General features: G+C 57.4%; 49 protein-coding genes (2 of these 49 cut by a window edge). 17 read left to right on the forward strand and 32 right to left on the reverse strand.

Annotation, left to right across the window (positions count from 1 at the left end):
• Positions 1-1,105, forward strand: partial view of an Ig-like domain-containing protein gene (locus H7F20_RS01500; RefSeq protein ID WP_185784382.1) — the 3' portion only. Its footprint begins 515 nt before the window's first position; the window shows 1,105 of its 1,620 coding nt (coding positions 516-1,620); the start codon falls outside the window, past its left edge; its stop codon occupies positions 1,103-1,105.
• On the opposite strand, the gene H7F20_RS01505 is transcribed toward H7F20_RS01500, so the two are convergent.
• From H7F20_RS01505 to H7F20_RS01520, 4 genes are all read right to left on the reverse strand, one after another.
• Positions 1,089-1,859 carry a nitrilase family protein gene (locus H7F20_RS01505; protein ID WP_185784383.1) on the reverse strand — a complete coding sequence of 257 codons (771 nt, stop codon included), beginning with the start codon at positions 1,857-1,859 and terminating at the stop codon, positions 1,089-1,091. The two genes, H7F20_RS01500 and H7F20_RS01505, sit on opposite strands and share 17 nt — an antisense overlap.
• Before the next feature lie 10 nt (positions 1,860-1,869).
• Positions 1,870-2,346 (reverse strand): ankyrin repeat domain-containing protein, encoded by a 477-nt coding sequence (locus tag H7F20_RS01510; protein WP_185784384.1) that lies wholly within the window; start codon positions 2,344-2,346, stop codon positions 1,870-1,872.
• 120 nt (positions 2,347-2,466) lie between these two features.
• Complete coding sequence (locus H7F20_RS01515; RefSeq protein ID WP_185784385.1) at positions 2,467-3,810, reverse strand: DUF5689 domain-containing protein; 1,344 nt, start codon at positions 3,808-3,810, stop codon at positions 2,467-2,469.
• A 32-nt stretch (positions 3,811-3,842) separates the two neighbouring features.
• Entirely contained in the window at positions 3,843-6,590 is a 2,748-nt protein-coding gene (locus H7F20_RS01520) for a hypothetical protein (protein ID WP_185784386.1), read from the reverse strand.
• 98 nt (positions 6,591-6,688) lie between these two features.
• Between H7F20_RS01520 and H7F20_RS01525 the strand changes: the two genes are divergently transcribed.
• Positions 6,689-7,753: an endonuclease/exonuclease/phosphatase family protein gene (locus H7F20_RS01525; protein ID WP_370588455.1), complete on the forward strand. Its 1,065-nt coding sequence runs from the start codon at positions 6,689-6,691 to the stop codon at positions 7,751-7,753.
• 17 nt (positions 7,754-7,770) lie between these two features.
• On the opposite strand, the gene H7F20_RS01530 is transcribed toward H7F20_RS01525, so the two are convergent.
• From H7F20_RS01530 to uvrC, 10 genes are all read right to left on the reverse strand, one after another.
• Positions 7,771-8,361, reverse strand: a complete 591-nt coding sequence (locus H7F20_RS01530) for a DUF1080 domain-containing protein (RefSeq protein ID WP_185784387.1) — start codon at positions 8,359-8,361, stop codon at positions 7,771-7,773.
• 11 nt (positions 8,362-8,372) lie between these two features.
• Positions 8,373-8,810: a hypothetical protein gene (locus tag H7F20_RS01535; protein ID WP_185784388.1), complete on the reverse strand. Its 438-nt coding sequence runs from the start codon at positions 8,808-8,810 to the stop codon at positions 8,373-8,375.
• Positions 8,811-8,918: 108 nt separating this feature from the next.
• Positions 8,919-11,630: a TonB-dependent receptor domain-containing protein gene (locus H7F20_RS01540; protein WP_185784389.1), complete on the reverse strand. Its 2,712-nt coding sequence runs from the start codon at positions 11,628-11,630 to the stop codon at positions 8,919-8,921.
• A gap of 170 nt (positions 11,631-11,800) precedes the next feature.
• Positions 11,801-13,438, reverse strand: coding sequence for a glucose-6-phosphate isomerase (pgi, locus tag H7F20_RS01545; RefSeq protein WP_185784390.1), 1,638 nt, complete (start codon positions 13,436-13,438; stop codon positions 11,801-11,803).
• Positions 13,419-14,735: a peptidoglycan DD-metalloendopeptidase family protein gene (locus H7F20_RS01550; protein WP_185784391.1), complete on the reverse strand. Its 1,317-nt coding sequence runs from the start codon at positions 14,733-14,735 to the stop codon at positions 13,419-13,421. Before H7F20_RS01550 ends, pgi begins: the two co-directional genes overlap by 20 nt.
• Before the next feature lie 5 nt (positions 14,736-14,740).
• Positions 14,741-15,706: a tryptophan 2,3-dioxygenase family protein gene (locus H7F20_RS01555; RefSeq protein ID WP_185784392.1), complete on the reverse strand. Its 966-nt coding sequence runs from the start codon at positions 15,704-15,706 to the stop codon at positions 14,741-14,743.
• A gap of 9 nt (positions 15,707-15,715) precedes the next feature.
• Positions 15,716-16,525, reverse strand: coding sequence for a DUF3108 domain-containing protein (locus H7F20_RS01560; protein WP_185784393.1), 810 nt, complete (start codon positions 16,523-16,525; stop codon positions 15,716-15,718).
• A 418-nt stretch (positions 16,526-16,943) separates the two neighbouring features.
• Positions 16,944-18,086 (reverse strand): 4-hydroxyphenylpyruvate dioxygenase, encoded by a 1,143-nt coding sequence (hppD, locus tag H7F20_RS01565; protein ID WP_185784394.1) that lies wholly within the window; start codon positions 18,084-18,086, stop codon positions 16,944-16,946.
• A gap of 199 nt (positions 18,087-18,285) precedes the next feature.
• Complete coding sequence (locus tag H7F20_RS01570; RefSeq protein ID WP_185784395.1) at positions 18,286-20,550, reverse strand: patatin-like phospholipase family protein; 2,265 nt, start codon at positions 20,548-20,550, stop codon at positions 18,286-18,288.
• A gap of 14 nt (positions 20,551-20,564) precedes the next feature.
• The gene (gene uvrC, locus H7F20_RS01575) at positions 20,565-22,355 is read right to left on the reverse strand and encodes an excinuclease ABC subunit UvrC (RefSeq protein ID WP_185784396.1); all 1,791 of its coding nucleotides are present in this window, start codon (positions 22,353-22,355) and stop codon (positions 20,565-20,567) included.
• A gap of 460 nt (positions 22,356-22,815) precedes the next feature.
• Between uvrC and H7F20_RS01580 the strand changes: the two genes are divergently transcribed.
• Complete coding sequence (locus H7F20_RS01580; protein ID WP_185784397.1) at positions 22,816-23,376, forward strand: 5-formyltetrahydrofolate cyclo-ligase; 561 nt, start codon at positions 22,816-22,818, stop codon at positions 23,374-23,376.
• On the opposite strand, the gene H7F20_RS01585 is transcribed toward H7F20_RS01580, so the two are convergent.
• The 8 genes from H7F20_RS01585 to H7F20_RS01620 form a co-directional block, all read right to left on the reverse strand.
• On the reverse strand, positions 23,364-24,047 hold the full coding sequence (locus tag H7F20_RS01585; protein ID WP_185784398.1) for a lipoprotein signal peptidase: 684 nt from the start codon (positions 24,045-24,047) through the stop codon (positions 23,364-23,366). The genes H7F20_RS01580 and H7F20_RS01585 overlap by 13 nt on opposite strands.
• Before the next feature lie 68 nt (positions 24,048-24,115).
• Positions 24,116-24,796 carry a hypothetical protein gene (locus tag H7F20_RS01590; protein ID WP_185784399.1) on the reverse strand — a complete coding sequence of 227 codons (681 nt, stop codon included), beginning with the start codon at positions 24,794-24,796 and terminating at the stop codon, positions 24,116-24,118.
• The gene (locus H7F20_RS01595) at positions 24,771-25,160 is read right to left on the reverse strand and encodes a TraR/DksA C4-type zinc finger protein (RefSeq protein WP_185784400.1); all 390 of its coding nucleotides are present in this window, start codon (positions 25,158-25,160) and stop codon (positions 24,771-24,773) included. Before H7F20_RS01595 ends, H7F20_RS01590 begins: the two co-directional genes overlap by 26 nt.
• Before the next feature lie 5 nt (positions 25,161-25,165).
• Positions 25,166-28,567, reverse strand: coding sequence for an isoleucine--tRNA ligase (gene ileS, locus H7F20_RS01600; RefSeq protein ID WP_185785787.1), 3,402 nt, complete (start codon positions 28,565-28,567; stop codon positions 25,166-25,168).
• 163 nt (positions 28,568-28,730) lie between these two features.
• Positions 28,731-31,160, reverse strand: coding sequence for a TonB-dependent receptor (locus H7F20_RS01605; RefSeq protein WP_185784401.1), 2,430 nt, complete (start codon positions 31,158-31,160; stop codon positions 28,731-28,733).
• Positions 31,144-31,863 carry a DNA repair protein RecO gene (gene recO / locus H7F20_RS01610; RefSeq protein WP_185784402.1) on the reverse strand — a complete coding sequence of 240 codons (720 nt, stop codon included), beginning with the start codon at positions 31,861-31,863 and terminating at the stop codon, positions 31,144-31,146. The genes H7F20_RS01605 and recO overlap by 17 nt, the downstream gene beginning before the upstream one ends.
• 101 nt (positions 31,864-31,964) lie before the next feature.
• Positions 31,965-33,317, reverse strand: a complete 1,353-nt coding sequence (gdhA, locus tag H7F20_RS01615; RefSeq protein WP_185784403.1) for an NADP-specific glutamate dehydrogenase — start codon at positions 33,315-33,317, stop codon at positions 31,965-31,967.
• 137 nt (positions 33,318-33,454) lie between these two features.
• Positions 33,455-34,612 carry a cystathionine gamma-synthase gene (locus tag H7F20_RS01620; protein ID WP_185784404.1) on the reverse strand — a complete coding sequence of 386 codons (1,158 nt, stop codon included), beginning with the start codon at positions 34,610-34,612 and terminating at the stop codon, positions 33,455-33,457.
• Positions 34,613-34,749: 137 nt separating this feature from the next.
• Here H7F20_RS01620 and H7F20_RS01625 point away from each other — a divergent pair, with 137 nt between their 5' ends.
• The 3 genes from H7F20_RS01625 to H7F20_RS01635 are packed head-to-tail and all read left to right on the forward strand — an operon-like array spanning position 34,750 to position 36,775.
• A complete protein-coding gene (locus H7F20_RS01625; protein ID WP_185784405.1) occupies positions 34,750-35,502 on the forward strand; it encodes a DUF3298 and DUF4163 domain-containing protein in 753 nt (250 codons plus the stop codon).
• A 29-nt stretch (positions 35,503-35,531) separates the two neighbouring features.
• The gene (locus H7F20_RS01630; RefSeq protein ID WP_185784406.1) at positions 35,532-35,885 is read left to right on the forward strand and encodes an arsenate reductase family protein; all 354 of its coding nucleotides are present in this window, start codon (positions 35,532-35,534) and stop codon (positions 35,883-35,885) included.
• On the forward strand, positions 35,882-36,775 hold the full coding sequence (locus H7F20_RS01635; RefSeq protein ID WP_185784407.1) for a DMT family transporter: 894 nt from the start codon (positions 35,882-35,884) through the stop codon (positions 36,773-36,775). Before H7F20_RS01630 ends, H7F20_RS01635 begins: the two co-directional genes overlap by 4 nt.
• Here H7F20_RS01635 and H7F20_RS01640 read toward each other — a convergent pair.
• Positions 36,759-37,235 (reverse strand): acyl-CoA thioesterase, encoded by a 477-nt coding sequence (locus H7F20_RS01640; protein ID WP_370588457.1) that lies wholly within the window; start codon positions 37,233-37,235, stop codon positions 36,759-36,761. The two genes, H7F20_RS01635 and H7F20_RS01640, sit on opposite strands and share 17 nt — an antisense overlap.
• Before the next feature lie 121 nt (positions 37,236-37,356).
• On the opposite strand from H7F20_RS01640, the gene H7F20_RS01645 reads away from it, so the two are divergent.
• The 3 genes from H7F20_RS01645 to H7F20_RS01655 all read left to right on the forward strand — a co-directional run bounded on the left by H7F20_RS01645 (position 37,357) and on the right by H7F20_RS01655 (position 39,924).
• Positions 37,357-38,337, forward strand: a complete 981-nt coding sequence (locus tag H7F20_RS01645; RefSeq protein ID WP_185784408.1) for a nitronate monooxygenase family protein — start codon at positions 37,357-37,359, stop codon at positions 38,335-38,337.
• 97 nt (positions 38,338-38,434) lie between these two features.
• On the forward strand, positions 38,435-39,397 hold the full coding sequence (locus H7F20_RS01650) for a YheT family hydrolase (RefSeq protein ID WP_185784409.1): 963 nt from the start codon (positions 38,435-38,437) through the stop codon (positions 39,395-39,397).
• A 41-nt stretch (positions 39,398-39,438) separates the two neighbouring features.
• On the forward strand, positions 39,439-39,924 hold the full coding sequence (locus tag H7F20_RS01655) for a cytochrome c family protein (protein ID WP_185784410.1): 486 nt from the start codon (positions 39,439-39,441) through the stop codon (positions 39,922-39,924).
• Between the two features lie 77 nt (positions 39,925-40,001).
• Here the strand turns inward: H7F20_RS01655 and H7F20_RS01660 are convergent, their stop codons facing one another.
• Complete coding sequence (locus H7F20_RS01660; RefSeq protein ID WP_185784411.1) at positions 40,002-41,531, reverse strand: SulP family inorganic anion transporter; 1,530 nt, start codon at positions 41,529-41,531, stop codon at positions 40,002-40,004.
• A 275-nt stretch (positions 41,532-41,806) separates the two neighbouring features.
• Positions 41,807-42,733 carry a nicotinic acid mononucleotide adenyltransferase gene (locus tag H7F20_RS01665; RefSeq protein ID WP_185784412.1) on the reverse strand — a complete coding sequence of 309 codons (927 nt, stop codon included), beginning with the start codon at positions 42,731-42,733 and terminating at the stop codon, positions 41,807-41,809.
• Positions 42,734-42,853: 120 nt separating this feature from the next.
• Between H7F20_RS01665 and H7F20_RS01670 the strand changes: the two genes are divergently transcribed.
• Positions 42,854-43,858, forward strand: a complete 1,005-nt coding sequence (locus tag H7F20_RS01670) for an NAD(P)H-dependent glycerol-3-phosphate dehydrogenase (RefSeq protein WP_185784413.1) — start codon at positions 42,854-42,856, stop codon at positions 43,856-43,858.
• 61 nt (positions 43,859-43,919) lie between these two features.
• Here H7F20_RS01670 and H7F20_RS01675 read toward each other — a convergent pair whose 3' ends face one another.
• From H7F20_RS01675 to H7F20_RS01685, 3 genes are all read right to left on the reverse strand, one after another.
• The gene (locus H7F20_RS01675; RefSeq protein WP_185784414.1) at positions 43,920-45,587 is read right to left on the reverse strand and encodes a glycerol-3-phosphate dehydrogenase/oxidase; all 1,668 of its coding nucleotides are present in this window, start codon (positions 45,585-45,587) and stop codon (positions 43,920-43,922) included.
• Positions 45,588-45,654: 67 nt separating this feature from the next.
• The gene (locus H7F20_RS01680) at positions 45,655-45,978 is read right to left on the reverse strand and encodes an antibiotic biosynthesis monooxygenase (protein ID WP_185784415.1); all 324 of its coding nucleotides are present in this window, start codon (positions 45,976-45,978) and stop codon (positions 45,655-45,657) included.
• Entirely contained in the window at positions 45,975-46,331 is a 357-nt protein-coding gene (locus H7F20_RS01685; RefSeq protein WP_185784416.1) for a hypothetical protein, read from the reverse strand. Before H7F20_RS01685 ends, H7F20_RS01680 begins: the two co-directional genes overlap by 4 nt.
• Positions 46,332-46,408: 77 nt before the next feature.
• On the opposite strand from H7F20_RS01685, the gene H7F20_RS01690 reads away from it, so the two are divergent.
• The 5 genes from H7F20_RS01690 to H7F20_RS01710 all read left to right on the forward strand — a co-directional run bounded on the left by H7F20_RS01690 (position 46,409) and on the right by H7F20_RS01710 (position 51,085).
• Positions 46,409-46,915, forward strand: a complete 507-nt coding sequence (locus H7F20_RS01690; protein WP_185784417.1) for a CvpA family protein — start codon at positions 46,409-46,411, stop codon at positions 46,913-46,915.
• Positions 46,916-47,135: 220 nt separating this feature from the next.
• Complete coding sequence (locus H7F20_RS01695; RefSeq protein WP_185784418.1) at positions 47,136-47,615, forward strand: CAP domain-containing protein; 480 nt, start codon at positions 47,136-47,138, stop codon at positions 47,613-47,615.
• Between the two features lie 95 nt (positions 47,616-47,710).
• Positions 47,711-48,256, forward strand: coding sequence for a 3-hydroxyanthranilate 3,4-dioxygenase (locus H7F20_RS01700; protein ID WP_185784419.1), 546 nt, complete (start codon positions 47,711-47,713; stop codon positions 48,254-48,256).
• Between the two features lie 147 nt (positions 48,257-48,403).
• Positions 48,404-49,957 carry an aldehyde dehydrogenase family protein gene (locus H7F20_RS01705; RefSeq protein ID WP_185784420.1) on the forward strand — a complete coding sequence of 518 codons (1,554 nt, stop codon included), beginning with the start codon at positions 48,404-48,406 and terminating at the stop codon, positions 49,955-49,957.
• Between the two features lie 606 nt (positions 49,958-50,563).
• Complete coding sequence (locus H7F20_RS01710; protein WP_185784421.1) at positions 50,564-51,085, forward strand: hypothetical protein; 522 nt, start codon at positions 50,564-50,566, stop codon at positions 51,083-51,085.
• A 22-nt stretch (positions 51,086-51,107) separates the two neighbouring features.
• Here the strand turns inward: H7F20_RS01710 and H7F20_RS01715 are convergent, their stop codons facing one another.
• A complete protein-coding gene (locus H7F20_RS01715; protein WP_185784422.1) occupies positions 51,108-51,833 on the reverse strand; it encodes a metallophosphoesterase in 726 nt (241 codons plus the stop codon).
• 148 nt (positions 51,834-51,981) lie between these two features.
• On the opposite strand from H7F20_RS01715, the gene H7F20_RS01720 reads away from it, so the two are divergent.
• Together H7F20_RS01720 and H7F20_RS01725 are read left to right on the forward strand one after the other, a co-directional pair.
• Positions 51,982-52,935: a carbohydrate kinase gene (locus H7F20_RS01720; RefSeq protein WP_185784423.1), complete on the forward strand. Its 954-nt coding sequence runs from the start codon at positions 51,982-51,984 to the stop codon at positions 52,933-52,935.
• Positions 52,932-54,878, forward strand: coding sequence for an alpha-amylase family glycosyl hydrolase (locus tag H7F20_RS01725; protein ID WP_185784424.1), 1,947 nt, complete (start codon positions 52,932-52,934; stop codon positions 54,876-54,878). Before H7F20_RS01720 ends, H7F20_RS01725 begins: the two co-directional genes overlap by 4 nt.
• On the opposite strand, the gene H7F20_RS01730 is transcribed toward H7F20_RS01725, so the two are convergent.
• The 3 genes in view from H7F20_RS01730 to H7F20_RS01740 are tightly spaced (at most 50 nt apart) and all read right to left on the reverse strand, a layout consistent with a single transcriptional unit that may run on beyond the window.
• Positions 54,875-56,011, reverse strand: a complete 1,137-nt coding sequence (locus H7F20_RS01730) for an ATP-binding protein (protein ID WP_185784425.1) — start codon at positions 56,009-56,011, stop codon at positions 54,875-54,877. The two genes, H7F20_RS01725 and H7F20_RS01730, sit on opposite strands and share 4 nt — an antisense overlap.
• Entirely contained in the window at positions 56,008-56,757 is a 750-nt protein-coding gene (locus H7F20_RS01735; protein ID WP_185784426.1) for an SDR family NAD(P)-dependent oxidoreductase, read from the reverse strand. Before H7F20_RS01735 ends, H7F20_RS01730 begins: the two co-directional genes overlap by 4 nt.
• Positions 56,758-56,807: 50 nt before the next feature.
• A protein-coding gene (locus H7F20_RS01740) for an aldo/keto reductase family oxidoreductase (RefSeq protein WP_185784427.1) crosses the window boundary here: on the reverse strand, positions 56,808-57,671 show its 3' portion. The gene runs 12 nt beyond the window's last position; the window shows 864 of its 876 coding nt (coding positions 13-876); its start codon lies beyond the right edge, outside the window; the stop codon is at positions 56,808-56,810.

Raw genomic sequence — 57,671 nt, forward strand, 5'->3', positions numbered from 1 at the left:
CTACACGGACTCCACTATCTACAAGAAACCCCCGTATTACCTGACCAACACCCTCGACAGCGCGGTGATCTTCAACCTGGAAAACATGAAGGCGGGCCAGTATAAGCTCTTCGCCCTGCAGGACGCGGCCAAAGACAATGTTTACAACCCGAAAGCCGACAAAATCGGCTTTATAACGGATACCATCACACTGCCCACGGATTCCACCTACCTGCTTACCCTCTTCAGGGAAGTATTGCCGTACGGCGTGCGGCCCCCCTCCTATGCCGCCGACAACCGGGTCCTTTTCCCCTATACCGGGAAGGAAGCCCCCGAAATCGAGCTGGTCACGCCCCTGCCGGACAGCGTACGCACCCTGGTGGCTCCGGTCGCCGGGAAGGACAGCCTGAATTTCTGGTTTACCCCCTGGGAGCCCGATTCCATGGTATTTGCCTTGCGGCATCCGCGCCTGCCGGAACAAGTGGATACCTTTTCCGTAAAACCCCTGAATCTGGCCCCGGACTCCCTGAGGGTATCCTGGTCCAGCCGCGGGGGGATTACGCCCCTGGATTCCGTATTCCTCGAGGCCAGCCTGCCCCTGGTCGGGGCGGATACCACCCGCCTGGAACTGACCGATCAGGACACGCTGCCGGTCCCCTTCAACGCGCGCCTGGATACGCTGCGCAGCAGAATGTATATCGACTTTGCCAAAGAGCCTAGAAAAACCTATAACCTGACCGTCCTCCCGGGTGCCCTGACGGATTTTTTCGGGGATACCAACGATACCCTGACCACCCGGTACACCATCGGCAGCCAAAACGAATTCGGCACGCTTCGGCTGCAGCTGGAAGGTGCGGTTCGCTACCCGCTGGTGGTGGAGGTGACCGACCGTTCCGGGAAGGTGCTTCGAAGCCGGTACCTCAAGGAACCTTCCCCCCTGGCCTTCCCCTGGCTGAAACCCGAGACCTATCGGGTACGCGTGGTGTTCGACGAAAACGGAAATGGGAAATGGGATACAGGGAATTACCTGGAAAAACGGCAACCGGAGCGGGTGGCCCACTACCCGGCACCGATTGAGCTCCGGGCGAACTGGGAAAAGGTGGAAACCTTCACCATCCGGGAGTAAACGCGTCCCGGTCGTTTAAAAACCGCAGCTGCCTGCGGGTGTCCAGCAACGCTTCCCGGTTGAGCCGCACCCGGACCACCTCTTCCTCCTCTGAATACCCGAGTGTTTTTCCCAGGCCGTCGTAAACAGCGGTATGCCCTACATAGCCCAGGCCATTCGGGTCGGAACCCAGGCGGTTTACCCCAAGCACAAAGGCCATGTTCTCAATAGCCCGGGCCCGCAACAGCGTATCCCAGGCCGCAATGCGCGCCTCCGGCCAGTTGGCTACATAGATGAGTGCGTCGTAATCGTCCGTGTTCCGGCTCCAGACGGGGAACCTCAGGTCGTAGCAAACCTGGGGCCTGAAGGCAAAGCCCCGGAATTCGATACGGAGGTTGCGGCTGCCCCGATCGTATACCTTGTCCTCCCCTGCCAGGGTAAAGGTGTGTCGTTTGTCATACGTATGGTAGTTGCCGTCCGGCTCCATAAACACAAACCTGTTGAAGTACCCGGCCTCGTGGGGCCAGACCAGACTGCCCGCAATGGCGGCATTGGCCGCGGCCGCTTCCCGCTGCATCCACTCCAGGGTTTTCCCGGCTTCTTCCCGGGGGAGGTGATGCGGGTCCATGGTGAACCCGCTGCTGAACATTTCAGGAAGCACGATCAGGTCGGTCGCCCCCCGGAGCGGCTCTATCAGGGCGCTGAACCTCAATCGGTTGGCCTCCGGGTTCTCCCATTCAAGGGGGCTTTGTACAAGTGCTACATCCAGTTGCATGGGCGGGGACTCAACTGTTTTTTTCGAGCATTTCGGCCAGGGCGGCCTGACCCTGCTTGCGGGCGTGGTCCAGTGCGGTTTCGCCCCGCGCATCGATGGCGTTGACATCGGCCCCATTCTCGACCAGCAGGCGGGCAATGGCTTCCTGGTTAAAGGTCACGGCAAATATCAGGCAGGTAACCCCCATCCCGTTCCGGGCATTTACGTCGGCCCCCGCGTCGATAAGCAGTTTGGCGGTCCCGGCGTACCCTTTGAAACACACTCCCATCAGGGCGGTATTGCCCGAACCGTCCTTCTCGTCGATGGGAGCCCCTTTTTCCAGCAGGTAGCGAACCACATCCTGCTGGTCGTAATAGGCGGCAAGCACCAGGGGCGTGGAACCCCGCTGGTCCCGTGCATTGAGCAGCCCGGGGTCATCCGCCAGGGCCTGCCGGACGGCAGGGAGGTCCCCCGACCGGATTTTTTCGAAGAATTTCGTTGTGTCCATAGGCTCAAAAATACGCAATATTGGAAAGTGACGCGCCCCGATTCCCGTATTAATCCGGGCTGGTCCTATCCCGGTTGCCCGCCCCGGGAATCTTTGGCCGCTTCCCTAAGGGGACCCCGGTCAGGCACCGGCCGGATGGCTGCCAGGTGAAAAATCCCCGGGGGCCGATTTCGGCTGGTTTTCCGTACCGTTGCCCCCGCTATCGTTGTAAATAAGCCATTCCGAAGGATCAAATATCGGGTTGGCTTTTAATACCCCGGGCCGGCGGATCGCACCCCCATCCTCAAATTCGTGGGTAGTACCCGTCCCATCCTCCCCGGGCACCCCGAAGATGTCCACCACTTCCCCAAAGGGATCCATGAGCAGGAGGGTATCATCCCCGTTCGAATCTGCGGGGCCGTTGGGCGGCAAAACCGCATCCGGGGACATCCCGTAGGTAGCCAGGAAGGTATCCGGGTCGGCCGAAAACACCAGGGTGCTTCCGGGTTCGATACGCATACCGCTCAGGTCTGCGGGTCTTCCGGGCTCCGTATTTGCATTTGTATAGCGCAACAGGCTCCAGCCCTTAAGATCGATGGCGCTTTCACCGGAATTGTAGATCTCGATAAACCGGGCCCCGGGTTCATTATCCGGATCGGCTATTTCGGAGATCAACAGGTGCTGCGAGCTCACCGGGGGATAGCGCTCTGTGCACGGGGGGGATGTCATTTCCAGGTCGGAGGCATAGCGCAAAAGCAAATGGTAATCCGGGGCTTTCCCAAGCAGGATCCCGGTGGCTGCTCCGCTGCCCCCCGGCAACAACTGATCCCTGAAATCCGCATAGCCGCTGTTGACCAGCCCCAACGGCGTCCCCGTACATCCGGAAAGCGGCACCAGGGTTTCAACCCCTTCTTCCGCATAGGTTTTCCCTTTATACTCCGCTGCGACCTCGACATCCTCAATGCGCACCAGGGTATGGACCAGGGTGGAGTCCAGGCCGTCGGCGTAAACGGCCCTGGGTGATACCGGGACGGGATCCGTGCATCCGGGGATGAGTCGCTGCGAAGTGGCCAGGGCCGGCAACCGGTCCAGTACGGGGTTGCCGAAAACTTCACGCACCGTGCCGATGGCGTAGCCAAAATCCTGTTTCCCCAGGTAGAGTCCGTCCAGAAACAGGCGTACCCGGGTCCCGGGCGGATACAGCGCGCCTGAACCCACCAGGTCCGTTTTTAGCGCTACCCCGTACCGGGGATCCTGTGCGCGGTCCTGCAGGTAGATACTGCCAAAGATATTCCCCTCCCCGTCGGAGGATATGACCACGCCTTCCAGGTAGCCGTCCGTGAGGAGCTCCGTAGGCATCCCCCGGTACAAGCCCAGCAGTTCGCCGAATTCGATTCGCGGTGCTTCCATTTCGGTACAACCATAGGTTTCCGGCCTTTCCGGCTCTTCCGGGGTACACGCGGACAGGATTTGTGCCAGCGCCATTAACAGGAGTATCCGACTCCCCATTTTTCTCACTATAAACTCCATGTGATGTTCAGATAAAACGTTCTACCATATCCATACCAGTGCCGGGGTCCGAAAGACGGATGGCCGCTTTGCTGGTCCTGAAGGAAGTCAGCGTAATTTGCGAGCCGGCCCTGTTGGTAACCCCCTGTTCGATGCACCGTGTCGAAGACATTGTTGACCCCGCAGAATACCCCTATATAATTCCTCCCGAACAGCCAGGATTTTCCAATACTTACATTGAGCAGGTAATATTCGGGAAGGGGACGTTGCCTTCGGATTTCCCGGATAATCGGATCGGTTGTATGCAGCAGGTCCCCGGACTCGGGGTTGCGTCTAAAATCCTGCACAAATTGGAGGAAGGGCAGCCCTTCATACTGCCGCCCCAGGTAATTTGCCCGGATATCGGCCCACCACCAGGAAGGGTCCCGGTACCGGATCCCCACGGACCCGGCCAGGGCGGGACCGGATGCCAGTTGCAGGTGGTCGATGCTGGCAGCCCCGGCATTCCATTCCCCGCTTAAAGGCAATTGGGTGGGCTCCCGGGGGTCCGGGAAGTAATACATTCGGACCTGGGGATTCCCTGAATAGGAGAAGCCCCCCGCGGCCAGTGCCAGGGTAGCTGTCACAGCGGGACTGAGCACGAGGTCCAAACCGGCCTCCAGGCCCCGGTGCAGGGATCCGATCCCGTGGACCGCTTCCCGGAAAAAGGCAGCGCCCAATGCGGTTTCGGCGAAATATGACCGGAGGGACCGCTGTCCGGAAAGCCGGGCATAATACAGCGTGATCCGCCCCCTGACTGCAGGGTGCCGCAGCAGGTAACTCAGGGACCCCCCAATGCTGCCTTCGGCGCCTTCGGAGGGGAAGGGGCGGTTATTTTCCCGTGGATCTGCAAAGGCAAGTGCCGGTTGGGGGGGTCGGCGGGCATGACTGAAAACTACTTGCAGCCAATGCCTTCCGGAAATCCGGTACCCCAAACCGGCCCGGGCCAGAAAGGACGGGTGCCCCTGGGGTGTCCCCTCCCCAAGAGACTCCTCCGGGTACCGGGCATTCCGGAAAAGCCCCGTCCGCTGATACCGGGATGTCCCGGCCCCGAGAGAAGCCCAGCCTTCCCAGGGACCGGATTGCCCCCGTAGCTGGAGAAAACCTTCAAGGACACGGATGTTTAGCCTGTAGGAGTATCCTGCTGTGGCCCCCCTTTGCTTTTCCGGGGATCCCTGCAAGTCATTGCGGGTTTGGCTGAACGGGTCCGTGTCCACATGGTAGGTTGCCCCGAGCAGGTCCAGGATTTCCTGTCCAAAATGCCCGTCCTCGGCAGCAAGGCGAATACCGGCACCGGCCTCCAGTTGTCTGCCCGCCTTCCAGGCGACAGTGCTCCTGAGGTTCCATCGGGAACCCCGGTGGAAATCCCCTGACAGCAGATAGTTGCTGCGCCCCTGGTGGACCGGGTTCCGGTTGGTGCGGAACACCTGTGGCCAGTCCAGCTGGGGGGCCGCCTCAAAAGCGCGGCGCGCAAGGTTCGCATTGGCGTAATTTACCCCTGCCGGGCTGTTGTGGTAAAAGGAGGGCAGGTTCCGGTAATACGACGGGTCCGGGTTGGCCGCGTCCATGTACCCGAGCCGCGTACGCATCCGGTCAATTCCCTGATAGCCGATTGCCGTCTCCCAGCGGAGGTGTGTGTCCAGGTATTCGTGGTTTAGAAACAACAGGGGTTCCCTGTCAAGGCGCCTGCGGGAATTCCGCAACTTGCCTTCCGACCACCCCCAGGAAGGGTTGTAGCGGGGCCCCTTCAATTGGGCAATTTCCGGGGTTACCGCAACAGATTGTCCGCGGCGGGTATCGGTAAGCAAGCCCCCAAGGCGAAAGGAATGCCCCGGTTTTGGTTTCCACTCCAGACAGGCATACATCCCCACGGAGTTGTAGGGCGTACCGCGGACGTACCCGGAAGCCCCTTGCCGCCAGCCGACCGAAATCAAATAGGCCAGGCGGGAATCGGTGGGTTCCGAATTGAACGTAGCCATCAGGCGGGTGCGGTAACTCCGGTTACTCGCCGAAGCAGTCAAACGAACCCCCTTGCGAAGAGCAGACGGATAGGCCCGCAGCCCGGTGATCCCCAACAACCCGCCGGGACCCATCTGGCTGTAGCCCAGGCCCGGTACGGCTTCGCGGCTCCTGGTAATATCGGTAAGCCCCCCCAGGCTGCCCCAGGAGGGCCGGCTGTCATACAGCCCGTTCATCGGGATGCCGTTGAAAAGCATCGTCCCTTCCCGGGAATCCAGGCCCCGCAACCTGAAGAAGCCCGCGCTGAAATCGAAAGAAGCCCGGTTGAGGAATACATCCTGCCTGGCCTTCAACAGCGGATAAGCAACATCCGACTCCTCCCCTTCGTCCGATTGCTCCCCGGAAAGGAGTACCAGATCCGCCTCCATATCCCAGCTCGTTTCGGGCCGCAACCATATAACTCCGAGATCGGTAAGCCCCTGGGCGATCCCGGAAAGGACCAGCTGCCTGCTGTGGTATCCCTCCTTATCAAGGGCCAGCCGAAGGCTATCCATATGCGTGTACAGCTGGAACCTGCCATCACTGCCACTTTGCAAGGCCAGGGTCCCGGAAGCGTCCGAAAGCCGTACCCCGGCCATCACTTCCCTGCTTTGCTCGTCCCGTATCTGCCCTACAACCTCGCGATCCTGGGCGGTAAGCCACGCGGGCATAGCCATTCCCAGCATATAAAGTATCAGCAGGCACCTTTGCTTTCCCATCCCCGGTTTTATTCCATTCCAGCCGCAAGTATATCCCCACAGGCTGCAGAACCCCTGCATCCCGGGGGCTTACTTTTGATCCCGAATTACTATTGCCCGTGAAATACCTGCTACCGTACTTTTTTGCCGGCTGCCTTTGCCATGGGTGTCTCCGCCCGGGGCTTCCCGTATCCGAAATTGAGCCGGATGCCGGCATGTACCGGATCCGTACCCTGGCCTTCTACAATGTGGAGAACCTGTTTGATACGGTAAACGATTCCCTGACGGCAGACGATACCAGGACGCCGGAGGGAACCGACCAGTGGACCCGGGAGCGTTACGAGATAAAGTTGCGGCACCTCGCGCGCGTCCTTTCGGAAATCGGGCTGGAAACTGCCCGGAGGAGCCCGGACCTGATCGGGTTGTGTGAAGTGGAAAACCGGGGGGTGCTGGAAGACTTGCTCCGTCAGGATCCCCTGAGGAACAAGGGGTACGGCATCGTGCATTACGACTCCCCCGACCGCCGGGGCATCGATGTGGCCCTGCTCTACAAGAAGGCGTTTTTTACGCCGGTGGAGCATGTAAGCAGGCGCCTGCTCCTTTACGACGAACAAAATCGTCGCAGGTATACCCGCGACCAGTTGCTCGTATACGGCATGCTGGATGGGGAGGGGATTTACCTGTCGGTAAATCACTGGCCTTCCCGGAGCGGGGGGGAGGCCGCGACCAGGCAGTACCGGAAACAGGCCGCCGCCCTGCAGCGGAAGATCCTGGATTCGGTTCTAAGGGAGGACCCGTTTGCCCGTTACGTGGCAATGGGCGACTTCAACGACGACCCGACGGACAACAGTATCCGCTATACCCTGGGAACCCGGCAGGTGCCGGACAGCCTGGAAGCCCGTGACTTCTTCAATCCGATGGAGCCCCTTTTCCTTGCAGGTAGCGGTTCCCTGGCCTACGGGGATATGTGGAACCTGTTCGACCAGGTCCTGTTAAATGGAAATTGGTTTGCGGATACCACCGGGTACCGGTTCTGGAAAGCCCGGGTATTCCGTCCGGGATACCTGCTGACCCCTTCGGGGGCCTACCGCGGCTATCCCTTCCGGACCTATGCGGGGGGCACGTACCAGGGGGGATACAGCGATCACCTGCCTGTCTATGCCTTCCTGCTCCGCGAAGATTGAAGTTTGGAGGAAACGGGTTAATCCATCTCGTTCACCACGATGTTGCGCCACTTGACCTTGATGCCGCCCCCGTCGTGGATCTGCAGGGCAATGGAGCCTTCCCCTTCGCCGATCTTCTCGTCGGTGAGGCTCACCATCTCCACCCCGTTGAGCCAGGAAGTGAGCTGGTCGCCGGATACCAGGATTTTCATCGTGTTCCACTCGCCCATTTTCACGTCGGGCTTGCCCGCCTCGGGCTTGATAAGCCACCCGCGGCCATAGGATTCGTATACGCCTCCGGTGTCGCTCCCCGGGGGAGCAACCTCCACCTGCCAGCCGGAAACCCTGGTGCCGTCCACGGTGGAGCGGATAAAGACCCCGCTGTTCCCGTTGGCTTCCTGCAGGAATTCCAGGGTGAGCACAAAGTCCTTGTAATGCTTGTCGGTAGCCAGATAGCCGTAGCCTTCGTCCGGGCCGCTCTCGCAGATCAGCAGGCCGTCCTCCACGTACCATTTTTCGGTCCCGTAAACGGTCCAGCCAGTCAGGTCCTTTCCGTTGAACAATTCAGTTTCCTGGGCGGTTACCGGCGTGAAGGCCAGCGCCAGGAGGAGGCAGTAAACGTATTTCATGGTGCGGTATTTTAGTTAAACCAGTTGTTCCAGGGGATGCGGCTCAGGATCAGCACCAGGCCCAGCCCGTAAAAAATCGCAATGCTCTTGAATTTGCCCTTTCCATCCAGGAATTTTTTATGCCGCGACCAGCCGACGGTAACCAGCGCAATGGCCACGATGTTGATCAGCGGGTGCTCCAGGGCCAGCAGGCGTGCGGCCGAATTGAGCCCCCCCATGCCGAGTTCGCTGATGGCCTTGTAGCCATTGGCGGACACAAAATAGAGCAACAGCCCGATGAGTAGCTGGATATGGCAGATAATGAGCGTAAACAGGCTCAGGCGGAGGTCCTTCCCCATGGTGAAGATCCGGTTCTGAACCAGGCCGGTTATCGCATTGCCAACAGCCAGGAAAAGCAATGCCAGGGCTACATAGGCGAGGTAGGAGTGGACGGTCTGTAAGATTTCCATTTGGGTGGTTTTCGTGTAAAGGTATCACTTTTTGGCATAAAAAAACCCCGGCGTTTCCGCCGGGGTAACTGCTGATTCCGTCGCGCCGGGGCGCGCCGTTCCTTTTGTTCAGAAGTTAAAGCGCAGGCTCGCGTTCCAGGTGCGGCCGAAACCGAAGTATACGCGGTTGGCGGTGCTGATTCCCTGGAAGGTATCGTCGCCGGGCTGGGCGAAGATATTGGTATCCGATTCTGCGATATACACCTCGTCGAAAACGTTGTTGACGTTCAGGCGGAAATCCATGGTGCGGCCCATGAAGGGCAGGCTAAAGCTGAGTCCGGCGTCCATCAGCCCGAAAGAGGGCAGTTTCAGGGCGCCTTCCTCACCCACGTCGGTGGCATCAAAAGCCGCATAGAGGTTGTCTGCAAAGCGATAGCCCGCATCGATGCTCAGGTTGTCGAGGATCTTGTAGTCGGCCCCGATAAAGGCGGTGAACTGGGCTGCATCGCCCACCTTGACACCGTCGAGCGGCAGGATCTCCTGTTGCTCCACGCCCCCGATTACGATGGGCTGGTTGTTGGCGTCAAAATAGGTGGCATTCACGTCGTCCTGGTATTCCCAGTTGCCGATGGAAATCATCCCGTTAACCGTCAGGTCGGCAGTAGGCATCAACTGGGCATCCACTTCCACCCCGGTGTGCACCTGGGTAATGCCCAAAAGGTTGGCGCTACCGCGGATTTCATCCGGCTCGCCGGCATTAAACGTGGCGGAAACCGCCTCGAACCGGTCCTTCCAGCTGGTGCGGTACAGGTTGACGTTGGCACGGAAAATGGCGCTGCGGTAGCCGTAGCCGAGCTCAAACCCGGTGATCTTCTCATTGGTGAGGTTCGGGTTGAGTTCGTTCGAGAAGTTGATGTAAACTGCATCGAACAGGGGCTGCTTGCTGTAGTAACCCGCATTGGCAAAGATGTTGTGGTTTGCATCGATGTTCCAGTTCACTCCTCCTTTTACGTTCCCGCCCAGGATATTTTCATAATCCGTCTTGGCCGGGGGTACTTCCAGGAAGAATTCCTCCCGGGCAAAGCCCTGGTTGGAAAGAGATCCCTGTACAAATCCGACGATGTCCTCGGTGAATTTATATTCGACCTGGCCGAACACGCCCAGCCAGTTTACCAGGCCGGTGTTGTAGTAATCGATCTTCTCCTCGTCGTCGATGTTCCCGAATACCCACCACGGCTGGCCGGCACTGTAGGTTTCAAAGAAGAGCGGGTTCGGGTCGTTGTTCAGGTTATCGGTCTGCAGGTAGGCGTCCCCTCCCAGCAACGTGTTCACGCGGCGGTAGTGGTACCCCTTGTAACGACGCAGGTCGATACCAAAATCAACCGTCAGCTGGTCGGTAAACTGGTTGGACAGGTTGGCCAGTACGCCATACCAGTTGTGGGAGTTGACAGAGGCGCGGCGCGAAATCCCGTTGGCCAGGGAGCGGTCCCCGTTCCCCTGGTTCACGTACAGGCCGTCAGTCTGCTCCCGCTGGACGATGCTGCAGTCGAACAATACGGCGGCACCGCTGTTAAAGGCGCGGATGCGCTCCACGTCCACCAGGCCGTTGGCGGTCTTCCAGCGTCCGTCAAACTGACGGGCACCAGCTGCGCGGCCAATTTCCCCGGTGCCGCCACCGCGTCCGAAGGAGGCATAGGTGGAAGTTTCCAGGGTGGACACCTCGTTGATGTCCCAGGTCCAGTTCAGGCTGATGACCGGCTTGTGGTAGAAGTTCCGGCGGAAGCTGAATTCCTTCCCGTCCAGGTATCCCCAGTCGCTGTTGTAGCGGCGGTCCGGGTCCACCCCGTTGTCGCTGAACCGGATGTAGTCGGCAATAGAGGGGGCAAAGTCACGCTGGTGGTGCCACTGGGGCGCCCCGGTCACCATGAATTCCAGGTTGTGGTTGCCGGTGGTATAGCCCAGCCCCAGGTAGAAGTTATAGCCTTCGAACTGGGTCCCGTCCGCATACATGCTTCCCGCGGTGCGGCTCAGCAGCAGGGAGGCGGAGAACCCATTCTCAAGGACCCCGGAGGAATAGGAGGCAATCGATTTAAAATAATCGTTGTTCCCTACGGTTGCCCCGAAGGAACCGCCCTCGCGCTGCTGGGAACTCTTGGTGATCACGTTGATGGTACCCCCCACGGACGAAATGGCCAGTTTGGAGGATCCAAGGCCCCGTTGCACCTGGATGGCAGAGGTTACGTCCGAAAGGCCCGCCCAGTTACTCCAGTAAACCTGCCCGTTTTCCATGTCGTTTACCGGGATACCGTTGATCATCACGGCCGAGTTGTTGGTGTCGAATCCCCGGATATTTACCCGTGCATCCCCGAATCCACCCCCGCTTTTGGTGGCGTAAATGGAAGGGGTTGTATTCAGGATCTCAGGGAATTCCTGGGAACCCAGTTTTTCCTGGATCTCGGCTGCTTTAATGGTAGATACGGCCACCGGGGTTTCCCGGTCCCTGGCGATATCCTGTACCCCTGTCACGACGACGCCCTCGAGGACCTCCACGTTTGGCTGCAGGGTGATGGTCCCCAAATTGGCCGATCCCGTAAAAGGAACTTCCTGGGGCATAAAGCCGATATAGCTTACCACAAGGATCCCGCTGTCTACACTTGCCTCGATGGTGAAGTTCCCGTCGAAGTCGGTGGAGGTTCCGTTAGTGGTCCCCTTCACGACAACGGTGGCACCGGGCAGGGGCCCGCCCATATCCCCGTCGCCGACGGTACCTGTCAGTGTTGCCTGTGCAAATGTGGCTGCCGCAGAAAAAACCAACAAAAAGGTCAAGAGAAATTTTTTCATGTTCTGTGTTATTTAGGTTTTCAAATGTGGTGCAAAAGTGGCGTACAAATTGCACCTGGGCATTAAGGGAACGTTAAATTCCACTATGCAAATTTAACACAAAACGAAGTTAAAAATACCTGATAAGCAACTAGTTATGGAATCATTTTAACAGTTGCGGATTTGGTGATTTAACTCTTAAAATATTGCAGAAGCTGCGTTGTGGAGCCGTCGTGATTGCCAACTTGATCACCTGTGAGCTCCCTGAGGATATCGGAGGCGAGTTGCTTTCCGAGTTCCACTCCCCACTGGTCATAGCTGAAGATATTCCAGACGACCCCCTGAACAAAAATTTTGTGTTCGTACAGGGCCACGAGCGACCCGAGCGTCTCGGGCGTAAGCCGGTCGATCAGCAGGGTATTGGTGGGCTTGTTCCCCTCGAAGACCTTAAAGGGGAGCAGCTTCTCCAGGGCCTCGCCTTTCATTCCCTGCGCCTCGAGTTCCCGGCGCACGGCTTCCGGGGTCTTCCCGTTCATCAGGGCCTCGGTCTGGGCAAAGAAATTGGCCATCAGTTTCAGGTGGTGGTCCCGGTCCCCATGCAGGGAGTGGCGGAAACCGATAAAGTCGGCAGGGATCAGCTTGGTGCCCTGGTGGATGAGTTGGAAAAAGGCGTGCTGGGAATTGGTGCCGGGTTCCCCCCAGATAATCGTACCCGTTTCGTAGCCTACCCGGTTGCCGCCGCGGTCAACGCTTTTGCCGTTGCTCTCCATAATACCCTGCTGCAGGTAGGCCGGCAAGCGGTGCAGGTATTGGGTGTAGGGGATGACTGCTTCGGTTTCGGCCCCGTGGAAATTGTTGTACCACACGCTCAGCAGTCCCAGTACTACGGGGATATTGTCCTTCATCGGGGTCTCCCTGAAATGGACGTCCATGGCCCGGGCGCCCCGGAGCAGCGATTCAAAATGGTCGAATCCCACGGAAAGCGCAATGGACAGGCCCACGGCGCTCCAGAGCGAAAACCGGCCGCCTACCCAGTCCCACATGGGGAAAACATGCTGGTCCGCAATGCCGAATTCGTCGATTTTTTCGGTGTTGGTGGATACGGCGGCAAAGTGCAGGGCAATATCCTCCTGCCTGGCGTGGCCAAGGAACCATTTCTTGATGGTCAGGGCGTTGCTCAGGGTCTCCTGGGTCGTAAAACTCTTGGAGACGATGATGAACAGGGTGGTTTCCGGGTTGAGCTTCCGGAGGGTTTCATGTACGTGGTCCCCATCCACATTGCTCACAAAATGCATGCGCAGGTGGTTGGCGTAGAATTGCAGGGCTTCGGTGACCATAACCGGCCCGAGGTCCGACCCGCCAATCCCGATGTTGACCACATCGGTGAACGGCTTTCCGGTGTAACCCTTTTTCTCCCCATCGATGACCGCATCGCAGAAGGCGCGCATATGTTCCTTAACCCGGTCCACTTCGGCCCCTATCGGTTCCCCGTCAATGGCAATGCCCGGTTCTGCCCCGTTCCTCAGGGCGGTATGCAATACCGCACGGCCTTCGGTCTGGTTGATGGCCTCGCCCCCGAAATAAGCATCCTTTGCTGCCTCAAGGCCGCAGGCCTCTGCCAGGCCAAACAAAAGGCCGAGGGTTTCGTCCGTGACCCGGTTCTTGGAGTAATCCACAAGGAAGTCGTTCCACCGGATACTCATCCGGGCAGCGCGTCCCGGATCCTTTTCAAAAAGGTCCTTCAGTTCGTCCTTATGGGTTTTCCCGTAATGTGATTTGAGTTGGTTCCATGCCTGGGTTGTGGTCGGATCAATTTTCGGAAAGGGCATGTTCGGGTTGGTTGTATGTTATGAATTCATCGCTTTCCGCAGCCGGCTGGCCGCCTTCCAGCGGGATGCAGTCGAGTTGCTCCTTAAGCGGGCCGATATAGCGGAAATACTCCGGCTGTTTGGCCTCGGCCAGGGGTTCGGCCCTGGGCAATTCCTCCCGGAGCGGGTCTACCTGCCGCCCGTTTTTCCAGAAGCGGTAGCACACATGGGGGCCTCCGGTATTCCCGGTCATCCCGATCCAGCCGATTACATCGCCCTGGCGGACATAGTCTCCCCTTTTGACTTTCTGGGCCTTCATGTGCAGGTACTGGGTGCTGTAGGTGCCGTTGTGGCGGATCTTCACGTATTTGCCGTTCCCTCCCCGGCGGGTGGATTCGGTAACCACCCCGTCGGCAGTGGCCAGGATGGGCGTGCCAATGGGCGCTGCATAATCCGTCCCCCTGTGGGGCCGCACCTTGTAGCCATAATACCGGATCTTCCGTTTGAGGTTGTAGCGGGACGACAGCCGGCCAAAGCGGATGGGCATGCTCAGGAAGGTCCTGCGGAGGTTTTCCGCCTGGTCGTCGTAGTATTCCCGGATGTTGAGGGAATCGTTGTGGTAGGAGAAGGCGTATAGCGGCCGGCCGCCGTGCTCAAAGTAGGCCGCCTTGATCGGCCCGGCGCCGGCGTACAGGCTGTCCTGTATGTATTTTTCGTCAAAGATGATCCGGAACTTATCCCCGGCGTCCAGTTTTGAAAAGTCCACGGTCCACGCGTAGACCTGGGACAGGTCCAGGGTCACCTGGTAATCCACCCCCAGTTGGTCGATGACCATGGACAGGGAACCGCCATCGGGGATCACCCCGGCAACCTCACGCTCCCGGTAGGAGACCGGGCGCTTCTCCTTGTAGGCCACGGCAGAATCCCGGAAATCCACCACGGTATAGTTGATGGGGTCGTCCTGGTAGATAAAGACCTGTGCCGCCTGGGCCGTGTCCTTTGCCTTGAGGATCAGGTAGGGTTTACCCACCCGGATCCGGCGCACATCGAAGGAATCCCGGTATTTCTCTGATATCTGCGCGATTTTGGGATACTCCACCTTGTTGGCGATCATCAGTTCCCCAAAGCTGTCACCCCGGCGGATGGTATCCGCGACCACGTGGAAATCATTCAGGTTGAAACCGTATTCCAGCCTGGGCTGGAGTTCGGCAATCAAAGGTTCCGGAGGTCCGGCTTCGGGCAGGCCCGTCTCGGAAGATTGATCCTTGCAGGAAGCCAGCACCAGCGCCAGCCCCAAAATGCCCCAGAAAATGCGCATAGTCTTTAGGTCTGTTTTTCGGGGTTCAGGTGGTGTTCCACCCACTGCTTGCCCCAGTTTTCCAATGTTTCCTTATCGTGAGCTTCCGGGAAGAAAACGATCTTCTGGAAACTCGGAGGCAGGAAGGACTTCCAGTTGGTCCCCCCGGTAGCCTCAATTGTTTCTTTTTCCTTGTTCAGATACCGGTATGCAGAGCCCATGTGCATCAGCGGCCAGTTCACGTTTGCATTGATATCCATCTGTTGTAACGCGCCGGTGAGTGCTTTAGTATTCCGCAGCTCCGGTGGCAAATTTAAGTATTTATGGTATATGGTGTTGTCTTTGACCTCTTTCGCGATCCGGATAAAGCGCGGGGTATACCGGTACTCAAACTGTTTAAGGGTCAGCGTCTTCTCCCCCGTCTCCTTGTCGGTGGCCCCCTTTTTCCAATAAATCATCTCGTAAAGTTCCTCCAGGGACTCCTTCCCGGTGAGGCTTTTCCGCTGGGGTTGATATACCAGGTTCTCCAGGGGCGTGGCGTACAACTCGATCATGCGGTACTGGGCAGACTGGAAACCGCTGGCGGGCAAGAGCGCCATACGGTAACGCAGGAACTGTTCCCTTTCCATGCCGCGCACCATGATGCTGAAAGAGGAAATCAGCGCCTTGTAATAGTTGTTGATCCGGTTGACTTTTTCCGTAAAAAACCCGATGTCCTGGGATTTGTCGTCCACGATCTGCCGCTCCTCGTGCAGGATGAGCTTGAAATACAGCTCGGTGATCTGGTGGTACATGATAAAGATCTCCTCATCCGGGAAATGGGTCCGCGGTACCTGCAGGCTCAACAGCGTGTCCAGGTGGATGTAGTCCCAGTAGGTAAGGTAGCGCTGGTAGAGGAGGCCGTCGAGGTAGGAGGCGAGGTCCTGGCCGGAATCCCTGTACTTGGCTTCCAGTTTACGGATTTGGGACTCGGTGCGGTCGTCGTTCTCCATTGATAGGCCTTAGTCCATGGTGATCCGGAACTGGTTCCTCAGGGCGTTGTACCCGTCCAGGTCCGCCTTGATGGAGCCCACCGCGAGGTCGGCTTCGATGCGGATCGGGATTTTGTTCCGGTCATCGGACACCCACAAAGATAAGCTTTCCTGCTCTTTAAACACGCGCCCGGATTGCACGTAGGGCCGGAACTTCAGGCACTGGACCTTGCCGAATTTGGTTTTGACTTCCTCCCTGCCCAGGAACTTCAGGCGGAAGGGGAAAATCCCGTCGTCGTCGTACAACATCCGCAATTCAATGCTTTCGCCAACTACCAGGCTTTCGGAATCGTAGTTGTTCCGCAGGTAGTAGAAGGCCGAAATCAGGTCCTGAATGGAATGCCCGATCTCGAATTTCATTTTTTTCTCGTTCTTCTTGTCGTGGAGCACGGCCTCCCCCTGCTGGTAATCAAAATTGATCTCCATGTCCTTGGTATACCCCCCCTCGTCCACCTTCCGGATAAACCGGTACGGCCTCCCGTCTGCCTTCCCGAAATAGCTCTCATAGGTGTCATCCACCTTAAAGAAGATACTGGCAAAACCGGTGGTCTTCCCGTGGCCTACCACATGGTAAACGGGAATACCGCGTATCACGTCGGAGGTTACGTGCAGGGTGGCGTAACTGGCGTTGAGGAACCCGTAATGGATGCGGAATTTCAGCCATTCCCCTGCCTGGAATGCCGGGTAATCGGCCCCCGCCCCCCCGTTTTCGGAAAACTGGGACCTGCCTGCATCTGCAAACAACATGGAGAGGATTAAAAGTAGGGTCATGGGTTTCATTGGGTAAATTTCATTAAAAAATCAGTACGCTTTGCGGCATAACACACTTTTTACCCTATATAAACAAGATTTGTTCCAAAGTATTGCCATTGCCCCGCAGCAACCGGAAACAGGGAGAAATTCATAAAACCGGGGTATATGCATAAAAAAAGCCCCAATCGAGCGATCGGGGCTTTTCCTAAATAACCAACCAAACTTTAAATTATGAAAAACCAATACTTAAAGTTATAAGGGAACCACCCCTTATGCCACCAAAAATAATGTAGGAAAAAGGAACGGGCCTCATATTTAACGTTCTTTAACTCGGAACTTAACAGAACTTTATCGATTTGGCCCGAAATTTTAAGAATTCGCGCCGGTTTTTGGCTTTCCCTTAATCCGGTTTGCCTGCGGTTCCTCCCCGGAATCGGGGCAATGACTACAGGGTGCCCCGGGATTCCTGTTCCCGTTCAATCGCCTCAAAAAGCGCCTTAAAGTTCCCTTTTCCAAAGGATCGCGCCCCTTTGCGCTGGATGATTTCGATAAACAGCGTGGGGCGGTCCAGGATGGGTTTGGTGAAAATCTGCAGGAGGTAACCCTCCTCGTCCCGGTCGATCAATATCCCGAGATCCCGCAGGGGTTCTAACTCCTCGTCGATTTCCCCCACCCGGTCGAGGACATCCTCGTAATAGACGGCGGGTACCCTGAGGAACTCCACCCCCCGTTCCCGCAGGTCGGAAACGGTCTTGATGATGTTGTCGGTGGCCAGGGCCATATGCTGCACCCCTGCTCCGTTGTAGAATTCGATATACTCCTCGATCTGCGACTTCTTGCGCCCTTCGGCCGGTTCGTTGATCGGGAATTTGATCCGCCCGTTCCCGTTGCTCATCACCTTGCTCATCAGGGCGGTGTACTCAGTGGATATATCCTTGTCGTCAAAGGAGATCAACTGGGCAAAACCCATCACCTTTGCGTAGAATTCACACCATTTGTTCATTTCGTTCCACCCGACGTTGCCCACCATGTGGTCGATGTACTTGAGGCCGGCGTCTTCTGCCCGGTAATGCGGCTCCCAGGCCCGGTAGCCGGGCATAAACGGCCCGTCATAGCCGGAACGCTCCACGAAGACGTGTACGGTTTCCCCGTAGGTGTGTATCCCCGACAGGGTTACGGTACCGTGTTTGTCTTCCCGGATCTCCGGTTCCATATAGGGTTCGGCCCCGCGTTTGACGGTTTCCTCAAAGCTTTTTTTGGCATCGTCCACCCAGAGGGCGATCGCCTTTACCCCGTCGCCGTGGCGGTCGAGGTGGCGGTTGATCTCGCCCCCCGGCTTCAGGGGGGAGGTGAGCACCAACCGGATTTTGTCCTGCCGCAGCACATAGGAGACCCGGTCCTTGAGCCCGGTCTCCAGGCCTGCATAGGCCTCCGGCTGGAAGCCCCAGGCAGACATATAATAATGGGCGGCCTGTTTCGCGTTGCCCACGTAAAGCTCTACGTGGTCGGTCCCCAGGAGGGGGAGGAAATCCTCGGCCTCCGGGTTCTCCACAGGCAGGTTCAATGATGTTTTATCTGTTGTTGACATAGTCTGGAAATATAGTTAGCACTTGATGGCCGGCAGGGCCGGCGGAATTGTGATCGGTGTACGGCGGTCGTGATGGCCATCACCACATCGCTCGCAAATGGGGGCTGATATCGATACGTCTGGCGTTCACGGCAGTGCTTTGTACAAATATCGTAAAAAAGATGCAGCGCATCAACCGCCAGCCGATCGGTCCGGGCCTTCAGAACCAGTAACCGATACTGAAGAAAAACTGGTTGTTATCGCCTTCCGGAGACCAGCTGTACATGACCTGTACCGGGCCGAAGAAAGATTCCCAGGCATACCCCAGGCCGTATCCGGAGTAATCGGGGGCTGTGAACCACTCCCCGGTCCGGAAGATGTCGTCCGCGACATTGGAATAATTGGCGGCAAACATCAGGTGGTTTTTCTGGGCGAATTCCCAGTCTGCACGTGCATAGGCCTTTACGTAACTGTTGCCGGGAAGGCTCAGGAAGTCGTATCCGAGGAAGGGGATAAAATTGTTGATGGTACTGCTCCCGTATCCCCCCAACACAAAGTCCAGTGTGGAGACACCGGAGGTGCCGAGCTTGAAACCCCCTTCTGTTTCCAGGTTGACGCTGAATCGCGGGGCCACGGGGAAGGCAGCCCCCATGCGGGCCTTGGCAATGGAGAACTCCTTGAAATCCCCCCCGAAGTCGGAGGAAAGGATGTAAAAGTGAAAATCCCCGTCAAAGAAGAGGCCGCGTGTCGGGAAATACCGGTCGTCGTAGGTATCCAGTTTCAGGGTGCCGAAGGTGCTGTAGTAATTGCTGTTCTCAAAGAAGAGCCGGTCGCCGGTGGCAGGAGGCGGCGTCTCCCCGGGGATTTCTTCCAGGTCGTTCAGGGTCTCCGTACTGTATTTGAGGTGCTTGTGCTCCACCCCCAGGGCAAAGGCAAATTCTTCCTGCAGGACCGTCTGCAGATAGAGCTGGTTGGTGAAATCCGTCACCTCCAGGTTGATGTTGTTGATGTTGCTGCTCAACGGGACGGCAAAATTGCTTCGCAGCAGGTTGTAATTGACCTCCTGGTCAAACGCATTGTACCTGGAATTGATGCCGAAGCTCCAATAAAACCCCTTGTCCACATAGTACTCCGCGTTATAGCGGAGGTTATCGCCCAGTATCACATCCAGGGAACCGACATCATCATCCAGCAGAAAGTTTTTTTTGGTGAGGTTGATCAGGGCCGCACTCTTGTAGAGGTCATCGTAATGGGCCCCGATCCGGATAAAGGTCCTGGTCGGGTTCTCCTGCAACTGCAGGATGAGGTCCTGGCCCAGGCCATTGGATACGAGCTTATAGCGGATGGTCTTGAAATTGCCGGTGGCTGAGAGGTTGCTGATCCCCTGTTGCAGCTTGTCGAAACGGATGGGCTCCGCCAGGTCAAGGCGGAGTTTCCCTTTGACATACCCGCGGGTGTAGTTGTTATTGCCGGTTATCAGCAGGCGGTTGATTACGATGGTATCGGCCACTTGTAATATCTGCCGGCGGGGCGCGCGGGTATGCTGGCGGGCGGCTACCTGCCTGAGCGCCTCTAACTGGCCTTTTGCGGCCAGGGTCCCTGCGGATATGATGGTGTCCCGCAGGTTGAAATCGATTACCGAATATTCGTCGATATCCGGCTTGATGTAAATATCCGTCTTCTCCCTTTTCTGGACCATGTTGCCCACGGTCCGGTAGTTGTTGATCTGCAGGAGGATTTCTGTGGCAGACAACAGGGACTCCCGGTCGCGCAACCCGTGCTGTACATCCACCCCGATGATCAAATCCGCCCCTTTTTGCCGGACCTCATCCACCGGATAGTTGTTCAGCACCCCGCCGTCGATCAGGATACGGCCATCCACCTCGGCAGGTTCAAACAGGGAGGGAAATGTCCCGCTCGCCATGATGGCCTCCGGGAGGTAGCCGTGGTCCAGCAGGATTTCTTCCCCGGTCTCCACGTCCGTGGCCATGCAGAAAAACGGGATCGGCAACTGGCTGAAATCCTCCACATCCTTGACGTGGTAGAGCGCCCGGACCAGTTCGTTATAGATGTTCTGCCCACCGGAAAGGGCCGGCGGAAAGGAAATCCTGAAGTCGGTGAAGGGCAGTGTCAGCGCATACCTTTCGGAATCTTCCTTCTCGTAGAATGTCTTGGCGCTGCGGGGCAGGTTGTCCTGGATCAGCCGGGTAAAGTCCTTGCTGGTAAAGAGGGAATCCAGCTGCCGGGCGGAGTACCCCGACGCGTAGAGCGCCCCGACGATGGCCCCCATGCTCGTCCCCCCGATGTAATCGATGCGGACCCCGGACTCCTCGATGACCCTGAGGGCCCCGATATGGGCCAGGCCCTTGGCCCCGCCGCCACTGAGGACCAACCCCACCTTCAGGTCGCCGCCTGGCGGAACTTCCTGCGCGCATGCCGGTGAAACAGCCAGCATCAACAGGCAAAAAACAAGTATTGGGCGCATGCCGTTAAGGTACTTCATTCACGCAAACTATCATAAATTTTGCGGGCTTTTGCAGGGCCCACCTCCGCACCGAGTTCCTCCAGAGATGCAGCCCGGATCCGTTTGACCGATTTGAATTTCCGAAGGAGTTGGCGCGCGGTTTTTTCCCCCACTCCGTCTATCTGCTCCAGGGCCGAACTAATGGCCGCCTTGCTGCGCTTCTGGCGGTGGAAGGTGATCCCGAACCGGTGCGCTTCGTTGCGCAACTGCTGGATTACGCGAAGGGTTTCGGATTTCTTGTCGAGGTAGAGGGGGATGGGATCCTGGGGGAAGTAGATCTCCTCGAGCCGCTTGGCGATGCCAATGATGGCGATCTTCCCCCTGAGGCCCAGGGCATCCAGGCTTTTCAGGGCGGCGGAAAGCTGCCCCTTCCCCCCGTCGATCACGATGAGCTGGGGTAGGGGTTCCCCTTCGTCCAGCATCCTGCGGTAGCGCCTGTGGACCACTTCCGTCATGGAGGCGAAGTCGTCGGGACCCTCCACGGTGCGGATATTGAAGTGGCGGTACTCCTTTTTGGACGGCTTGCCATCCCGGAAAACCACGCAGGCAGCTACCGGGTTGCTCCCCTGGATGTTCGAATTGTCGAAGCACTCGATATGCCTGGGCTCCGCCGGCAGGCGCAGGTCCCCCTTCATCTGTTCCATCAGCCGCCGGACATGCCGGTCCGGATCCGTGATGCGGATTTGCCGGAACCGCTCCTGCCGGAAGAACCGGGCATTGCGGAGGGACAATTCCACGATTTTCCGTTTATCGCCCCGGCTGGGCACCGTTACCCGGACCGGACCGGCTACCGGCACTTCAAAGGGCAGGTAGATCTCCCCGGAATCCGAATCAAACCGTTCCCGGAGGTTGACGATTGCCAGGGCAAGCAGGTCTGCGTCGTCCTCATCCAGCTTCTTTTTGATCTCGATGGTGTGCGACCGGACCACCAGGCCATGGGCAATCTGCATGTAGTTCACATAGGCATGGGTCGGGTCCGAGACAATGGAAAACACGTCCACATCCGTAATCTTGGGGTGGACCACCGTAGACTTGGACTGGTAGTTTTCCAGGATTTGCACCTTCTCCTTGATTTGCTGGGCCTCCTCATAGCGCAAATCCGCCGCCAGTTGTTTCATCCGATGCCTGAAATATTGGAGGGAAGACCCGAAGTTCCCCTTGATGATCTCCCGGATATCCGCCACCTGCCGGCTGTACGAGGGTTCATCCTGCAATCCTTCGCAGGGCCCGAGGCAGTTTCCCAGGTGGTATTCCAGGCAGACCTTGTACTTCCCGCCCGCAATCTTCTCCTCCGAAAGGTCGTAGTTGCAGGTACGCAGCGGATAGACGCTTTTGATGAGCTCCAGCAAGGCGCGGACGGTCTTCATGGAAGTGTAGGGGCCAAAGTATTCGGATCCGTCCGGGATCCGTTTCCGCGTAGGGAAGATCCTGGGGAACCGCTCGTTTTTGATACAGAGCCAGGGATAGGACTTATCGTCCCGGAGCAGCACGTTATAGCGGGGCTGGTGCTCCTTGATCAGGTTGTTTTCCAGCAGGAGGGCATCCGATTCGGTAGGTACGACGATGTGCCGGATCGAACGGATTTTTTTGACCAGCACCCGGGTTTTACCGCTGTCGTGGGATTTGGTGAAATAGGAGCCCACCCTTTTCTTGAGGTTCTTGGCCTTGCCCACATACAACATCCGCTCTTCGGCATCGAAGAACTGATAGACCCCCGGACTATCGGGAAGGGTCTTCAGCTGGATTTCCAGAGGGGGCTGGCTCATATCAGGGCTTTCCCTGCAAAGATACATTTCCCCGGATTCTAACCGGCACCCCGTTCCCGTCCTCGGATCTTACCCCGTTCCCGTCCTCGGGTCTTAACCCCGGTCCGGTGAAAGGCCTTTGCAGCCCCGGGGGATATTTTCGGGAAATGTCAGGGACAGGCGTGTTTACCCCGCCGGGTGCCTGCCTGATGGCTAAAAGTGTCTTTTAACACACATAAAAGTTAAAATATTACTAAAAACATGCATTTCATCGATAAAAATTTACCGTTGATGGTAACGGTGTCGAATTTTTATTTATTTTTCTAACGTAAAGATCACGCATTAATAATATGGACAATTACCTCGTTACCCTGGGAATGTACCTCATATTGATGCTCTTTTTCAAAATCTATGTTGCGGTTTCCGCAAAAGATTAGTTGAATTAAATGCTCCCCCACCCCAGGCGTTTAGTCGGCGATGTATGTTGAAAAACGAGCTTCGATTGAACTTTTTGCAACTCCGGCAAAACCTTTCCGAATCTACGTACCAAAAAGCCAGCAGGCAGATTGCTGAGCGATCCCTCAAGTTACCCATATGGGAATTGCAGCGTTTTCATATTTTCCTGCCTATCCCTTCCAAGAAAGAAATTGATACCTCCCCAATCCGGCGGGAACTCCGCTCAAGGGGTAAGGATATTGTCGTACCCAGGGTATCTGGCCCCGGACAACTGAAGCATTTCCTGATAACCCCCGACACCCGGTTTGAAAATAACAAATGGGGGATTCCTGAACCCGTCGACGGGGAAGAGGTGGCCGCTCAAACCCTGGACGTGGTTTTCCTGCCCTTGCTTGCGTTCGATGAGGATGGTTTCCGCGTGGGATACGGGGGGGGATATTACGACCGGTTCCTGGCAGCTTGCCGGGAGGATGTCATTACGGTGGGCCTATCCTTCTTCGGCCCGGCCGGGCACATTACCGACCTGCACGGGGGGGACCTCCGGATGCACTATGCCGTTACCCCGGGGCGGACCTATGAATTCTGATCCTCTTCCGGGGAAGTAGCCATGTCCTGTTGCTCCCCTTTGGCGGCAGCCTTGGCAGTCCTGTCCGCAAATGCCTTTTTATTGAAAACCAGGAGGATGCCAACCCCGGTACTGATGGCCGTATCGGCCACATTGAACACGGGGGCGAAGAAGCGGAAGGAATTCCCGCCCACCCAGGGCACCCATTCGGGCCACTGGCTGTCTATCATCGGGAAATACAGCATATCAACCACCTTGCCATAGAACAGACTATCGTAGTTGTCTTCGGCCCAGAAGGTAGCCACCTGACCGTAGCTGTGGTCAAAGAGTAACCCATAAAATACGGAATCGATGATATTCCCCACGGCACCCGCAAAAATGAGGCTGACCGCAAGGACCAGGGTCCGGTTGGCCTGTTTCTTCAGGATTTCCCACAACCAGTAACCGATCCCCCCGATGGCCAGGAGCCGGAACAGGGTCAGGAACAATTTGGCCTTGCGTTCGGTTACCGGGAAGAGGTCGCTGAGCTTGGTGCCCCAGGCAGCGCCCTCGTTCTCGATGAAATAGATTTTAAACCAGGAGAAGACCTCGACCGACTCCTCGAGCTGGAAATTTGTTTTTACGTATATCTTGCTGATCTGATCGACGATAAGTACCGCCGCTACCAGGAAGAGGGATTTTTTCAGGTGCATCCTGCCAGATTAATAGGGGCAAAAATAGGGATTATATGGCAATCCGGAAGGTTTTATGGAGCGAAGGTTCAAAGCCGGGCGTGTACCTGAATGTCCCCGCTGTTACTGCTGAGCATAAAGCGGGAATTTCCGGCGGGAATAGGATCGATTTGCACGCGGCCGTGGCGGGATTCGGCCAGGACTTCCCCTTCGGCTATCCGGGCCGTGATCGGGGCCGAAAAAGTCCGCACCCGGGTCGTGGCGGCCCGGTGGTCCAGCCGGCACCCCCCTTCGTTGATCCGGACCTGCAGTTCCTCATAGTGGCCAGAGGTTTCAACCTGGCAGCGGCCTGCGCTGAGGGTTACGCGCTGGTCCTCGGGCAACACGATCCGCAGCCGGACCGAGAGCACCTTGTGGGCCCCCAGTTTGTCGTTGGGGAGGTCGAAAGCGGGGGAAAGGCCGGTGCTGATCAGCAGGGTCCCGCCCAGGGTCTCAGTCTGCACGAGAACCTCGCTGCGGTACTCCCCTTCCATGCTCGCCTCCACTGTAACCTCATCGGTCGGGGCTGTTTCCAGGCTGATGGCAAAACACTGGCTGCCGTCTATGGCAATGGAACGGACCTCCGGATCCAGAAGTGTCCGGCTCACGCGTTTCTGGGCAAAAGCAGTACTGCCCTGCCCCAGGACGATAAGAAAAACCGCCGGGAACAGGACGATAAAAAAACGCCCCGAAGGACGTTTTGACTTATTTCTGCATGTTCTTCGCTTCAATGCTGAGCGTTGCATGGGGAACCAGTTTTAATCGTTCCTTGTTGATCAGTTTGCCCGTGACCCTGCAGATGCCGTAGGTCTTGTTTTCAATCCGCAGCAGTGCGTTTTTCAGGTCCCGTATAAACTTTTCCTGCCGGATGGCGAGTTGCGTATTTGCCTCCTTGCTCATCGTTTCGGATCCCTCTTCAAATGCCTTGAAGGTCGGGGAGGTGTCATCCGTGCCGTTGTTGCCGTCGTTCATATAGGAACTCTTCAGCAGCTCCAGATGGCTCTTGGCCTTCTCGATCTTCTGTTCAATCAGTTCCCGGAACTCTTCCAGGTCCTTATCCGAATACCGTACCTTGATATCTTCTTGTTGTGCCATTGCTTTCAGTGTTTTTGGATGTGCAACTTGGTATTGATCTCATCAAAGGCAATTGCCGTACCCTCCTCCAGGTTTTCCTCAAACTGCAGGTCGGCAGTAAGGGTTTCGGATTTGATGTACTGCAGGTTGCTTTTTACCGCATTCTCAACCGTTTCGTCTTTCAAAAATTTGATGTCGATCCTGTCTGTAACCTCCAGTCCCGATTCTTTCCTCAGGTTCTGGATCCGGTTTACAAGTTCCCTGGCGATGCCTTCCTTGCGGAGGGTCTCGTCGATCGTAATATCGAGGGCTACCGTGATCGGGCCCGCCGATGCGACCAGCCAGCCTTCGATATCCTGGGAACTGATCTCAACATCTTCTAACTGTAATATAATGTTTTTATTTTCCAGGTCAAGGACAATTTCGCCTTCCTGTTCAATTTTCTGGATGTCTTCCTGCCCGAGGCGGGAAACCGCGCCGGCTATGGCTTTCATGTCCTTGCCAAAACGGGGGCCCAGGGTTTTGAAGTTGGGTTTGATGCGTTTGACGAGGATGTCGGAGGCATCGTCCAGCAGTTCGATTTCCTTCACGTTCACCTCGGACCGGATCAGGTCGGAGACCGCTTCGATTTCGGCCCGCTGGGCGGCATCCAGTACCGGGATCATCACCTTCTGAAGGGGTTGGCGCACCTTTATTTTCTCTTTCTGCCGGATGGAAAGCACCAGGGAAGAGATGGTTTGCGCCTTTTCCATCCGTCCTTCAAGGGCCTTGTCGATCAGCGCCATGTCTGCCTTGGGGAAACGGGCCAGGTGCACGCTTTCCGCCGCTTCCCGGGAGGTGCCCCCGGTCAGGTCGCGGTAGAGCCGGTCGCTGTAAAAAGGCGCGATGGGCGCGGCGAGGGCGGCTACAGTATCCAGGCAGGTGTAAAGGGTCTGGTAGGCGGACACTTTGTCCGGGCCATACTCCCCTTTCCAGAACCGGCGCCGGCACAGCCGGACATACCAGTTACTGAGGTTTTCCTGGACAAAATCCGAGATTGCCCGGGCCGCCCGGGTAGGTTCGTATTGCCCGTAAGCCTCGTCCGTTTTCAGGATGAGCGTATTGAGTTCCGAAAGGATCCAGCGGTCTATCTCCGGGCGTTCCGCATAGGGGATTTCCGCTTCCTCATAGGTAAACCGGTCGATGTTCGCATACAGGGCAAAAAACGAATAGGTGTTGTACAGGGTACCGAAGAACTTGCGCTTGACCTCCAGCACGCCGTCCATGTCGAACTTCAGGTTGTCCCAGGGGTTGGCGTTGGAAATCATGTACCAGCGCGTGGCATCCGGCCCGTGGTCCGCCATCGTCTCGAACGGGTCAATGGCATTGCCGAGCCGTTTGGACATCTTCTTGCCCTCCTTGTCCAGCACCAGGCCGTTGGAAACCACGTTCCGGTAGGCGATGGAATCGAATACCAGGGTCCCTATGGCATGGAGGGTATAAAACCAGCCGCGGGTCTGGTCCACCCCCTCGGCGATGAAGTCGGCCGGGAAACACTCCCCCGAATCAATCAGGTCGGCGTTCTCAAAGGGATAGTGCCACTGGGCATAGGGCATGGAGCCGCTGTCGAACCATACGTCGATCAGGTCTGCTTCGCGCCGCATGGGCTGCCCGGTGGAGGACACCAGGACCACCTGGTCGACGTTGTTCTTGTGCAGGTCAATGTTTTCGTAGTTGGCCTCCGACATATCCCCGGGGACGAAATCCGGGAAAAGGTCTGCTTCCATCACCCCAGCCTCCACGGCTTCGGCCATGGCAGCCTTCAGCTCGGCTGCCGAACCGATGATCCGCTCCTCGCGCCCGTCCTCGGTCCGCCAGATCGGCAGGGGGATGCCCCAGTAGCGGGAACGGGAAAGGTTCCAGTCATTGGCCGATGCCAGCCAGTTGCCAAACCGGCCCTCGCCGGTGGCCCTGGGCTTCCAGTTGATCTCCTGGTTGAGTTCGAACATCCGGTCGCGGACCTCGGTTACCCGGATAAACCAGGAATCCAGTGGATAATACAGGATGGGCTTGTCCGTCCGCCAGCAGTTCGGGTAACTGTGGCTGTACTTTTCGACCTTGAAGGCCTTGTTCTCCTCTTTCAGGCGGATGGCAATTTCCACGTCCACGGATCGCTCGGGTGCCTCCCCTTCCGCGTAGTATTCGTTCTTGACGTATTTGCCCCCCAGTTCCTTCATCTCCGGGCGGAAGCGGCCCTGCAGGTCCACAAGCGGGACGGGGTTGCCGTTTTCATCCAGTACGAGCATGGGCGGGACCGGCGGCTCGGCGGCCTGGGCCACCTGCATGTCGTCCGCACCAAAGGTGGGTGCCGTATGGACAATCCCCGTACCGTCTTCCGTGGTCACGAAATCGCCTGCAATGACGCGGAACGCATGTTCCGGGTGCTGGTAGGGCAGGGCGTAGTCGAGGAGTTGCTCGTAGCGGATGCCCAGCAGGTCGGATCCTTTGAAGGACCGTACGATCCGGTAGGGGACTTTCTTGGCCGACCCGTCGTAACCCGGCAGGGGATCGCCTTCGGCCACTTCGGCAAACTTCGGCCCGAATTGCTTTTGGACCAGCCCTTTGGCCAAAATCACACTTGCCGGCTCAAAGGTATATTGGTTATAGGTTTCCACCAGCACGTAATCGATGGCCGGTCCCACGGTGAGGGCGGTATTGGAAGGCAGCGTCCATGGGGTAGTGGTCCAGGCCAGCAGGTATACGGGGCTGTCCCCGGTTTTCAGGAAGGCGGGCAGGGTTTCCGGGATGGCCCGGAACTGGGCCGTCACAGTGGTGTCTGTGACGTCCTGGTAGGTCCCCGGCTGGTTGAGCTCGTGGGAACTGAGGCCGGTCCCCGCCTTGGGGGAATAGGGTTGTATGGTATAGCCTTTGTATATCAGGCCTTTGTCATAAATCTGTTTCAGCAGCCACCAGACGGTCTCCATGTACTTGGATTTGTAGGTGACATAGGGGTCCTCCATATCCACCCAGTAGCCCAGCTTTTCCGTCATGTCGTTCCAGACATCCGTATAGCGCATGACCGCCTTTTTACAGGCCTCGTTGTAGTCCTCCACCGAAATTTTGGTGCCGATGTCCTCCTTGGTGATGCCCAGTTCCTTCTCCACCCCGAGTTCCACGGGCAGGCCATGGGTATCCCAGCCCGCTTTGCGCTTTACCTGGAAACCCTTCATGGTTTTGTACCGGGGGAAGATATCCTTGATGGTACGGGCCATTACATGGTGGATCCCGGGCATGCCATTGGCCGAAGGCGGCCCCTCGTAAAATACAAAGGGGGGGCCGTCTGCCCTGGTGGTCACGCTCTTTTCAAAGATGTGCTCCGCTTTCCAGAACCGGAGGATTTCATCGGCAACCTCCGGCAGGTCCAGTTGTTTGTGCTCGGTGAACTTCATCATATACTGAAAGCTGCTTCGTGCTGTTAAAGTGCGCAAAATTAGTGAATTTAGCCATAAGCACGGCGCTGAGGCGGGTTGAAAATCCCGGTTTGGGGATGACATCGGTACCTTCGCGCCGGAATTTGCCCCCGGAATACCCCGGAATCCCAATCTTTATCGGTTAAAAACGCACATTGAGGCCGGCGACCACGTTGAGTCCCGGAGCTGCAATCCCGGAGGAATAAGTCCGGTACCGCTGGTCGGTGATATTTTCAACGGCCAGGGTCAGCCGGTAATCCCCCAGGAAGGTATAGGACGACCTGAAATTCAGGGTATACCAGGAAGGGCTGAACGGGTTGCCCTGCGCATCGGCCGCATAGATGAAGGTCTTGCTCCGCTCCGAAAAGGCCAGGTCCTCGAAAGGAACCTCCCCGTTGTAGTTCAGGAACAGTGCTGCCCTGAAGGGATAGCTGGAATAGGTCAGTTGCAGGTCGGCAAAATCAGGGGCGGCGTGCCGGGCGGGGGATTCGCTGCCGTCTTCCTCCTCTTCGGTCCCCTGGGTGATCGTATAATTCCCGGCTAAACTCCAGTGTTCGGACAGAGTGGCGTCGAAGCCGAGCTCCAGCCCGTATACAAAGGCGCGGGCCGCATTCTGGATCGCCTGCACATTGCTGGTTTCCCCGTTGTACTCGATGGTCTGCTGGCCGTTGAAAGTAAAATCCCGGCGCACCAGGGCGTCGACCAGGTAGGTATAGTAAGCCGCTCCTTTGAGCACCAGCCGGTCCCGGATGTTCTGCCGGAGGCCGATTTCGGCATTGTAGGCGTATTCGGGTTCCAGGTCCGGATTGGGGACCACCACCGATCCGGGCTCCGAATCGAATATCTTGCCGATATCGTCGATATTCGGGGCGCGGAAACCGGTGGAACCATTGAGGGTGACCTGGGTATTCCGACCGGGGAACCAGCTCAGGCCCAGGCTTCCCGAAAGGGCGCCATTATCCAGGTTGGCCTGGTCAAAGGGTAAATTGTAATAGTCCGTTTCAAATTCCGCGGCGATCCAAACGTGGCTGTAGCGCAAACCCGCCAGCATGGTCAGGTTGGGCTTGATGCGGTAGGACGCGCTTGCATAGGCCGCTGCCGATTGCCAGCTCGAACCGTCGGGATAACGGGAGGGCCCGCCGATTACGTCCCCGGTCCGGATATCTTCCTCCGAACCGTCAGATTGAATGGTGTTCCCGATGTATTCCGCCCCGTAATAGAGGCGCAGGTCCCCCATCTTCTTTGTTTCAAAATCCAGGTTGAGGGAGTAGGCCCCGACCCTTTCGCGGGTCCTGAACAGGATGTCGTCCCCGAAGCCCCGGTCGTTGCGGCTCTCTTCGAAAAACTGGTAGGCCGCACTTACCTTCAGGCCCTGGTAGAAGCGGCTGCCACCGGTATGTGCCATACGGAGGTTCCCCATGAACCACTTCTGGGGCCCGTAATACCACTCGGCCGAACGGAGGCCGTCCCCGTCCCGGGACGGGCGGATGAGCCGGTCGTAGCGCGAATAATCCGAGGTCTCGCTGTAATGGAGCCCCATGTTGAATTCCAGTTGCCTGTCTGGCCGGTATTTGAATTTCTGCATCAGGCTGACCTGGTCGTAGCCACTGGGTACCTGCCTGCGCGGGTTGTCGTTTTCCACCAGTCGGTCCGTACCATTCTCTGTGACCACGTAGTTGGGCCGCAGGTAGGAATCCGGACCGTGGCTCCCCATCCGCAGGTCCCCGAAGCGGTTATAGGTGATGCTGGTCAGGGACCCCCATTGATCAAAGCCCAGATTCACATCTCCGTGGAGGGTTTGCTCCCCGGATGCGGTAGCCGTCCGGTAAGCCACATTGCCCATCACCAGGAGGGAATCCCCCTGGGAGGTATGGGCATCCCGCGTGTAGAAGTTCATCACCCCCCCGATGGCATCGCTGCCGTAGATAACAGAGCCCGGCCCGAAAAGGACCTCGGTCTTCCGGACCACAAACGGGTCGATGGACAATACGTTCTGCAGGTTACCGCCCCGGAAGATCGCATTGTTCATCCGGACCCCGTCGACGGCCAGCAGGACCCGGTTGGTCGCAAATCCCCGGATCATCGGGCTGCCCCCGCCGTACTGGCTTTTCTGGACAAACACCTTGCCGGACTGCTGCAGCAGGTCGGCCGAGGTCTGCGGGTTGCCGAAGGCCACATCGGAGGCCCCGATGGTCTCAATCTTCTGGGGGACCTCCCTTTTTTGCTGCTCCCATTTGGAGACGGACATCACCACCTCCTGTAATTGCTCGGCCTGCAATTCCAGGAACACCCTGCCGCCCTGGGCGAGGATGGTGCTCCGCACCAGGTTCAGGGGCTGGTAGCCGATATGCTTGAAAAAGATACGTTCCCGGCGGTCAAATCCTGCGATGCTGACCTGCCCGGCAGCATCCGACACCCCGGTGGTGGTCCGGTCGGCGTTGAAGACCGCCACATCGGCAAGGGGCTCCCCGGTTTCCCGGTCGTAGATGCCGATTTGCTGGGCGCCCAGCGAAAGGGGTGCCCAGATCAGGAATAATAAAACGGGCAATAGCTGGTTAGGAAAAAACTTCATCAAATACAGTTAACGACCGTGGTTGCTTAAATCCTTGCAGGTGAATCTCGTAGTACAGGAGCAGCGATTTCAATAGTTCACGCCGCCGTCCCTGCGTCAATTCAACTTCGTGAATTGCATCAAAATTTATGCCCAAAATTTTCCGGAAAGATTCCAGGTTCGGGCCCGACAATACCGGATTCAGCCCCGGCTTCCGGCAAAACGCCCCTTCGGCCAGGTCAAAGTATGGGGCCCCGGGGTCCGTCTGGTCGGGATAGAACCCGAGGTAACGCGTAAGGCCCAACAGGAAACGCAGGTGGAAGTTGGCGACCTGCCCATGCTGGTCCAACCACTGCAGGGTGTGCTCCAGGTAGCTGTATAGTTCGGAATTGGGCTCTTCTTCCCGGATGCTCTCCGACAATACCTCCGAGAGGAACAGGGCAATCGCCCCTTTGCGAACATCGCTGTGGATACTTGCATACGGGTAGCCGATCAGTGCCTCCTTCAGGTAGCCCAATTTGCCGCTGCGGGAGTTTCCGGCCACCACCTCCAGTTGCGTAAGGGGTTGGAAAAACCCGGCGCGCAACCCACCCTTCCGGCGGCCCAGCACACCTTTCAGCAGATAGGCCTGACGGCCTGCCTGTTCCGTGTACATCCGGACAATCAGGCTGGTATCCCCGTATTTCAGGGAATTCAGGACAATGGCTTTGGTCGCGGTGGGCATGAATCGCTTTATAGCGGCAAAGATACTGCGCCCGTCACACATGCAAAACGCCCCCCGGACACATTGCCGGGGGGCGTTGGGATTTTTGAGCCGGATCCGGGTCAGATGACCCCCTGTGCGAGCATGGCGTCTGCAACCTTTACAAAGCCTGCAATATTGGCCCCTTTCACATAGTTGCAGTACCCGTCCTCCTCCTTGCCGTATTCGATACAGGAGTCGTGGATGTCGGACATGATCCCTTTCAGGCGCTGGTCCACCTCTTCCCGCGTCCAGCTGATCCTGAGGGAATTCTGGCTCATCTCCAGGCCGGAGGTGGCCACTCCTCCTGCATTGGATGCCTTCCCCGGGGCAAAGAGGATGCGCGCATCGTGGAAGGCATGGATGGCTTCGGGCGTGGATGGCATGTTCGCGCCTTCTGCCACACAAACACAGCCGTTTTTGATCAGGACCTCGGCGTCCTCCCCGTTCAATTCATTCTGGGTGGCACAGGGCAGGGCCACATCGCATTTCTCATGCCAGGGGGTTTTCCCCTTGTGGAAGCTCGCCCCTTTGTATTTCTCGACGTATTCTGAAATCCGTCCGCGCTTGTTGTTCTTGAGGTCCATCACCCAGGCGAGTTTATCGGCATCGATGCCGTCCGGGTCGTGGATATAGCCGCCGGAATCCGAAAGGGTAATCACCTTGCCCCCGAGTTGCAAAACCTTTTCAGCTGCATACTGGGCCACATTCCCGGATCCGGATACCGTAACGGTCTTGCCTTTGATCCCGTCATTTCGGGTCTCCAGCATGTTCTGGGCAAAGTACACCGTCCCGTAGCCGGTGGCCTCGGGCCGGATCTTGGACCCGCCCCAGGAAAGCCCCTTCCCGGTGAGTACGCCCGTGAATTCATTCCGTATTTTTTTGTACATGCCAAAGAGGAACCCGATTTCCCGTGCACCCACGCCGATGTCCCCGGCCGGTACGTCCGTGTTGGGCCCGATATGGCGGCAGAGTTCCGTCATAAAGGCGTGGCAGAAGCGCATCACTTCGTCGTGGGATTTGCCTTTGGGGTCAAAATCGGACCCGCCCTTGCCCCCGCCCATCGGGAGGGTGGTCAGGCTGTTTTTGAAGACCTGTTCAAAGGCCAGGAACTTCAGGATGCTGGCATTCACCGAGGGGTGGAAGCGCAGCCCGCCCTTGTAGGGGCCGATGGCCGAATTCATCTGGATCCGGTACCCGCGGTTGACGTGGATCTCACCCCGGTCGTCCACCCAGGCCACCCGGAACGAAATCAACCGCTCGGGCTCCACCATCCGCATCAGGATGTTCTTCCCGCTGTAGATTTCCTGCTCGGCGATATAGGGGATCACCGTATCGGCCACTTCCTGCACCGCCTGTATGAATTCGGGCTCGTGTCCGTTCCGGCTGGTGACCTCCTCCATGAAGGCATCGATCTTATCTTTGTAATCAGTCATATGTTTACCTGCTAGATTGTTGAATTAAGAATATGTGCGCAAAATTATAGGTTTTCCGTAATTTGGCGTACACATTTTTATAAAATCGGTAATTCTGCCGGGGGGCACCGGCCGAAATTGCAAATCTTTTAATCGGATCAGGATGCTTCGAGGGCATTCTGCAGGTCCTCAATGAGGTCGGCCGCATCTTCAATCCCCACGCTGAGGCGGATCAGTGCATCGGTGACCCCGCTTTTCTCGCGTTCCTCCCTGGGAATGCTGGCGTGGGTCATGCTCGCCGGATGGCCCGCAAGGCTCTCCACCCCGCCGAGGGATTCGGCCAGCGTAAATACCTTCAGGTGCTCCACGATCCGGACGGCATCCCTGAACTGTGCCCCTTTGGGGATGAAGGAAATCATCCCCCCGAAACCGGACATCTGTTCCGAGGCTATATCGTGGTTGGGATGGGTGGGAAAGCCTGGCCAGTAAACCTTTTCCACCCCCGGGTGCCCGGCGAGATACCTCGCGACCGCCTCCCCGTTTTCACAATGGCGCTGCATGCGGACATGCAGGGTTTTGATCCCCCGGAGTACCAGGTAGCTGTCCATGGGGCCGCAAACCGCGCCGCTGGCATTCTGGATGAAATACAGGCGCTCTGCCAGCTTTTCGTCGGATACGACGAGCCCTCCGGCCACCACGTCGCTATGGCCCCCCAGGTATTTGGTAGCCGAATGCATGACGATATCCGCCCCGAGTTCCAGGGGTCGCTGCAGGTAGGGTGTGGCAAAGGTGTTGTCCACCGCCAGAAGGATACCGCGCGAGCGGCAGATCTCCGCTACGGCCCGGATATCAATCACATTCATCATGGGGTTGGTAGGGGTCTCCACCCACAGCAGGCGGGTATCCGGGCCGATGGCAGCCCCGATATCCGCTGCATCCTGCATCCCCATAAAACGGAACCGGATCCCAAGGGGCTCGAATACCTTGCGGAAGAGGCGGTAGCTGCCCCCGTACAGGTCGTTCGTCGCCAGCACCTCATCGCCCGGGCTGAGTAATTTCATCACGGCATCCATGGCAGCCAGTCCACTGGCAAACGCCAGGCCGTAGCGGCCGCTTTCGATACTCGCCAGGGACTCCTCCAGGGCATGCCGGGTAGGGTTCCCGCTGCGGGAATACTCATACCCGCGGTGCTCCCCGGGAGAGGTCTGGGCAAAGGTGGAAGTCTGGTAAATCGGGGGCATCACCGCCCCGTACGCCTTATCGGGTTGTTGTCCGCCGTGAATGGTCCGGGAATTGAAGCGCAGTTCTTTTTTCATAGGTTATATGCTGGATGCACAAAGCTAGCATTATCTGCCTGTCAAAACAACCGCTGCAGTTGTGGGATGTTTCGCCCCGGATGATTGGGTTACGATTTGGGAAATCGTACTTTTAAGCCCTAAATCGATACGCCCGGATGAAACACTGCACCCGCCTGCTGCTTTTGCTGACCTTCCTCGGATGCGCGGAAGGGGAGGAACTCCGGATCCAACCCAGGGAATACCTGGGGGAGGCCTGTGCAGACTGCCCGGTTGTCCGGGTGGATATCCCGGAGGCCTCCGAAGACAGGGCCCTTGGGCGGGTGGTCAATACCAGCGTGCGGGAGGAAGTCATCGAATGGCTCGACTACGACGAAGAGGCGGGTGCCTCAGATATCCCGGAAGCGATCCGGGCATTCGGGGCCGGCTACCGCAACCTCAAAACCGAATTCCCGGACGAACTGGTCGGCTGGGAAGCCACTGTGGAAGGATCCGTGACCTACGAGAGTTCGGAATTGCTCAGCCTGAAACTCGAAGGTTACATTTTTACCGGGGGGGCCCACGGGTTTTCGAGAATCCGCTACCTGAATTTCGATAAAGATGGGGCCCGGGAACTGGACAACCGGGACCTGTTCAGGAACCTCCCCGACCTGGAGGCCCTGGCGGAAAAACACTTCCGGGAAACCCAGGGTATTTCCCCTGAGGTTCCCATCAACAGTACCGGGTTCATGTTCGAGGAGAATACCTTCAGCCTGCCAGAGAATATCGGGTTTGAACCGGAAGGTCTGGTCCTCCTCTACAACCCCTACGAGGTCGCCTCCTATGCAGACGGGCCGGTACGCATCCTCATCCCCTACCGGGAAGCAGCCCCTTATATCGTCCTTTCCGACGGCATGCTTCCCCCCTCTTAACCATCAGCCAAACGCCTTAACCCAGCGCAATGAAGAAAATCTACCACCTAAGCACCTGTGACACCTGCCGGAAGATCCTCAGGGAACTCGACCCGCCCCCGGGCACGGTCCTGCAGGATATCAAAACCGAACCGCTAACCCCGGCCCAGCTGGAGGAACTGAAACAGGCTGCCGGAAGTTACGAGGCACTTTTCAGCAAACGCGCACGCCTCTACAAGGAGCGGAACCTCCGGGAAGCGAACCTGCAGGAATCCGATTTCAGGGCCCTGCTCCTGGAGCACTATACCTTTTTAAAACGACCGGTGACCCTGGCAAACGGGGCCGTATTCATCGGGAATTCGGCTGCAACCACGGCTGCCGCCGCCGAAGCCCTGCACCGGTGAGCAGCCGCAACCTCGCATTTTTGGCCGCCATTGGCGCCACCGTGATATACGGGCTCAACCATACGATCGCCAAGGGGGTGATGCCCCAGTATGTAAAGCCTTTCGGGTTTATCCTGCTGCGCGTATCCGGAGCAGCCATCCTCTTCTGGGTCATCTCGATTGCCGGGCCCCGGCAGGCCATCGAAAAACGGGACTGGCTGCGCCTGCTGCTCTGCGCCTTCCTTGGGATGGTGGTAAACATGCTGGCCTTTTTCAAGGGGTTGCAACTCTCCACCCCCGTCAACAGTTCGGTCCTCGTTACCCTGACCCCCATCATCGTGGCGGTGTTTTCCTTTTTCCTGATCCGGGAACACCTGACGAGGATCCGGAGCCTCGGGATCCTGCTGGGTTTCCTGGGCGCGCTTTCGCTAATCTTCCTGAACAAAACCACAGGGATGAATGCCCCGAACATCCCCCTGGGGAATTTCCTGTTCCTGGTGAATGCGACCAGTTATGGCCTGTACCTGATCCTGGTAAAAAAACTGATTGAAAAATACCACCCTTTTGTCCTGATGCGCTGGCTCTTTACAGTGGCTTTCCTGATCAACCTGCCCATCACCCTGCCCGAATACCTCGAGATCGAATGGTCGGGCATCCCTGCCTGGGGGCTGGCCTCCATTGCCTTCGTGGTTATCGGCACCACGTTCCTCACCTACCTGTTCAATGTATTTGCCCTGACGCAGCTCAAGGCCTCTACGGTTAGTGCCTTTATCTATGGGCAGCCGGTAATCGGGATCGCCTTTGCCCTGATGGCCGGGAAGGATACCCTGAGCCTGCTGGAGGTCCTTGCCATGCTGCTGGTGATGGGGGGCGTCTACCTGGTCAGCAGGCGGTCTATTCCAGGTCCCTGACCGGCACCGGGTGCCGCCGGGTGTCCTCCCGGGTCAGTTCCCGGAACCCTTCGGCTTTATCGGCTTTATCAAACGCCTGCAGGAATTCCCCGGGGAGCACGGTTAGTTTCCGTGTTTCCATGTCGATCCAGCCGCCCATCATCTTGCAATGGGCGATGTGCTTCCCCAGGGGATCGTAGAAATTCTGGTGGAATTCAAAAAACCTGCCGTCTGCACTGAGTCCGGCAACCTCGAGGGATACCCGGATTCGCGCACCCGGGAGCACCTCGCGCAGGTAGTGCATGTGTTCAAAAAAGACCACCGGCCCCAGGTTGTTTTCCGCCATGGCCGGGAGCGTTAAACCCAGGTCCGACAGGTAGGCCATGCGGGTATGGCTCATGAAATTGGTGTAGGCGCTGTTCGCCAGGTGGCGGTTCGCATCCAGGTCGCTCCAGCGAACTTCAAATTCCTTCAGGTACATAGTACGGTTTTGATGGGCCCGGGCTGTTAAAGGGTCCCGGGGACCAAAAATAACGGAATTCCCCAAACACCTTCGGGCCCCTTTTGGATTAATGTGTACTTTTATCGGATAACCCAGGACCATGGCCCAGAAAGCATCTTTTATCAATCGCCTCAGCCTGCCGGTTGTGGCGGCCCCCATGTTTTTAATATCCAACCCGGAACTCGTGATCGCCTGCTGCAAACAGGGGGTCGTCGGGACCTTTCCCGCGCTGAACCAGCGGACCAGCGAGGGGTTCGAGCAGTGGCTACGGCAAATCACCGGGGAACTGGAGGCCTTTGAAAAAGAAACCGGCCGGAAGGCTGCACCATTCGGGGTCAACCTGATCGTCCACCCGACCAACCCGAGGCTCCGCGCAGACCTGGAGCTCTGTGTCCGCTATCGCGTACCCCTGGTAATCACCTCCCTTGGAGCCGTATCCGACGTAGTCGATGCCGTGCACAGCTACGGCGGGCTTGTCTTCCACGACATCATCAAAAAACGCCATGCCGAAAAGGCGGCTGAAGCCGGGGTGGACGGGTTGATCCTGGTGGCGGCAGGCGCGGGCGGGCACGCGGGCACCCTGAACCCGATGTCCCTGATTTCCGAGGTGCGGACAGTCTTTGACAAAACCATCCTCCTCTCCGGGTGCATCAGCACCGGCAGGGATGTGGCGGCCGCCCTGCAGATGGGTGCGGACCTCGCGTACATGGGGACGCGCTTTATCAACACCAAGGAGAGCCACGCCCCGGAGGCCTACCGGCAGATGATCGTGGAAGCCGGGGCTTCCGATATCGTCTATACCGCAGCCATCTCAGGGGTCCCGGCCAATTTTCTAGGGCCCAGCCTGCGGGCTGCCGGCCTGACCGAAGAGGACCTCCAACGGAATACGAAAATCGATTTCGGTAAGGAACTGGATACGGAAGCCAAAGCCTGGAAAACCATCTGGTCGGCCGGGCAGGGCGTTACCAGTATCCACGACGTGTTGCCCGTGGCCGAACTCATCGAACGCCTGAAGGAAGAATTCCGGGTAGCGGTCACTGAGCAGGCCGAGTTACTGGACAAATACTGCCATGGGGGCTAGTTTTAGAGCACACGGTTCCAAAACACCCAACCGGCTGGCGGGAAGCCAGCGGTTTTCCGTACAACCCGGGGTGGCTCCTCCCCGGAAATAGCAACACATGCCCCTGCAACAAGCCACATACCATCCCCCTGCCCTCTGGCAAAACGGCCATATTTCGACGATTTATTCCGCCCTTTTCCGCCAGGTTCCGAACCCCGGATACCAGCGGGAACGACTGGAGCTGCCGGACGGGGACTTCCTGGACCTCGACTGGCTGCCGTCATGGGGGGAAACCGATAAAGTGGCCCTGTTGGTGCATGGCCTGGAGGGGGACACCCGTCGTCCCTACATGGTGGGCAGCGCCAAATTATTCTCCGGCGAGGGATATGCAGTCTGCGCCATGAACCTGCGCGGTTGCAGCGGGGAACCCAACCGACGCTACCGCTCTTACCATTCCGGGGCCACGGAAGACCTGGACGAAGTCATCCGGCATATCCGGAAAGTGCGGCCCGGGCACAGGATCTACCTCAACGGGTTCAGCCTGGGGGGCAACCTGATCCTGAAATACCTGGGGGAAACAGGTGGTGCTCCGGCAGGGATTGCCGCTGCGGCAGCCATTTCGGTGCCCGTGGACCTGTACGATTCCCTCCGGCAGCTGCAGCAGCCCAAAAACTGGGTATATTCCACACATTTCCTCCGCAACCTGCGCGGGAAACTGAGGCAGAAAAAGCGGCTCTTCCCGGAACGGATCACCGACGCCCTGATACGTCAGGTACGTACCCTTAAGGATTTCGACGACCTGTATACCAGCAAGGCCCACGGGTTCCGGGATGCCCTGGATTATTATGCCCGCTGCAGCAGTTTGCCCGTACTGCCCAATATTGGCGTACCCACCCTCATCCTGAATGCTGAGAACGACAGTTTCCTGGGACCGGCCTGTTACCCGGAAGCTGTTTGCCGGATGCACCCGAACCTGTTTTTCGAAAGCCCGCGCCATGGCGGGCATGTGGGTTTTGTCCTCCCGGGAGGTGCCTATTACAACGAAGAACGGACGATTCGTTTTTTCAGGGACCTCACATAAAGGTCTAATTTGTATATTAGTCCTTCATAAGAATCTGAAACATGAAAAAAATCTTGACTTTATGCGCCGCTATGGCCCTGGCCATCGGTTGTGGCGAAAAAAAGGAGGAGAAAAAAGAAGACGGCTTCGAAATGAGCCGCACCAAGCAGGAAGCCCCTGCTGAAAAGGCAGCCTCGGACGGGGTGCCCGTGGATTTGTCCAACAAGGGGGTCGGACCCGTCGACTCTATTGACCTGCCGGACGAAATCGATTCGGAACTGGCCGCTGCCGGCGAAACAAAATTCAACACCATTTGTATTGCCTGCCACCAGGTGGAAAAGCGCATGATTGGCCCGGCCATGGCCGGTGTCATGGAGCGCCGGAGCCCGGAGTGGGTGATGAACATGATGCTCAACCCGGATGGCATGCTCAAGGAGGACCCGATCGCGAAGGCCCTGCTGAAGGAGTATAACAACATGATCATGACCAACCAGAACCTGTCGCAGGAAGATGCACGGGCACTGCTGGAATACCTGAGGACCCTGTAGGGGATCTGCATCAGGTAAAAAAAGCCGCGGCCGGAGTTATCCGGCCGCGGCTTTTTTTTGCCAGGGCCCGCCCGCTGTCAAACCCGGTCTGTGAGCACCTTATAGGTAGGGTCCTCCAGGACGTTGATCTCGATGATATCGTCAGCGTCCCCCAACAGCCTCCGGCAGTCCCGGCTCAGGTGTTTCAGGTGCACCTTCTTGCCCACCCGTTTGTAACGTTCGGTGAGTTTGTTCAATGCCTCGATGGCCGACATGTCCACCACCCGGCTTTCCCGGAAGTCAATGACCACTTCGTCCGGGTCCCCGGGCACATCGAATTTTTCATTGAACAGGGTCGTGGAACCGAAAAAGAGCGGGCCGTAGATCTCATAGTGTTTCACCCCATTTTCATCCACATGTTTCCGGGCCCGGATGCGCTTGGCGTTATCCCAGGAGAAAACCAGGGCCGAGATGATCACCCCGACCAGTACGGCCAGGGCGAGGTTGTGCAGGAAAACCGTTACCAGGGTCACCAGGACCATTACCAGTACGTCCGATTTGGGCATGCGGCGGAAGGTGCGCAGGCTGGCCCACTCAAAGGTGCCCAGGGCCACCATGATCATCAGCCCGGTGAGGGCGGCCATTGGGACACGTTCTATCAGGCCCGAACCGTAGACCACAAACGTCAGCAGCATCAGGGAGGCAACGATCCCGGACAGCCGGGCACGGGCACCATTGGAGGTGTTGATCAGGCTCTGGCCGATCATGGCGCACCCCCCCATCCCCGAGAAGAGCCCGGATAAAATGTTCCCCGCACCCTGGGCCACCGCTTCCTTGTTGCCCCTTCCGCGGGTCTCGGTGATTTCATCCACGATATTGAGGGTCAGCAGGCTTTCGATCAGGCCCACTCCGGCCACGATGGCCGCATAGGGGAAAATAATGCGCAGGGTCTCCAGGGTCCAGGGGAGGTCGGGCAGGTGGAATGGCGGGAATCCCCCGGAGATGGAAGCGATATCCCCGATGCTCCGGGTGGGTATGTCCAGTGCCAGCACCAGTCCGAAGATCACCAGGATGGCCACCAGGGAAGCCGGCACGGCCCTGCTCAGTTTTGGCAGGCCCCAGATGATGGCCATGGTGAGCAACACCAGACCCCCGAAGGTCCAGAGAGCCGGTCCCTGCATCCAGGACCCGTCCGGGGTCTTGAACTGGGTGAGCTGCGACATGAAGATGATGATGGCCAGGCCGTTGACAAAGCCGAAGATGACCGGGTGGGGCACCAGGCGCATGAACTTGCCCAGGCGCAGGACCCCGGCCGCGACCTGCAGGAGGCCCGCCAGGATCACGGTTGCAAACACGTATTCCACCCCGTGGTCTGCCACCAGGGAGACAATCACGACCGCCACGGCTCCGGTTGCCCCAGAGATCATGCCGGGCCTGCCCCCGAATACAGAGGTCACCAGGCCCATTACGAACGCGGCGTAAAGTCCCGTCAGGGGCGACAGTCCGGCTATCAGGGCAAAGGCGATCGCTTCGGGTACCAGGGCGAGGGCTACCGTTATCCCCGATAGGATCTCGGTGCGGTAGTTGACGCTTTGTGAAAAATCGAATAGGTTCAGATACTTTTTCAAATTCCTGTTTTAAGCCGGCAAAATTACCAAAAAGCCCGGGCCTGACCGATTGAAAGGCCCGATTTCAGAAATCCTCAGTATCCCGGGCCATCCTTCAGGAATCCGCAAAGAATCGCAGTTTCGCTCACCAACCTGGCATTTGAAACTCACAAAAACGGGGCTGTCGGGAAGAGGTAGGCACTGGCCCTCGCTGGCCGACAAAAGAGAAACCGCCCGGGACCTTACGGGATCCGGGCGGTTTCCAACTAACCAACCAACCAAAATTTTCAGGGGGCTTAGTGCGGGCGCTTCCGCTCAACGTCCATGTCCGGCAACTGTATTGCCCGACGTTTCCTGCCGGTATCGGCGCCCTCTTTCAGGAACTGCCGGAAACCCCTGCCGGCGAACTCATAAACTGTCCCGCTGTCCGGGTGGTAGAGTTCAATCGTCCCGTCATCAATAACGTATAACTCAAAATAGTCATTGCCCATAAAGTCATAATCCAGTGTTAAAGTTTTCAGGCTGGGATCGCCGGGCACATTATACACGGTATACCGCCCCTGGTAGTCCCAGAGGATGCCGCCGAGGGGGGTGCCGGGCACATCGGTCGAGGACCTGAATTCATCCGCGTCAAATCCTGCCGGGAATTGCAGGTAATGCTCCTGGTCAAAATCATTCAGGGCTCCCGTTTCGCTGGTATATACCTTTTCCCAGGCGGTGTACTCCTGCAGGAAATAATGGATGTTGTCGTAGAACAGCTGATCATAGTCAAAATTGCCCTGCTGATAGCCCCTGAGGAAATAGGAGGTGTCGGAACGGGGGTCGTAGAGTTCCACGGAACCCCCGCCCAGGACATAAACATCCAGGTCCCAGTAGCCGTCGATGTCGTGGTCGATTTCCAGTATGCCCCCCGGGGCTTCGTACCAACCCACCTGTATGCCAAGGCCAGCACCCGTCTTGCCGATACCGACCAGGTTGTTGTTGGCCAGGAGTGCACCCCGGTCAAAGGAAAGGGTAAATGCATTTTGGAGGAAGGGCACTTCCCCGTTTCCCCGCGTGGCGTGGACATCCACATACCAGAGGTCGTAGGTTTCCAGCACCTGGGCGGCACGGAAAGGGGTATCGGTCACGATTACCTCTTCTTCCACCCACAATTCGGAATAGCAGGACTGCAGGAGGAAAGCGAAGAGAAATACCGGGAGTATGCTGATTTTTGTTCTCATGGCTGTGGGCTTTGGTTCCTGCCATAGAGTATGCAATCGGCATGCCAAAAACATAATTGCCTGGTTTACTGAAACTTGATCCAGGTATTTTTTAAGTAATTTTGGGCTAAAATCAATTTGATGTCAAAGCAGCGTTTGCGGTTTGCCGTCCTTGGGGGCGGTAGTTGGGCAACGGCCATTGTGAAGATGTTGTGCGAGAACCTGGAGCAGGTAACCTGGTATATGCGCAGCAGCGAGGCCATCGCCCATATCCTCAGGGAAGGGCACAACCCGAATTATTTGAGTTCCGTTGAATTCGACACCAGCCAGCTGCGGCTGACCGACTCCATCGACGAGGCGGTACGGGAAGCCGACCTGCTGATTTTTGCCGTGCCGTCGGCCTTCCTGGTACGGGAAATGCAGAAGCTTACCGAGTCGCTCAAAGGGAAAATACTCTTTTCTGCCATCAAGGGGATTGTCCCGGAAACGGGCAAAATCGTCGGGGAGCACCTGCACGAAACCTATGACATCCCATTCGACGACATCGGCGTAATTACCGGTCCCTGCCACGCGGAAGAGGTAGCCCTGGAACGCCTTTCCTACCTGACCATCGCCTGCTCGGATAAATCCAAGGCGCGGAAAGTGGCCCGGGCCCTGAGCAGTTCCTATATCAAAACCAAGGTAACCAAGGACATCATCGGCACCGAATACGCCGCGATGCTCAAAAACATCTATGCAATTGCTGCAGGTATTGCACATGGCCTGGGGTATGGGGACAACTTTCAATCCGTGTTGATGAGCAATGCCATCCGGGAGATGAAGCGCTATACCAAAAGGCTGTACAACATCGACCGGAACATCAACCACTCCGCCTACCTGGGCGACCTGCTCGTCACCGGCTATTCCACGTTCAGCCGGAACCGGATGTTCGGGAACATGATCGGCAAGGGATATACCGTAAAAAGTGCCATGATGGAAATGAGTATGGTTGCCGAGGGCTATTATGCGGTCAAAAGCGCCTACGCCATCAAGGAGGGGTTTTCCAAAAAGGTCAAGACCCCCATCATCGATGCGGTATACAAAGTGCTTTACGAACAGAAAAATGCCAAGAAAGTCTTTGCCGGCCTGGCAGACCAGATGAGTTAGTCACGCCAGCGCGCCCTGTCTAAGGCCTGGCTCCAGGGCGGTTATACCGTTTCCCGCACAATTACACGGGTTCCAGGCTGAAGGTGCTGTGGCGGGCAATTTCTTCTTCCATGGTCTCCTTCCAACCGGCAGCGGTCTCCGGATCCGCTTGCAGCAAACGGGCACATTCGGCCACCACCTGATCCAGGTAGTCCTTTACCACGCCTATGTCGAAATACAACCGGCCGGTCCGCCGGATCAGGAAATCCATGGGGTTCTGGACCATTTCAAATCCGACCCCAAACTCCAGTTCAGCCTTCAGCAAACGCCATTGCGGATCCTTATCCTCCAGGGCATCGAACCGTTCGAGGATGACCTCGGACTGGTCCCCGTAGGTCGTTACCAGCTTCCAGGCAGCATGCCGGTCCAGGCCATCCCGTTTGAGGCGTTTGGCCAGCTTGTCCACGTAGGCAGAAACCTCCCGTGCGTTTTTGAACCCATTGCCGCAAAGGGGGAGTTGCTCTGTCCGGCAGGGTTTGAGCTCCCGCCCCCCGGTCTCTTCCATCCGCCGCGCGATTCGGTTAACGGTGCGCTCCGCCATCTTCCGGTACCCGGTAAGCTTGCCCCCTGCAATGCTGATCAGCCCGGTGTCAGAGGTGAAAATCTCGTCCTTTCGGGAGAGCTCGGAGGCGGATTTCCCCTCTTCATGTATCAGCGGGCGGAGGCCTGCCCAGGACGATTCGATATCGGCCATATCCAAATCGATGGAAGGGAACATGTTATTGACTGCGGAAATGAGATAGATGGCATCCGCCAGGTCGGTGCGGACATCGTCCTTGTCCCCTTCGTAGTTGGTATCGGTGGTCCCCACATAGGTGACCTTGCCCCTGGGGATCGCGAACATCATCCGGCCATCCGGGACGTCGAAATACACAGACTGGTTCACCGGCAGCTTTTCGTGCGGGAAGACCAGGTGGACCCCTTTGGTCAGGTGCAACCGTTTGCCCTTCCGGCTCTTGTTTACACCGCGGAGTTCGTCTACCCAGGGACCCGCTGCACTGATCACGTGGTCGGCCCGGATTTCAATGGCCCCGCCGCCCAGCAGGTCCTCGGCAACCACCCCGTTTACCTGTCCGTCCTTATAAAGGAAATCCTCCACGCGCATATAATTAAGGGCCGTAGCCCCGAAGGCCAGGCTGCTCTTGATGATTTCCAGGGTCAGGCGGGCGTCGTCCGTCCGGTATTCCGCGTAATATCCGGCCCCCTTGAGTTTCTTTTTCGGCAGGAGGGGTTCTATTTTCAGTGCCTCTTTTTTCTCGAGCATCTTGCGCTTGTCGTCCCCCCCAACCTGGGCGAGGATGTCGTACACCTTGAGGCCGATGGAGGTGAGCCATTTCCCGTAGGATCCCCCCTCGATAAGCGGCAAAAGCATTTTTTCCGGGAGTACCAGGTGGGGCGCCAGCTTATGGACAATCGCCCGCTCGGAGCCCACTTCCTTTACCAGCCAGAAATCGAATTGCTTCAGGTACCGCAGCCCGCCGTGTATCAGTTTGGTGGATTTGCTACTGGTCCCCGAGGCAAAATCCCCCTTTTCCAGCAACACGGTCCGCAGCCCGCGGGAAGCGGCATCCAGGGCTATCCCGGCACCGGTGATCCCCCCGCCGATCACGATGAGGTCTGCAGGTTCCGCGCTGAGTTTTTCGAGGTCCGATTTTCGGTTGCGGCCCGTAAAGGCATGTGGTTTTTTCATAGCAAAAACATTTATCCCCTTAAAAATACAACGAAAAAACCGGCTTCCAATAGAGGCGGGAACGGGCTCAGGCAGGCGTGTCGTCGCTGGAAAAGGCATATTCCTTTTCCACGCGGCAGATCCGCACCCGGTATTCGGAATACCAGGTTTCGCGGCCCTTTTTCTGGGCCAGCAGGTGGTCGGCCTGGGCCTTCCAGTCCGCAATGGCCCTGAGGGATTCCCAGTAGCTGATCGTGATCCCGGTTTCTTCCCTTGCGTGATCCACCCCCAGGTAGCCGGGCTGTTGCGCGGCCAGTTCCATCATACGTTCGGAGGTTTGCTGATACCCGTTGTCACCAGCTGTCCGGTAGTTGGTGAATATGACGGCGTAATAGGGGAATTTGGGTTTCATATCGGGTAGTCTTTTTCCAGGAAGTAGGTAACAATCGCCTCCTTCATGAGTACCGATTGTTCTCCGGCCTTAAGCACGGGCAGGGCCTCCACCAGCCGGTAATGCGGCCAGCCCTCCTGGTCGAAGTATTCAAATTCGTAATACCCGTAGGGTTCCAGCAGACGGCAGATGGCAATGTGCATCAGGTCCAGTTTCTCCTCCTTCCGGAAGCGCCGGTGCAACTGCCCCAACTCCTGCACCCCCACCAGGTAGATGATCGCATCCAGGTCCAGCAGGTCCCCGTCCGCAAACTGTGCGGACAGCTTTTGCTGCAAACGTTCCCATCGTTCTTTTAAAAGAGTATCTCTCGCCATGGCAAAAAGGCCCGGAAGGGGCCGGGATTATTCCCCCAAAGGTACAAACCAATGCGCTATATTTGTGACGTATCCGAATGGGGTTTCTCGACATCATACTCGCCTTGCTGCTTGCCTATGGACTCTACAAAGGGTTCCGAAACGGGCTGATCCTGGAGGTTGCCTCCATCATTGCCCTGATTGCCGGCATCTACGGGGCCATACATTTTTCGTATCTGGCGGCCGATTACCTGGGCGAACGCCTCCTATGGGATCCCTACTATATCAAACTGTCGGCCTTTATAATCACCTTCCTGGGGATCGTCATCGCCGTACACCTGTTGGGCAAATTGCTTACGCAGGTAGCCGAGCTCGTCCTGGTGGGGTTCCTGAACCGGTTGAGCGGGGCGGTCTTTGGGGTCGTAAAGGTCGCTGTCATCCTCGGGGCCCTGCTGATCTTTTTTGAGCGCGCCAACCGGTCGCTCGGGATGGAACCCGGGGATTTTGTCAAGGACTCCGTCCTGTATGCCCCGATACGGGAGGTGGGGGCCTTTGTGTTCAGCCGGGTCCTTGAACCGGATCCTGCCGCCACGGATATGCATTGACGGGAAAATGCCGGCCTGGCTACAGGAAGCCACAGGCCTTTGAAGCCGGGGTAAACAGGGTATTTTTGCCGATATTCGGAAGAATTCCACATTTGGTCGAAAATCGGCAACCGCTAAAAGGAAACCCGGCAATTTTCTGTATTATTATCCTCCGGTCTCCGCCGGATATTTGAAGAACCCCCATTCTTCCCTACTTGCCTGCTTGCAGATAGAACACTGTATGAAAATGAGAATGCAATGCGCATTCCTGCTTTTCATCTTGCTGGCAGTCACCTCCTGTTCCAAAGAATCGGTTGCACCTGCAGTAACGATCGAAGCCGAGAATGTCCAGGCCGTAGAAGGTGCCCTTTTACAACTCGTAAATGAGCACCGCCAGGCGATTGGGGCCGCACCGCTGGCCTTCAGCGAACTCGCCTATTCCTATGCCAATGAGCATACCGAATACATGATTGCCACCGGTAATACCAGCCACCACGATTTTAATACCCGGGCATCCAAAATCGCCGAGGCCGTCGATGCCAAGGCCGTTGCCGAAAACGTCGCCAAGGATTACGACACCGCCAAACAGGCCTTCGAAGGCTGGTTCGCCAGCCCGGACCACCGGAGCACCATGGAAGGCACCTTCAGCCATACAGCCGTAAGCGTGAAGCGCGCGCCGGACGGGCAACTCTATTTTACACAGCTCTTTTACCTCCAGTAACCCATCGATTCCCGGGGATTCCGAAAGTCTTTCCCGGGCAATTTTCTTACCTTTAAAGGCTGCAAAAACTGCGGACTTTACCTAAATCGATGAATATGCCGATAGCACCCCCTTTCAATCTGAACGAATGGCTGGAAAAAAACCGGGACCAGCTCAGGCCCCCGGTAGGAAACAAGAATCTCTATAAGGATGCCGACGACTATATCGTCATGGTTGTAGCCGGCCCCAATGCGCGGAAAGACTACCATTATAACGAAACCGAAGAGTTGTTCTACCAGCTCGAGGGGAGCATCGAGGTGCACATACAGGAGGACGGACAAAAGAAAACCTTTACGCTGGGCCCGGGCGATATGTACCTCCACCCGGCAGGCGTACCCCATTCCCCGGTCCGGCATGAAGGTTCCATCGGCCTGGTGGTGGAAAGGCGGCGGGAAGACCTGGACCTGCAGGATGGCCTCCTCTGGTTCTGCGAAAACTGCAACCATAAATTATACGAGGCGTATTTTACCCTTAACGATATCGAGAAGGATTTCCTGCCGCACTTCGAGGCCTTTTACGGGTCCCGTGCACTCCGAACCTGCGGGGCGTGCGGAACTGTCATGGAAGCAGATCCCCGCTTTGTGGCAGACGCCCCGGAATAACCTCCCGTGAGCTCCCCGGAGCCCCTTTGGAAGCCCCCCGTGGCCGCCTCAAGAGGCCGGTAGAAAGTTCGGGAATGGCCGGGTTAATGCATTTGGAATTCGTATTTTTGTCAGATATATAACATCTCAGCATAAAAAAGTTACAAAATGACAGAAGTTGCCCTGGATTTTGGTATTGAAAAAGCCCTTGAACAATTGGGCGTAGCGGCCGTTAACCCCGGAAGTTCCACCGGGATGGAGCACTTCGGCTCCGGCGAAGAAATCGCCTCCGTTTCCCCTGTGGACGGAGCCCTCATCGCGAAAGTCCGCACCACAACGGCTGCAGACTACAAGCGCGTCGCCGAAACGGCTTCCCGCGCCTTTACCACCTGGCGGTCCGTCCCTGCCCCTCAGCGGGGCGAAATCGTGCGCCAGTTCTCCGACCGGCTCCGGGAGTTGAAGGAACCCCTGGGAAAACTGGTTTCCTACGAGATGGGCAAATCCTACCAGGAAGGCCTTGGGGAAGTGCAGGAGATGATCGACATCTGTGATTTTGCCGTTGGCCTGTCCCGCCAGTTGCACGGGCTCACCATGCATTCGGAACGACCCGGGCACAGGATGTATGAACAATACCATCCGCTGGGGATTGTCGGGATTATTTCCGCCTTTAATTTCCCGGTGGCCGTCTGGGCCTGGAACACTGCCCTGGCCTGGGTATGCGGCGATGTCTGCATCTGGAAACCCAGTGAAAAAACACCGCTCTGCGGGATTGCCTGCCAGAACATTGCCGCCGAGGTTTTCCATCGCAATGGCATGCCCGAGGGCATCAGCTGCCTGATAAACGGCGATTACCGGGTGGGGGAATACCTGACCGGAGACGGCAACATCCAGCTGGTATCCGCCACCGGCTCCATCCGGATGGGCAAGATCGTCGCCCAGGCGGTTGCAGCCCGTCTTGGGCGTTCCCTCCTCGAACTCGGCGGGAACAACGCAATCATCGTTACCCCGGACGCAGACATCAAAATGACGGTGATCGGAGCCGTCTTCGGCGCAGTGGGTACCTGCGGCCAGCGCTGTACCTCAACCCGCAGGCTTATTGTCCATGAAGCCGTTTACGACGAAGTGAAACTGGCGCTGAAACAGGCTTACGGCCAGCTCCGCATTGGCAACCCTTTGGATGAGGAAAACCATATCGGCCCGCTGATCGACAAACAGGCTGTGGAAATGTACCGCAAGGCTCTGGCAAAGGTGGTCGAAGAGGGGGGTGAGATCCTGGTCCCTGGCGGGACGCTGGACGGACCCGGTTACGAAAGCGGATGTTATGTAAAACCTGCCATAGCCGAAGCGAAAAACGAATTTGAAATTGTCCAGGAAGAAACCTTTGCGCCCATCCTGTACCTGCTGAAATACTCCGGGGACGTGCGGAATGCCATTGAAATCCAGAATGGGGTCCGGCAGGGGCTGTCTTCGGCCATCATGACCACGAACCTCCGGGAGGCTGAGGCCTTCCTGTCTGTTGCCGGTAGCGACTGCGGCATTGCCAATGTGAATATCGGTACTTCCGGTGCCGAGATCGGTGGTGCATTCGGGGGCGAAAAGGAAACCGGCGGGGGCCGCGAGTCCGGGTCGGATGCCTGGAAGGTGTATATGCGGCGCCAGACCAATACGATCAACTACAGCAACGAACTACCCCTTGCCCAGGGGATCCGCTTTGACCTGTAAGGAGAAATCAGTTGGCGTTCTGGGTACCGGAATGCCAGCTGCCCTCAAACAGGCGTTGCAGGCCCAGCAGGAAAACCATGGCAACCCAACGGGCAGCGTTCCTCAGGGCGTGATAGATCATTTTCATTTTTGAAGTGCTTTTGCTTTTGCAAAGTATATTGCCGCAGGCTGCAGGGACCCTGCAAAATGTAAAAACCCGCACCGCTGGCTTAGCACAGACGACACGGATTTTTAACTAACCAAACTAATCCAAAACAATTTACTCAAGTGAGTGCCGCCTGGCTTTTGGAAGCAATTCCGGCCAGGTCAGGCCTCTTTTTTAAGCCTTTCACTAAAATAATTTACACAGGAGGAAGGTGGCAATGGTTTTGTATGGCTTGCATAAATATCTGTATAATTGGCAAGCCCGCCCCTGTGATCCCCTGCTCGTGATTGCTTCCTGACGGCGTTGCGAAACGGTGCGCCTGGCTTTCACAGAATATTAGGGAATTTTGTACCTTGTTGGAGGTGCCGCTGCCTGCCCGCACGCAGTACGGATGCACCAGAACCGCGGCACCACCGGCAAATGCCTGCCTGCCCGGTTGTCAACCCTTAAAATTGCAGCCTATGGATCTTCCCGGTATGAGTGTGTGGTATTGGATCATCCCGTTGCTGACAGGGGTGATAGGTGGGATTGTCGGTTTCCTGATGGGGCGTCGGAACCGGGGCCTGGAAACACACCAGCAGGTAAGGTCCCTTACGGAATCCTGCCAAAAGGCAAAGGAGGAACTGGAGGCATGCCGGAAACAGCTCGCCGCAGCCAACTCGGAAGCGGTATTGGAAGAAATCCCCTATGATTATAAGGCAGCCAGGACGGTTTTCGGGGAAACCGTGCAAAAAGACGACCTCAAGATCATCGAAGGGATCGGGCCCAAGATCGAGAGCCTGTTCCACAACTACGATATCAAGACCTGGAGGTCACTGGCAGAAACGTCGGTTGCCAAATGCCAGGAAGTACTGGATTCGGGCGGTGACCGGTATAAAATCCACGATCCCTCCTCCTGGCCGCTGCAGGCCCGGATGGCACATGAAAACAAATGGAAGGAGTTGTCGCGCTGGCAGGACGAGCACAAGCGGGGCAAACTCTGAGGTCCCCGCAGCCGGATGCCTTTCAGTTCCGCCCGGATTCCCCGGGGTAAAACAAATGCACCGGGTCGCTTTGCCAGACTTCCTTCGAATGGGCCTCCAGGGCTGAGAGCGGCCCTTTGAATGCGGCACCCGTATCCACATTCCAGACATTGGCGGCGCGATGGGGCCGGTCCTTCCCGATCCGGATAACCGGGGTATGGCCGATAAAGATTTCGCGGTAGTTGCGCAGGCGGGGCGGGTAAACCGGGTCCGACGAATCCAGTTCGGGATTCAGTGAGAGGGCGGTTTCCCAGAGGGTCCGGTCCCAATAAAAGCTCTTCTCGAAATATTCGTTCTCCACCCCCCGCTGGTTAGTGAATCCTGCATGCAGGAATAGCCGGTTGTCCCCGTCCAGGTAATAGTGTTCCAGGTTCCGGTAAAACTCCAGGTGGCGGTTCCGGGTTGCCTGCCCCACCCCGGCGTAGGACTTTTTGGTCGCTTCACCCCCGTGCCGCAGCCAGAGTTCCCGGTCTTCCCCTGTGGTGAGCCATTCCTCACAGAGTTCGTCGTGGTTCCCCTTTAGGAAGAGGCACTGGTGTTCCTTCCCAAAGCCGATGAGGAAATCAACGGTTTCAGCCGCCTCGCTCCAGCCATCGACATAGTCCCCAAGGAAGATGAAAAAATCCTTCTTATCCGGCCCGATACGCTCCAGCAACTGGAGCAATCCCTGAAGGCCGCCGTGTATGTCCCCGATTACAAGTTTTCTCATAGCAGGCCCCAAAGGTACTGCCTGCTGGCCTTTTGTAAAAGCCGGGCAGAGATTAATCCCTTAAAATTTGGGGAGAAACTTTAATTCTGACTACATTTCACTTAGGGATTTGAATCATCCTCCAATAGCGCCAAACGATCCGCTGCACATGAAACAAATTTTCTGCATAGGGGAACTTCTTATCGATTTTGTGGGAGAGAACCAGGGAAGCGACCTGTCGAAGGCCCTGGTATTTACCAAGAAAGCGGGGGGTGCCCCTGCCAATGTTTCCTGCGCCATTGCCCGGCTGGGGGGCAGTAGCGCTTTTATCGGATGTATCGGGGAGGACCCTTTTGGCGCCTTCCTGCTGGATGTCCTGCAAAGGAATAACGTGGATACCAGCTATGTCCAGCGCAGCGAAACCTTCACCACCCTTGCGTTTGTTTCTCTGGCTGAGGACGGGGAACGGGATTTTGTATTCAGCAGGGGGGCCGACCGCGAACTGGCCTATGAAGCGCATGTGAAAAAATCCTTCAAAGGGAACATGATTCACCTGGGGGCCGCCACGGCCTTGCTCGGGGGTCCCCTGGAAGCCGCCTACGGGCATTATTTCTTCGACGCCCTTACCCAACGCTCCTTTATCAGCTTCGACCCGAATTACCGGCACGACCTCTGGAAGCATAAGGAGGACATCTTTAAAAAGAAGTGCATCCCGTTTATCGAAAAAGCCAACCTCTGCAAATTCAGCCTTGAGGAAGCCCTGCTCCTGAGCGGGAAGGAGGATCCTGAAGAGGCCTGCGCCGTGCTCCACGCCATGGGCACGGAAATGATCGTTATTACGCTGGGCGAGGACGGCACCTACCTAAGTACCCCCGGTGCGAGCGGGACCATCCCCAGCATCCCTGTAAATCCCGTAGACACCACCGGTGCCGGGGATGCCTTTATCGGCTGCCTGCTGTGGCAATTGTCCCAACAGGCCAACCCGGAATCCATGGCCGGCAACTTCGGGGAGTTGTCCGAAATGGTCCGCGTGGCGAATGCTGCAGGCGCTCTCACCACTACACAGTTCGGGGCCATCGAATCCCTCCCGGACCAGGAAAAACTGAAGGAAGCCCTGGCATGAATCAACTCGCCATACATCAGTTGCTCGCAGGCACTTACCTGGAATCCCCCGCCAAAAAAGACCTGAAGCCGCTCTTCGACAAGCGGCTTGCCGCCAACCTGGGACTGATACAGGAATTGTTTTTTGCCCTGTATCCCGGGCGGGAGGATTCCTTCGGGGACCTGCTGTCCATCCTGGGGGCCCTTTTCCGGAAACGACCGGAAGAACTTCGGTTCCAGGACCTGGAACGGCTCAGGGAAGGAGCCTGGTACCAGTCCGAAAAATGGGTCGGCATGCAGCTGTATGCAGACCGGTTCAACGGGGATATCCCGGGGCTGGAGGAAAAGATCCCCTATTTCGAGAAGCTCGGGATCAACTTCCTCCACATTATGCCGCTGACGCGCCGGCCGGCGGGGGAGAATGACGGCGGGTACGCCGTGAGCAGCTACACGGAGATCGACCCGGTGTTCGGTACGGAGGCGGATTTTAAACGCCTGACTTCCCGATTCAGGGAAAAAGGCATCTGCCTGATGCTCGATTTTGTGGTGAACCACACCTCGGACGAATTCCCCTGGGCGCAAAAAGCCCGTGCCGGGGAACCCGGGTATGCTGACTATTACTACACCTACCCGGACCGGACCATTCCGGACCTGTTCGAGGAATCCCTGCCGGAAGTTTTCCCTGAAACCTCCCCGGGGAATTTTACCTGGATCCCGGAAATGGACCGTTGGGTGATGACGGTTTTCAACGATTACCAGTGGGACCTGAACTATTCCAACCCGAAGGTCTTCCTGGCCATGCTCGAAAACATGGTTGCCCTGGCCAACAAAGGCGTGGATGTGCTGCGCTTCGACGCCCTGGCCTTCCTCTGGAAAAAAATCGGGACGGATTCCCAGAACCTGCCCGAGGCACACATGCTGATCTCCCTTTTCCGGCTTTGCCTGCAGGTGATAGCACCGGGGGTGGCCATCCTGGCCGAGGCCATCGTGGCCCCCCATGAAATTGTCCGGTATTTCGGGGAAGGCCGCTTTAAGGGAAACGAATGCGAGATTGCCTACAATGCCACCTTCATGGCGTGCCTGTGGAATTCGGTGGCCACCAAAAAAACAAACCTGCTCAACAAGAGCCTCCGGAGCATCCCGCCCATCCCCCCGGGGTGCAGCTGGGTCAATTACATCCGGTGCCATGACGACATCGGCCTGGGCTTCGACGACCGGCATATCGAGGAACTGGGTTGGGATCCCGGGGCGCACCGGAGGTTCCTGATCGATTACTACTGCCAAAGACTGGATTGGTCCCCTGCCCGGGGGGCGGTTTTCATGTTCAACCCCCTGACCGGGGACGGCCGCATCACCGGGAGCACGGCTTCCCTCCTGGGACTGGAGGCGGCCCTGGAAAGCGGGGATGCAGAGGCTGCCGAAGGGGTGCTGGACAAAATCGTCATGATGTACGGCATCATCCTTGCCTCTGCCGGCATCCCCCTGATCTACGCCGGGGATGAAATCGGGATGCTCAACGACTATTCCTACCTCCGGGACAAAAACAAGGAAAACGACAGCCGGTGGATAAACCGCCCCTTCCACGACTGGGAATCCGTGGCCGCCCTGGATGACAAAGGCAAACTGACTTCCCGGATTTTCGACCATATCAGCCACCTGATCCGGTTGCGCAGGGCCAACCCGGCCCTGGGAGGTCGGGGTGCTACCGTCCTGCACCAGTCGGGCAATGAACACCTTTTTGTTTTTGAACGGCGGGCAGGCATCCGGTCCATCCTGGTCATTGCGAACTTCGATGAGAACCCCCAGGTGCTAAATGCCTCCTGGGCAAGCGGAGCCGGCTACCTGGAAGGAGGGAAATACCGCAACCTGATCGACGGGAAGGAATCGGCCGTTCAGAGCGGCCTGCTCGAAATACCCCCCTACGGCTTATTCTGGCTGGAACACAAGGGGGGAGCCCCGGCTTAACTGTACCGGACCTTCCGCAGGATCCGGATGGCTTCCTTCAGGGATTCGTATGCCTGCTCGTTCCTGCCCCGGATCCAGTCCCGTGCCTGATACATTAGTTCCCCGGCACTTTCAAACCCGTTCAGGAAACAGATGAGGAGGGTTGCGGGAAATTGGAGCAGGTCCTTTTCCTCGGCGGGTTTCAGCGGGCTGCCTTTCTCCAGCTTTAAAGCGAGAGCTTTGTTGGCGTTGAATATGTGATGCAGGGTTTTGCGGTCGTACTCCGGGGGCTCGAAGATCAGTTCGCCCAGGATCTGGTAGGTCCCGTTGTCGGCAAAGCGGATCGAAACCTTTTCCAGGGGGTAGTATTTCTTCTGGTCTGCCAGGCCCAGGTGGACGTACTCCACGATATCGAAGGAATCTTCGTCAAAATCAATCGACACCTCGTCCAGGGCCGAATAAAATAGCTTGACCTGTTCGTTGATCAGTTCAATATCCACCCGTGAATAATAGGTTTCCTCCCCCACATGCTTCCGGTTTCCGGCCCAGCAAAGGACGAACTGCTCCTTGAAAACCTTGTAATGGCTAGGCAGGTCGCGGTGGCGGTGGTTGATAAAATCGATCACCCCGTCCAGGGTGAGCTCAATATTGTTCCGGGCGTGCTGTTCGATTTCGGCGACCACCCCGGAATTCACATCCCGGAGCTCCAGGTCAAAATTCTTGGGCATGCTGATGCTTCCTTCCCGGAAAAAGACCGCACCCCCGTAGTATTTCCAGATATTCTTGCGCAGTGCGCAGATTCTCCCGGAGGAGGTGATGGTGACCAACCCAACCACCTTGCCTTCCTTCAGGTGTGGGAAGAGCACGTTTTCGTAGGTGATACGGGGCGGGTTTTCCAGGTAGGCATTTACCAGGTTCTGGATCTTGCTGTCGTCAAAAAAGTCGACCCCGTGGATTTCATTGTCCTCGTCTTCCACCCCGATGACGATATAGGAGCGGTTGGCGGGGTTGCTGTTCGCCAGGGCACAGACGTGCTTGAGGAACTTGGCCTTCCCTTCCCGCGGGCCGATATCTATCGATCGCTTTTTATCGTAGAAGCTGTTTTCGTCGTTGTGGGCCAGCAGGTTTTTTATCAGCAGGCGCTTATTGATCATAACTCCTTTCGTACTTGGGTGCTGCTGGCCTGGGCTGTGGGCATGACCACCAGGTCGGCGATGTTGACATGGGCCGGCCGGCTCAGGGCAAACCAGATCAGTTCGGCAATATCACCGGCCCTGAGGGGCTCGTATCCCTGGTAAACGGTTTCCGCCCGGGCCTCATCCCCCTTGAAGCGGACCTTGCTGAATTCGGTTTCCACCAGCCCGGGGTTGATGGCCCCCACCCGCAATCCTTCCGCATTCAGGTCAATACGGAGCGCCTGGTTCAGGGCATCCACGGCGTGTTTGCTGGCGCAGTACACGTTGCCCCTTGGATATACCTCCTTGCCGGCGGTAGAACCGATATTGAGGATGTGCCCACGGCCACTGGCAATGAGGGACGGCAAAAGTGCCCGGGTAACGTACAGCAACCCCTTGACGTTGATGTCGATCATGGCGTCCCAGTCGTCCGGGTCCCCGTCCTGAATGGGGTCCAGGCCATGGGCATTGCCGGCGTTGTTTATCAGGGTGTCCACCGCAGTGAACCGGTCCGGTATCGCCGCCACGGCAGCCTCGACGGCTTTCCGGTCCCGCACGTCAAAGGTAAGGGTATGCACCTGGTCCCCCAGTTTTTCCTTTAATTCGGCCAGGCGCTCTTCCCGTCGGCCGCAGGCGATGATGCGACAGCCTTTTTCGGCCAGCAAAAGCGCCGTGGCACGCCCGATGCCGCTGGTAGCCCCGGTTATAAATACAATTCGATCCATGATTTTTTCATTTTGTGGAGCAGGATCCCCCGTCGGGGCCCTTCTCCGGTTTAAGGCACCTTGTGCCCCTGGGCCGCCACCAGAAGGGCAAACCAGTCTTCCCGTTCCAACCGGATGTCTGCGGCCGCCACCGCATCGGTGAGTCGTTCGGGCCGGGTGGTCCCCACCACCGGGCGGATGCCCGCCGGGTGCCCCATAAGCCAAGCCAGCAGCAACTGGCTTTCATCGGCCCCGTATTTGGGTTTCAGGCTTTGCATACAGGCGGCGAGCCGTTCCTGTTCAGGCCCCTGTTCCCGGAAGAAATTCCCCAGCGGGCTCCAGGCCATGGCCTCCCTGCCGCCGATCAGGCAGTCATCCAGGGTCCCGTCGGTAAGCGGGCCACGGGCCGAGAGGGAGCACTCAAACTGGTGCGCCTCCACCGGCACCGCCGTTTCGATCAATCGGATCTGGGAAGGGGTAAAATTGGAAACGCCGAACCGGCGGACCTTTCCCGACGTTTTCAGCTTGTCAAATGCCGCGGCAACTTCCCGGGGTTCCATCAGCGGGCTGGGCCGGTGCAGCAGGAGCAGGTCCAGGTATTCGGTCTGCAGGCCGGAAAGGGACCGCTCCGCCGACCAAACGATGTAGTCCGCGTCGTACTGGTAATGCTTGATGCCGACCGGCCGCGCATCGCACACATACTGTATGCCGCATTTACTGATCAGCCGGATATCCTCCCGCCGGATACCGCTCGAGGCAAAGGCCTTCCCGAAAGCCGCTTCGGTGGTGTATCCCCCGTATATGTCGGCATGGTCGAAGGTATGTATACCGGCTTCCAGGCAGTGATGCATCAACCCTTCCATCCCGGAGGTATCCAGGTTCCTTCCCCATACCCCCCAGGTCATGGTCCCGGCTATGACCGGGACATCTTTGAA

It is taken from the genome of Robiginitalea sp. SC105 (assembly GCF_014243345.1).
Classification (GTDB): Bacteria; Bacteroidota; Bacteroidia; order Flavobacteriales; family Flavobacteriaceae; genus Robiginitalea.

Bases quoted from the DNA above. Each gene is read 5' to 3' on its own strand.
- ileS (WP_185785787.1), bottom strand. From the start codon at position 28,567: ATGAAGTTCACCGAGCACAAACAACTGGACCTGCCGGAGGTTGCCGAT.
- H7F20_RS01535 (WP_185784388.1), bottom strand. From the start codon at position 8,810: ATGGAAATCTTACAGACCGTCCACTCCTACCTCGCCTATGTAGCCCTG.
- H7F20_RS01595 (WP_185784400.1), bottom strand. From the start codon at position 25,160: ATGGCACAACAAGAAGATATCAAGGTACGGTATTCGGATAAGGACCTG.
- H7F20_RS01620 (WP_185784404.1), bottom strand. From the start codon at position 34,612: ATGAAAAAAGAACTGCGCTTCAATTCCCGGACCATTCACGGCGGACAA.
- H7F20_RS01605 (WP_185784401.1), bottom strand. From the start codon at position 31,160: ATGAAGTTTTTTCCTAACCAGCTATTGCCCGTTTTATTATTCCTGATC.
- H7F20_RS01630 (WP_185784406.1), top strand. From the start codon at position 35,532: ATGAAGAAAATCTACCACCTAAGCACCTGTGACACCTGCCGGAAGATC.
- H7F20_RS01680 (WP_185784415.1), bottom strand. From the start codon at position 45,978: ATGAAACCCAAATTCCCCTATTACGCCGTCATATTCACCAACTACCGG.
- H7F20_RS01580 (WP_185784397.1), top strand. From the start codon at position 22,816: ATGTTGAAAAACGAGCTTCGATTGAACTTTTTGCAACTCCGGCAAAAC.
- H7F20_RS01560 (WP_185784393.1), bottom strand. From the start codon at position 16,525: ATGAAACCCATGACCCTACTTTTAATCCTCTCCATGTTGTTTGCAGAT.
- H7F20_RS01720 (WP_185784423.1), top strand. From the start codon at position 51,982: ATGAAACAAATTTTCTGCATAGGGGAACTTCTTATCGATTTTGTGGGA.
- H7F20_RS01645 (WP_185784408.1), top strand. From the start codon at position 37,357: ATGGCCCAGAAAGCATCTTTTATCAATCGCCTCAGCCTGCCGGTTGTG.
- H7F20_RS01685 (WP_185784416.1), bottom strand. From the start codon at position 46,331: ATGGCGAGAGATACTCTTTTAAAAGAACGATGGGAACGTTTGCAGCAA.
- hppD (WP_185784394.1), bottom strand. From the start codon at position 18,086: ATGTCAACAACAGATAAAACATCATTGAACCTGCCTGTGGAGAACCCG.
- H7F20_RS01625 (WP_185784405.1), top strand. From the start codon at position 34,750: ATGAAACACTGCACCCGCCTGCTGCTTTTGCTGACCTTCCTCGGATGC.
- H7F20_RS01570 (WP_185784395.1), bottom strand. From the start codon at position 20,550: ATGCGCCCAATACTTGTTTTTTGCCTGTTGATGCTGGCTGTTTCACCG.
- H7F20_RS01540 (WP_185784389.1), bottom strand. From the start codon at position 11,630: ATGAAAAAATTTCTCTTGACCTTTTTGTTGGTTTTTTCTGCGGCAGCC.
- H7F20_RS01695 (WP_185784418.1), top strand. From the start codon at position 47,136: ATGAAAATGAGAATGCAATGCGCATTCCTGCTTTTCATCTTGCTGGCA.
- H7F20_RS01730 (WP_185784425.1), bottom strand. From the start codon at position 56,011: ATGATCAATAAGCGCCTGCTGATAAAAAACCTGCTGGCCCACAACGAC.
- uvrC (WP_185784396.1), bottom strand. From the start codon at position 22,355: ATGAGCCAGCCCCCTCTGGAAATCCAGCTGAAGACCCTTCCCGATAGT.
- gdhA (WP_185784403.1), bottom strand. From the start codon at position 33,317: ATGACTGATTACAAAGATAAGATCGATGCCTTCATGGAGGAGGTCACC.
- H7F20_RS01505 (WP_185784383.1), bottom strand. From the start codon at position 1,859: ATGCAACTGGATGTAGCACTTGTACAAAGCCCCCTTGAATGGGAGAAC.
- H7F20_RS01640 (WP_370588457.1), bottom strand. From the start codon at position 37,235: ATGTACCTGAAGGAATTTGAAGTTCGCTGGAGCGACCTGGATGCGAAC.
- pgi (WP_185784390.1), bottom strand. From the start codon at position 13,438: ATGCCCTTTCCGAAAATTGATCCGACCACAACCCAGGCATGGAACCAA.
- H7F20_RS01670 (WP_185784413.1), top strand. From the start codon at position 42,854: ATGTCAAAGCAGCGTTTGCGGTTTGCCGTCCTTGGGGGCGGTAGTTGG.
- H7F20_RS01705 (WP_185784420.1), top strand. From the start codon at position 48,404: ATGACAGAAGTTGCCCTGGATTTTGGTATTGAAAAAGCCCTTGAACAA.
- H7F20_RS01530 (WP_185784387.1), bottom strand. From the start codon at position 8,361: ATGAAATACGTTTACTGCCTCCTCCTGGCGCTGGCCTTCACGCCGGTA.
- H7F20_RS01650 (WP_185784409.1), top strand. From the start codon at position 38,435: ATGCCCCTGCAACAAGCCACATACCATCCCCCTGCCCTCTGGCAAAAC.
- H7F20_RS01515 (WP_185784385.1), bottom strand. From the start codon at position 3,810: ATGGCGCTGGCACAAATCCTGTCCGCGTGTACCCCGGAAGAGCCGGAA.
- H7F20_RS01665 (WP_185784412.1), bottom strand. From the start codon at position 42,733: ATGAGAACAAAAATCAGCATACTCCCGGTATTTCTCTTCGCTTTCCTC.
- H7F20_RS01550 (WP_185784391.1), bottom strand. From the start codon at position 14,735: ATGCGCATTTTCTGGGGCATTTTGGGGCTGGCGCTGGTGCTGGCTTCC.
- H7F20_RS01655 (WP_185784410.1), top strand. From the start codon at position 39,439: ATGAAAAAAATCTTGACTTTATGCGCCGCTATGGCCCTGGCCATCGGT.
- H7F20_RS01690 (WP_185784417.1), top strand. From the start codon at position 46,409: ATGGGGTTTCTCGACATCATACTCGCCTTGCTGCTTGCCTATGGACTC.
- H7F20_RS01555 (WP_185784392.1), bottom strand. From the start codon at position 15,706: ATGGAGAACGACGACCGCACCGAGTCCCAAATCCGTAAACTGGAAGCC.
- H7F20_RS01725 (WP_185784424.1), top strand. From the start codon at position 52,932: ATGAATCAACTCGCCATACATCAGTTGCTCGCAGGCACTTACCTGGAA.
- H7F20_RS01520 (WP_185784386.1), bottom strand. From the start codon at position 6,590: ATGGGAAAGCAAAGGTGCCTGCTGATACTTTATATGCTGGGAATGGCT.
- H7F20_RS01510 (WP_185784384.1), bottom strand. From the start codon at position 2,346: ATGGACACAACGAAATTCTTCGAAAAAATCCGGTCGGGGGACCTCCCT.
- H7F20_RS01735 (WP_185784426.1), bottom strand. From the start codon at position 56,757: ATGGATCGAATTGTATTTATAACCGGGGCTACCAGCGGCATCGGGCGT.
- recO (WP_185784402.1), bottom strand. From the start codon at position 31,863: ATGCCCACCGCGACCAAAGCCATTGTCCTGAATTCCCTGAAATACGGG.
- H7F20_RS01700 (WP_185784419.1), top strand. From the start codon at position 47,711: ATGCCGATAGCACCCCCTTTCAATCTGAACGAATGGCTGGAAAAAAAC.
- H7F20_RS01715 (WP_185784422.1), bottom strand. From the start codon at position 51,833: ATGAGAAAACTTGTAATCGGGGACATACACGGCGGCCTTCAGGGATTG.
- H7F20_RS01675 (WP_185784414.1), bottom strand. From the start codon at position 45,587: ATGAAAAAACCACATGCCTTTACGGGCCGCAACCGAAAATCGGACCTC.
- H7F20_RS01710 (WP_185784421.1), top strand. From the start codon at position 50,564: ATGGATCTTCCCGGTATGAGTGTGTGGTATTGGATCATCCCGTTGCTG.
- H7F20_RS01585 (WP_185784398.1), bottom strand. From the start codon at position 24,047: ATGCACCTGAAAAAATCCCTCTTCCTGGTAGCGGCGGTACTTATCGTC.